The organism is Prosthecobacter sp. (genome assembly GCF_044226605.1).
Classification (GTDB): Bacteria; Verrucomicrobiota; Verrucomicrobiia; order Verrucomicrobiales; family Verrucomicrobiaceae; genus Prosthecobacter.
This window is the reverse complement of sequence record NZ_JBGAGS010000002.1, coordinates 288017-345687: the sequence shown is the minus strand read 5'-3', so window position 1 is coordinate 345687 and position 57671 is coordinate 288017. Positions and strand designations below refer to the sequence as shown.

Here is a 57671-nt window from a genome sequence, read left to right as displayed (position 1 = left end):
TTTGCCGACGATCTCTCCGCCGACGGAACCGATCTTGCTGCCAACCATGCCGCCGACCGCAGCGCCTACCGTGGTGCCCACGGCCGTTCCGGCGGTGCCGCCGATCACATTGCCAACGCCTGGCGCGATCGTTCCGACCACGGTGCCGATGGCTCCTGCGGCTGCTCCGCCGGCTGAACCACCGATGGAGCTGCCGATCACGCCCCCAGCCACACCGCCAATGGCGGATGCGGCACCGCCGGCAAGGTCGGAAGCACTCGGCTGAGATGACTGGCTCATGCGTGAAGTTAGCCGGTCAGAAGCCAGGTGTGCCAAGAATCCGTGATTATTTCTTCGTGTGGAACCGCAGTCTACATCTTCATGCCTTTGCCCATCCCCATGCCCAATCCCATGCCGCCACCAATTTTGTAGCCTTCTTCCTCGAGGGACATGCGCACGGTCTTGATGCCTTGGTCCACGCCTTTGCCCATGCTGCCGCCGATCTGGCCACCAACCTGGGAACCGATCTGATTTCCCACCTGGCCGCCGACCTGCCCGCCGATCTGCTGGCCAATGCTGGCGCCCACGGCATTTCCCACCACCGGCACGACGCTGCCTACCGCACCGCCAATGGCTCCGCCGGCGGCACGGCCCACAGCCTGCCCGCCCGCCTGCCCCACGGCACCGCCGATGCCGGAACCGATGCCTTCTCCAAGTCCTTCGGCCATGCCGGGCTCCTCCCCTTCCCCGCCAATGCCGCCACCAAGGCCGCCCATGACGCTGGCCACGCCGCCTCCGCCTCCACCACCAGCGAGGCTCGTGACGCTGCTGAGCATGCCGCCTGCACCACCGCCGCCGCCGAGTCCACCGGCAAGACTGGCGATGCCGCCGCCTGCACCGCCACCACCGCCGAGGCCGCCCGCGAGACTGGTGACACTGCCAAGCATATCGCCGCCTCCGCCGCCACCAAGCCCACCCGCAAGGCTGGCGATGCCGCCCCCTGCACCACCACCGCCACCAAGGCCGCCAGCGAGACTGGTGACACTGCCAAGCATATCGCCACCGCCGCCGCCCATGCCGCTGACACTGCTGAGGATATTGCCAGCGCCGCCGGAGTCTCCCCCAGCGCCGCCAATGCCACCTGCGATGCCTTCCATCGCCTGGTCTCCTGCACCGCCCACGGCGCCGCCTATCTGGCCGCCAATTTGTGAGCCCACTTGATTGCCGATCTGTCCGCCCACCTGACCACCGACCTGCTGGCCAACCGCTGAACCCACGGCATTGCCAACGACGGGGATAACCGAACCCACGGCACCACCGACAGCACCGCCAACGGCCTTGCCACCAGCGGAACCAACGGCTCGTCCAGCGGTACCGCCCACAGCGGAGCCGACGCCCTGACCGAGGGACTCGCCCATTCCTGGTTCTTCTTGTTCTTCAGGCATAATTTTCGAAGTGGTGTGTTGTTAAGGAGCGATGTCGACGGGCTGTTTGCCCACGGTGTAAACGCGCGAGACGAGGACGGATCCCAGGGAGTGGCCGGGAGGCAGATTCACGAGCACGTAGTAATGCGTCCAGCGCATGCCGGCATCCCGCTTGCCCACGCCTTCAGCCCAGGTGCGCACTTCTTTGCCAGTCATCTCGCGCGGGAGCATCTTGATGTAGATGTTGGACTGGACCCAGCCGTGCTTGTCGTGGTCCACCCAGAAATGGATGTTGCTGCCCACGGGCAGGACGTCGTCGTCATTGAGATAGCCGGGCGCTGGCGTGGAGCAGCCAGCCAGAACCATGGCGCAAAGAAGGATAAGGAGATGCTTCATGACTTGCGTTTGGATTTCATCATTTGTTCTCCGCGCAGACGCCAGGGCTCGCCCCAGCGATTGTAGGCATAGAGCACCAGGATGGCCAGAAAGCCGAGGACGGCGGCCGCGGAACGCCCGGTGTAAAGGGCGCCGAACATGAAGAGCACGGCGAAAAGATAGCGCCGCACCTCGCTGCGATGGAGGCGGTAGTATTCAAGGATGGATGACCAGGTGACCATGCTGGGCGACGAGGGTGCCATTGGTTTGCTGCCCGCTCAGCAGCGCATTGCGCAGGGCTTCGCGACAAAAGGTTTCCACGGTGCTGCGCATGCGGCGCACGCCGAGCCGCGGCTCGACGCCATTGGCCACCATGATCTCGAGGACGCCTTTGCCGGCGGTCAGATTGTAGCCCTTGGATTTGAGGAGCTTCAGCTCCTTGTTGAGCATGATGGTGGCAATGCGTTTCTGGGAATCGTAGCCGAGCTTCTGGAACACGCAGCGCACATTGAAGCGGGCGAGCACTTCAGGCCGAAGCTCCGCCGCTGCGAGGTCTTCAATGAAGCGCTCCACGGTGGCCATGGGGCTGTTCTTCAGCTCCATCAGCGCATCGGCGCCGATGTTGGAAGTGGCGACGATGTAGAAGTTGCAGAGATTGAGCGTCTCTCCATTAGCCACGGTGATGCGGCCTGCATCCAGCACCTGGAGGAAGATGTCGAGCACACGCGGGTGGGCTTTTTCGATTTCGTCGAAGAGAATGAAGCCGCGGCCTTCCGCGCGATCATAAAAGCGGCCGATGTTGCCGCGGCTGTTTTCATTCTGGCCGAGCAGGAGCTGCAATGACTCCTGATTCTGATACTCGGACATGTCGAGGCGTACGCAGTGTTTCTGCACATCGCCAAAGATGTGCTCGCAGAGCAGGAGGGTGGTTTCGGTTTTGCCGACACCGGTGGGACCGAGGAAGAGGAAGGTGCCTTTGGGACGGCCAGGATCGCTCAGGCCCAGCTCACCATTCTGCACGATGGGCACGACCTTGGGAATGACGTGCCCCTGCCCGATGATGCGCTCTTCGAGGAAACTGGAAAGTGCCTGGATGTGGGCAAGATCGACGGAAGGAGACATGAGGTGCTATTTCTTCTTCTGGAAGAGGCCCTGGCTGGAACTGCCGATGCGCAGGCGCTCGGCTTCCTTGAGCTCTTCGATGCTGGTTTCGGCCTTCTCCAACTCGGCTTTGAGCCGGTTGCGATCCTGCAAGAGCAAATTGAGCTCCGTCTTGATGTCTTCGGCGTCCTTGGTCGCCTTTTCAAAGTCGCTCTTTTTCTGCATGAGCTGAGTGCGGAGCTGCTCCAGGTCTGCCATGGATTTTCGCAGGCTGACAGCCTTGGCCGCCAGCGCCTCGCGCTCCTGTTTGATGATGGTGTCATCTGGCACATCTTTGCGGGCGGGGTCGATGACGCCGAGGACGACACCACGGGAATCCATGGGGGTGGCGGGAAGCCGGGTGTCCCAGCGCCCCCCCTGCTCCAGGCGGTAAACGGTGTGTGCCTCATGCATTTCCCGGCGGTCTTTGCTGGGGAGGCGGCCGAGGTGATAGGCATGGATCTGCTCGTCGAGCCGGACCCGGGAGGCATCGTACCGATCGAGTGAACGCCCCTTGGGCCAGCCGGCGAGGACATTTTTGGAATAAGTCGGAAGGTATGCGAGCTCCTGTTCCTGCGTGGGAAACGCCAGGGGATCACCGGGCAGCGCGACACTCTTCGATTTGCACGATGAGAGAAGGGCGCAAAAGATCAAAGTGGCGAAGTTCAGGCCGAATGCGAGAATCTTGCGGTTCATGGATTGCTGCTGCTGGGAGTAGGAGTTGAGGAATCATCTGCGGCCACCGGAGCCGGGGGAGTGACAAGGGCGCGCACCTGCTGAATCTGGTCGGAAGTCTCCTGCTGCTTGCGGGACTTCTCCGCTTCAGCGGCGGCAGTGGCGCTCTGCTGGGAGGCGCTGGCATTCTCCGCCTGCGCACGGGCGTAGGTTTCTTCGGCAAGCTGCCAGCTGGAGAGCGGCTGGCTCCTCTGCCGCAGACCGGCAATACTGGCCATCTCCGGCTCAAACACATCGGTGGTGTAGATGTAAAACTGTGTGCCGGCACCCACACGGACGAAGTCAAGGTCTTGGGAAAGCTGCTTGGTCAGCAAGCCGGAGTAGGCGGATGCGGCCTGCGCACCGCCTCCCAAGGCAGCATTGCGGGTGTTGTTCTGCGGCACGAGGCCGTAGATGCTTTGAAACTGCTGCCGGTTGTTGTTCATGATGCCCTGCAGGGCTTCCGCGATTAGGATTTTCACCTGCGCATACTGATCGTTCTGGATGATGTTTCCCCGAACGCCGGCTGAACCGTCGGTGATGGCGTAGGAATCGTCCGCGAGACGCTGATGATCGAGGGCCACGCCGTTGATGGTGTACTCGCGGCCATCATCCCAGATGAAGGTGAAAGCGCCTTTGACTTCAATGCGATCACGGATTCGGCCTTTGCTGGCCTTGGCATGCACCTGGGTGCCGGCAGGGAGGACCAGCTGATGATTCCAATAAACATCTTCAGTCACGAGGCCAAGCACAGGCGTCTGAAGGGAGGACGAGTCCACGGTGATGACGAGCGCGGCCTTGATAAGAATGCCACGAGGCGCAAAGAGCTTGGGAGCGGAAGGAACAAAGGGTTCGGAAACCGTGTTGCTGACATGCACGAGCTTCGGGAAAGGCGGCGGCTTGTCGGTCTTCTTTTTCTGACTTGTGGAACCGCCGGAGATCAGGCTGGGAGGCGGGGGTTTCTTGGCGGGGATCACGAAACGTTCCACCTGCTGGTCGCTGCCCATCATGGCGGTGCGTTTTTCCCCAAGGTTCACCGTCTTTGACTCCGCCACGAGGGATGACTCTGGCGCCGGCTTGATCTCGCCCGTCTTGACGTCCTTGACGGGGGGCGGTGCATTGACGGAGGCGGTCGGCTGCTTGCTGATGTAAAACGCCGCGCCGGCGATGGCGACAACCACGACGAGCAGCATCATCTGCACGCCTGGTTTCTGAAGTTGCTGCATCATGGCGGGTGCGGGGGTGAAGGGTTACTTGCCGTCAATGGTGGCGTCGAGTTCAGCGGCGTCCGCGCTGGAAAGCGGCGGCAGCAGGAGCAGCTTGCGTCCGGCCTCAGGCATTTCGATGCGGAAGTCCTGATTGATGGAAAGTCCTTCACGGCTGCCTCCCGGGCCGCCCTGCAGCACCACATCCATGGCTGTGCGCTGCCCGGGCGCCACGGTGTTGGCGCAGTCCACCAGCTGGGTGTCGTAGCTTCTGTTGCCGACACGCACCTTTACACCGCTGGGTTCAAATTCATAGGGCTTGAGGCTGTTGTTGGTGAGCCAGCAGCGGAACACGGTGAGGTCTTTGGCAGGATTGCGCTGAATCTCGTAGATCGTGGTGATGAGCTCCTTCTGGGTGGAGGTCATCATCAGACCATTGCGCTCCTGCCAGTTATTGAAGAGACCAGGATTCAAAGTTTGAAGCGCCTTGCGGTTGCGCACCTTGCTGAGCATGCCCACCAGCTCCTCGGCATTGTATTCGATCCGGGATTCCACCACCTTGTCCGGTGTGACCTCCACAGCCGCGCTGACCTGCACCGGAGGAGAGACAATGACGGCGAGGTTGGCCTCGTCGGCAGGGACGAAGCGGAGAAGGTAGATGTTGCGCGTGGTCCGCACGGTGGCGTGGCAGGGTTCGCCCGGCTTGACGAGGCGGACGACCAGGGTGTCTCCGATCACGTTTTCATAATGGACGATGCCCACCTTGGAGCCGGTCATCTGATTGACCTGGGCGGGATCTGTGACGAGACCAAAACCGGTGAGGAGGGAGATCTTCTCGGGGAAGGTGATGGTGGTGGCCACATTCGCGTTGATGGCAATGTCATGCACCAGATTCTTCGGATCGAGGCGCACGAGTTCACGGCCTGGCTGCACTTGCGCAGAAAGCGTGAGGGCGGCCGAGAAGACGCAGGCCAGAATCAAGCTGGGAAGGCGTAAGTTCATGATTCGCTGATGGGCACCAGACTCAGTTTGACCAAGGTCTTCACCTGAGAGGGAAAGCCTTTGCGGGTAACCTTGAAGTTTTGATGCCAGATGACGTCCAGAGTGAAGCGGTAGTCCTCCAGTCTTTCCTTGTCGCCGAAAAAGCTGCGGCGGCGCACATTGCCGGTGGTGACGGTTCGCACCTCGGTGTTGGTGGTTTTCACGATCTCGGTCTTTTCGATCTCCGCGCTCTGGTTCGCCTTCTGGCTGCGGAAGTACTTCTCCTCCTTCCGGATCTCCTTCAGAATCTCCTCGTGGCTGGGGGTCTCGTGCTTGTCATTTTCCCAGCACAGCTTTTCCAGACGGTCCTGATAAATGAGGCCGTCGGGATTGCGCTCCAGCATGGTTTCCGCAAGCATGCCGGCGAGGTTGACGTGCATGGGCTTCATCTCGCGGTAAACACTGCCTGGCGGAACATAATAGGCGCCTGCCGTGTCCATGACGACAAACGGCGGACGCTGGCGCAAAGCCTCGGACATGAGCATGACGTACCCCGCGCAGGCCGCGCCCACCACGCAGGCGACGAGGAACCAAAAAACGGCGGTGCGGTCCCTGATGATCAGGGTGTCAATGGCGCCGCGTTTTTTCTCTATCTTGTCAGGCATGGTGTGTGGTGATCTCAATCAGAGCTGGAAAGGGGCCGAATGGAATACTCGATGTTGGTGCAGACAAACGGGAAGCGACGGCTGTCGCGCAGGTTCTGGTTGCGCGCCCAGTTCTGCCGCGCGGTCACGGCAAACGACTGGTTGACGGCCTCGCCGGAAGTCGGATCAAGGCTCACCCGAACGAGCTGCCCCTGCGCAAGCGTCTCGGCCTCGCCCGTAGGAAAGTGCTGGACGCGAATCTGGCCGAGCACGACGACCTGGTGAATGTTGCGAAGGTGGAAATCATACCTCGACTCCTGCACATCCTTTACGGCCTGATCAAAGCCGGCGCCGGCAAACAGCAGTCTGATGCGCCCCCCTGTGGTAGGACCATTGCCACCACGATTGAGCAGTGTTTCCAGCGAGAGCCGGGCGTGATAGTCCACGATTTCATCCAGATCCTCCTGCTGCAGGGAACGGTCCAGATAAACGTAGGATTTTTCGATGGGCACATACAGCATGCTGCCGCGGCTGGTGACCGCCACGTCATAGACATACCAGCCGGTGACACCCAGGCAGGTGCAGGCCACGAGGAACCAGAAAAAGGCCAGCTTTTCCTTCGAGATGAAAATGTCCACAACGCCTCTCATATCATTCCTCTCCGCCTCCTCCTCCACCGCCACCACCAGCCAGGCCGCCTATTTGGTTTCCGACTCCGGTGACAGCACCCGTGGCACCGCTGATGGCCGAGGAGGCCGTGCTGGCGCCGGGGACAGGCATCATGCCCACCACAGAACTGGCCACAGCACCGCCAGCGCTGATGCCGCCCATGGCAGCGCTGACAGCCTGGCCTGCAAAAGCGGTGCCAATCTGTGCGCCGGTGGTGATGGCCGCCTGGATGAGGCCCGGTGCTTTGAACAGCACAAACATGATCCAGATGGCGACTGCAACCACGAGCACGAAAATGGCAATGGCCTCCACCCCGATGCCAAAGCCCGCGAGATTCAGCGTGCCGCATATGAGGGTGATCACATCAATGCCTATCGTCAGCAGGGCGTCGGCAAGCATGAGCCCGATCCCCCAGCCCAAGGGCCAGAAGCAGACGGCGATGAGTCCGGTGAAATAACTGACGGCCGTCTTCTGAGTCTGGTCATAAAGAAACATGCCGAAGAAGATCGGAGAGGCGGCCGCGCCCACATACAGGGCCATGATCTGCACCTGATAGGCGAAAAAGAAGATCACATAACAGATCAGTCCGATCACGATCATGCAAAAGGCGGCGATGATGTTGGCTATGTAATCGATGATCGCGAGAGGATCGACGATGAGCGCGGTGAGGGCGCTGGTATCCGTGTCGATGTCCAGATCGCTGAAGCTGTTCCCAAAGTTCTCAAACAAGCCGATGGGATCCATGTTGAGCGAGGTGAGCATGTCATCGCTCAGCGCCACCCGCACGTCCTCGACGAGCCATTGCGGGAAAAATGGCATGATGACGCAGACGATCCCCATGGTGACGATCTGCCCGAAGGCCCCCTCCAGACTGCCCCCCATGATGCCTTTGTAGGCGATGGTCAGCAGGCCGAGGAAGGCGAGGGTGAAGGTGAACAGCTGCAGGACGTCAAAGATGTCAGAACAGGTGCCCTGCAGGTCGTTGTAGAACGTGTCCATGAGGCCAAACGCGCCGGCAAATCCCTGGTCTGCTAAAATGGGCGTGAAGTTCATGACACTCTATGGTGGGTGGATGCTTGGCGACGATGGGCCGGTCTAAGGCGACTTCTTGCCCCAAGTCAGATTGCTGAAAGGCTTGGTCGTCGATGAGCCGGAACCACTGGAAGAAGATCCCGAACCGGAAGCCGCGGCGGCCTTGGCAGTCGCGGCATTGTGCTTGCGCTCCAGGTCGTGGGCCTCGTTCTTTCCCTTGGACTCGATCTGAGCCTGCAGCTTGAGCTTCTCCATCAGGACATCGTAGTCCAGCTTGCTCTTTGTGTAATCTGCCTGCGCGCTGGTGATCTCGGAATCGATGGCGGTCAGGGCGGTCTGAATTTTCAGCACGCTGGCGAGATCCGTGGCGGCGCTGAGCTGATCAAGAAGCGGGGAGCGCTGCTCTTTCAGCTCGGCGATGCGCTCATCTGCCTCTTTCGACTGCTCCGCCAGCGCATTGAGATCTCCCATCAGCGCGCCCTGGAGCATGTAAAGAGACGGATCACGCTGGCCAGTTTCACCATCCTTGAAGGTGACGGTGGAGCTGATGCCAGGAACAAGACCATAGGCATTGTCCCCGAAGGCTTCGGCGCCGGTGGTGGCGCGGATGCGGTCTTCACGCGCCATACCGTTGGAGGAGGTCTGCACGGATTTGGCAATGTCCTGCTTGATGAGATCCAGCGCCGGGAGGCTGACCTTGGAGGGGTCCCCCATGCGGGTGAGCTGATCATTGAGCGCCTGGGTCTGCTTCTGCGCCTCATCGAGCTGCTGCTGGAGCATGCTCATGATGCTCTGCGTATTGGTGTTCGTCTGCTGGATGAGGGCGTTGTCGATGACTTCCTGAACCGGCGATTGCGCGACGGCGATGTGGCTGAACAAAAACAGCCCGAGAGCGAAGCATGCGGATGTTTTCATGGTGTGCGGTGTGTGGTGATAAATTACTCAACAACTTCGATGACGACCTTCCGCGGCTCCACAAGGACACCGTCGGTGGTGACGTGCTCCGGGACGGGCACTTCGTAATAGCGGCGCTGCACGCCGGCCTCATTGGCCGGGCGCTCGGCATCGCGCTTGAGCCAGTAGAGGTCCTTGATGGCATCGCTGCGGCCTTTGTTGTAACCGTCGAGGTATTTCTGCTGAATTTCCTTGTTGGCCATGGCATCGCTGATGGCACCGGCGGCAAAACCGGCCGCAGCCCCGGTGATGAGGCCGGTGTGCTTGTTGGTGCCGCCGCTGCTGCTGCTGTTGGTGGTGGTGCCCGCGGCAGAGGTGGTTGAGGACGAGTTGCTGCTGCCGTTATTGCTGTTGAGCAGGTGATCGCCGATGATGGAACCGAGAACACCGCCGGAAGCAGCGCCGATGAGCCCCTTGTTCATGGTGCCGTTGCTGCTGGTGCAGGAGGAGAGCACCGATGAGAGGCCCACAAGAAGGATGAGTGTGGTCGTTTTCATTTCTTCGATTTGGCTTGGCTGAGGATCATCTTGTAGGCGTCTCCGCCATAGTTTTTGAGCTCGGCATTCTGACGTTCAAACATTTCGCCCGAGGTGGCGGAGGCCAGGATCATCTCCTTGGAGGCCTGATGGCGGCCAATGGCGATGCGAGGGCGGCCGGTCGCTTCATGGTAGTAAACAAAAGAGCCGTAGGGGTCTGACTTCATCTCCGAAGGATCAGGAAAGCTGGTGACCTGCTTCTTGGTGATTGAAGGGACGCGGAAGCCTTCGCTCATGCTTTCCACATCCCGCTGATCGGGCTGCTTGAGCATGTACATGACGCGGGAATTTCCGACCACGGAGGAACGGACGGGGTGGTCCTTGATGCGCCCGAACTGCTGAATGATGGAGAAGACCCAGCAGGAGTACTTGCGCATACGCTCGTAGTACTCACGCGTGATGCGGTCCCCGTCCGGCATGGCGAGGAAGGCCGAAAGCTCCTCAAGGATGACACGCTTGCGGGTGGAACGCGGGCGGCTCATGATCTCTTTGCGCAGGTCATTGGTGATGAGGAAGGCGGCGACGGTGCGCAGCTCCTTGGCAGACTCGGGAATGTAGGAGAGCTCAAAGTGGACCACCTTGCCACTGAGGCTGACGTTATTGACACCGTCCAGGATGGCGCCGTAGCGGCCCGTGCGGCTCCACGGCTCCAGAAGCATGCGCAGCAGGCCAATATCCGGATGGGCACGGCGCTGGCGGCTTTCGAGATTGAGCAGTTCGACGAACTGGCTGTGCGTGGGCATGTCCTCCGGCTTCATGAGGGTGTAGGCCATGCTCATCATGTCCCACTGGTTGCCGGGGTTGTTGAGGAAGTCTTCCAGCAGGCTGTGGTCTACTTCGGTGCGGTTGAGTTCATTTGCCATCGCATCCCCCTCCATGAGGAAGCCGCGAAAATCCATCCATGCGTCCGCGAGGACGGTTCCCTGGGGCATGCGCTTTTTACGCCATTCGTCGGCGATGGCGACGCGACGTGCAGCCTCGGCGCGGCCTTCGGCATTGCGGCTGGCCCAGGTTTCAAACTGGTCGATGTAAAGGCGCTCGATCTGCTTGGCGAGGAGAGCCTGGCGGATGCGGTCTTTGTCGATGTCCGGCGGCGGTCCGGCCATGAGATGGGCCACTGCGGTGGCACCGCCAAGCTGGTCGGAGCTGAGCGGGAGGCCGCGGGTGTCGAAGTAATTGAAGGTCAGGTTCCCATTGGGCTGCACGATGATGGGCTCGCAGCCATAGAGGCGGGTGAAGAGATTGTAGGAGAGGCCTTCCTCCACAATGGCGGTGAAATCGTAGTAAGGCGCGGTCTGGGTGAGAAGATCGATGGTGAAGACAGACTTCCCGGCACCGGAGGCTCCGAACATGATGCCGTGCTCCGGGCGCATGGCGCCTTCCTTGCCCACAAAGGTGGTGGTGCCCACGAGGGCGCCGCGCGGGCCGTCATAGATGGCCTCTGCATCCTCAAGATCTCCCGTGGGCGTGCTGGAGATGGGCAGCATGTCGGCGAGGTTGACGTCCTCGACGTAGAGCTTGAAGTCGTTGTAATTGGCCCAGCTCCAGCCTGGCATGCAGAGCTGCCAGTAGTTGCGCACGCTGGTGGGCAGCGTGGGCTCGTAGGACTGCGCGCCGCCAAGTTTGAGGATGGAATTACGAATGGCAGAAAGCTTGCTGGAGCAGACATCAGCGTCCTTGTCCCAAACACGCACGATGAGATGCATGCGATACGGCACGACTTCGTTGGTGCTAAGGCGGCGAATACGGGTGCGCAGCTTGAGCAGCGTGGCTTCGAGGGAGGGGGTGATCTTGCCACGCTCCAGGCGCGCGACTTTGCCCTCCGTGGTCACGCGGTCCTTTTCCACATCCCCAGCCTCAATGTTGGTGATGATCTGGTAGTCGAGGATGTCGAGCTGCGTGAGGGTGCGCATCATCCCGATATAGGTAAACTTGGGCATGCTCTTGACCACGCAGATACCCTGGTAAAAACCGTCCATCTTAAAGGTGGAGGAGCCCATGCGCACGGGGGCAGCCTCGCTGTTGAAGCACATTTCGCAGACGGTCTTGCCTGGATCGTAAAGGTCTTCGAGCTTGAGAGATTCGTTCTCGAAGGCGCTGGGATTGAAGTAGCGGTAGAAGGCTTCGAAGTGCTCCATGTCATTCATGGGCATGACACGGCCGCCCAGGCTGCCGAACTGCTGCCGCAGCGCCTCCTCCAGCTCTCCCTGCTCGCGCTTGGCGGCCTGGAGCAGTTCCTCGTAATACTGGCGGCCTCCGCCCATGGCCTTGCCCTGGATCTTGGAGGTGAAATAAAACTGCAGGTGCTCACGGCGCAGCCTGTGTTCGCGAATTTTTTTGTCGTAGCGTTCGTAGCGTTCCTCGCGCTGCCGGGTGGACCAGCGGTCCTGAGGCAATTCCTCTGTCTTTTGACGATATCGTTCCAGCTCTTTGCGGTAGTCACTGTCCACGCTCCAGGAAACCTGCAGTCGCAGTTCCGGGCGGATCATGCGCAGAAGCACCCGCAGATTGTCCTCCAGGGACATCAGCCAGGATGCGTCAGTGTTTTCGGTGTCGGGCATTTCGATATTGTAGCCCCTGCCAATGGCTCCGCCGCGCTGGAGACCACGGTAGATGATGAGATCCTCGTCGAGGTAGGAATTGATGAACTTCGCCATCCGGGAGGATTAAATATGGGGATCTTTGGCTGGATCATCCACCCAGGGCAGGGCGATGGGTTCCACCTTGTTGGGGGAGAAGTAGGGCGCTTTGGCGGCCTTTATAATCAGCCATTCAAAGAGCTCCACATCGTAGGAAGGTGGTTTCCCCTGCTTCAAACCGAAACAGTAGAGGGAGACGAGCACCAGAGGGATGGAGGCAAACAAAAGGGCCAGGGGGATGCTCGAGTCGGGCGAGCTGGCCAGATTGCGAAAAATGAGCATGGCCATGCCAAAAGCGAGCATGAACCAAAGGGCATTGGCACCCTCAAAGCCCGCGATGCCCTGCTGGGAATCGCGACCTTCGTTGGTCTCGTGCAATTTGACGCCTTGCTGCTCCATGATGAGTGGCCGGAACGTAACAACAGAATTCCACCCCTGATGGACCGCGGCGATCCACCAGGGAGAAGAAATTCTGTCGTGACGGGACTAGTTGCCGCTGCCCATGTCGATGGAGTCCACGTCGCTGGAACCGCCGGCGGTGGAGAACATGACCTTGGTGATGATGAAGGCGAGGCCGCCGATGCCGGCGCCCACGAGGCCGTAGAGCACGCGCTCTGTGTTGCCCATCATGAACATGACAGCAGAGAAGAGGAGGCCACCGAAGGCAAGCACCAGGCCAACAAGGTTGAGAATATTGATGATACCGCTGAACTTGCTGGTTAAGTCGCTGGAGGAAGCGGCCAAAGGCATCGTAAAGCGCAGGATGTTGGTGCCAAGGGTGGTGATGGCAAGTGCGTTCATTTGAAGGGGATGATGAGTAGTTTGATGTTTTTGGAGTTAAGCTGGCGGACAGGATCGCCGTCTGCTGTCAGGTAGTAACCAAGTGGCGAAAACCTGTGACAGGATTATTTCCAAAGAACCATCCCCGCGGGCTAGTCGCGGCTGACCAGGGCATTTCGAAGGGCGGTCAGCTCCTCCTGCACGGATTCATCGGTAGGAGAGGCCAGGGTGCCGGCCACGAGCTCACGCATGATTTCCCGAAAGCGCTTTCTCAGTCTTGAGATGGACTGGCGCACGGCATCGTGGGTCATGCCCAGCCGCACTGCCAGCTCAGCATCATTGCCGGACCCCGCAAGCGTGGGATCCAGCCGGGGGCGCAGCAGCTGAAACTGCTCCTTTTTACCCGCATCTTCCTGTTCTCTGGCCAGTTGATCCACCGTTGCCTCAATGATGCGCAGAGCGCACATACGCTGGTAAATGGCCTCTGGCGTGCGGTGATCTGGCGCCTGAATGGCCAGTTCGTCCTCGGCTTGGGAAGCCTCAATGGAGAGGATCTCTTTTCCACCGCCGCGCTTCAATGCCGTAGCTTGACGCTGCCAGTGCTTGATGTGCCTGCCGAAGGCGGTAAGGAGATAGTTACGCATCTTTCCCAGCGAGGCGTCGGCGCTTGTGAATAAAGCTTTTTCTAGCACGAAGCTAAAGAAGCTCTGTGTGAGGTCTTCCGCGTCTGCGGGAGAAAGCCCCTGAAAACGAGCGTACGAATAAATAGGCCCCCAATAAATTTTGCACAGCTCATCCAGCGCGAGCCGGCCAGCGCTAAGATTTCCGCCCTCGCGCAAAGCGAGCACCATGCTCCACCGGGTAACGGGGAATGAACCATGATGAGTGGGAGGATTTTTTGCCATGCGTCGCTGGATCAAAGCACGCTTATACGCAGACCAAAGCAAATTGGATGAAAAAATAGTCACATCATCACGGCAATTGGCATAATCAAAACCGAAACTCTGACCGCTTGTGGATCATGTCGTGGCCACAGCCTCAAAGCCGATAAAAATATCCTAGCACCCCCATAAAGATGAGTTCGACTCCGATCGGGCATGATGCCAGAGACACACCTAACAACGCGCTGAAGTCTCCTGCCATGCTTGGACTGAACCCTATCGGTTTGATGGACGGCGTGCTGGGTGGGCAGGCCACTGACTGGGAACCGCCACTGGCCGAGGACCTCGAGTCGTTCTTTCCAGGCTACACCGGTTTCCGCTTTCTGGATCGCGGAGGAATGGGTGCTGTTTATTCTGCGATGCAAAACTCTCTGGAACGCCGTGTGGCAATCAAGATACTGCCGCCGGATCTCAGCCAGGACGCTGTCTTCGTTGAAGGCTTTCACCGAGAGGCACGCCTGCTCGCGCGGCTGCAGCACCCGCACATCGTGGCAGTGTACGATTTCGGCCGCAATGAGCAGGGCCACCTCTATATTGTGATGGAGTATGTGGAAGGCACGTCGCTGTTTGAAATCATGAAGCAGCAGCCACTGCCGCTGCCGCGTGCGCTGGAGGTGGTGACGCAGGTGTGCGAGGCTTTGCAGTTCGCGCATGACCACGGTGTCATCCACCGCGACATCAAGCCCACGAACATCCTGATCGATTCACGAAACAATGTTCGGGTGGCAGATTTTGGCCTGGCAAAACTGGTGCAGGCAGAGGGTACGACGACCACGCAGAACCGCAGCACGCTGATCATGGGCACGCCCGTGTACGCAGCACCGGAACAGCGCCGCCGGAACGGGGAGCTCGACCACCGTGCGGACATCTTCAGCGTCGGTGTGACACTGTATGAAATGATCACGGGGAGATTTCCAGTGGGCGTGTTTGAGCCGCCGTCCAAGGCCGCGGGCAGCCCTCAGATGCTGGATAAAATCATCACCAAATCGCTGCGTGAAAAGCCGGAGGATCGCTACCAATCGGCGTCCGATCTCAGCCATGCGGTCAAAAAAGCCTCGGACCGCATCACAAAACCGGCGATTCAACGCGCCATCTCGCAGAGGCCGGTGGTTTCGATGATGACTACGGTGATCATCACCGCGGCGCTCATCTATTTGATCGATGAGGTGAACAGGCAGGTCCTGCAAAAAATTCCGGCCGTGAAAAGCCAGCCTTTGCACAGTCTTTCGGTCGTCAAACTAAACGACACCTTCTCCCTGCTAAACACCCGCATGACGTGGCTGCAGGCACAGAAAATGCCCGATGTGGAGCTGGCCAGCGTGCATTCCGCAGCCGAAATGCAGCAGCTGAAAGAGCTCCTCGAGGAGCATGGCATCCGCTCCAGCGTGTGGACGGGAGGGGTTCAGGCAGCGGCCGGGGCCCCCTTTGAATGGAACGACCACACGCCGTGGGATTTTGAATACTGGATGCCCGCCAGTTCCGAGCCGCCAGTCGTCGTGACCGAGGTGCAGCCCAAAAATACAGGAACGATTCGCAACGGCCGTGGCGATACGCCAGACTGGATCGAGGTGCACAACCCGGGCACGCAGCCCGTGGACCTCACGGGGTGGAAACTTATCCATTATCAGGGCCGTGAGTTTTTTGAAGACCGCCTGGGAGCGCAGATGAAGCCAGGATCCCCTGCCCTGATGCTCGCCCCTGGCGAGTACCGCGTCATCTTTTGCAGTGAGATCTCCGAAGAGGAGGCGACCCTGCCGCAAATCCATTTCCGCCTGGAAGCACAAAAGGGGCGCATCGGCTGGGCCGACCCGCGCGGGCGCGTGATTCAGCTGTTCAACAGTACATGGAACGATTTCCCCCCGGACGCATCCATCACGTCAGATCCAGCCGGGAACAACTGGGGCCTGAGCTCCAAGCCCAGCCCCGGGCAGCCCAATCTGCCCACGGTGCGCCCGTTCAAGCTTTCCGTAACGCCCAGACCCGAACGCCAGGCGATCATGGTCCTGCCGCAGTTCGACGGTCGATGGGCTTCCAGTCCTTTGGACCGCATGGCACTGCCCTTGATCCGCGCTAAAAAACGCTGAGTGGCTCCGCCGAGGCTCCTAGTCACCATGGAGTGCACCCGGCAGGGATCGAACCTGCGACCAGCCGATTAGAAATCGGCTGCTCTATCCACTGAGCTACGGGTGCCTTGACCAAACCGGCGCGATCATAAGTCCTTCTTGGTGATGAGCAAGGGCCGCTTCATTCGGGATGAAGTCCGAACATCTGCAGCACCACCCGTAGCATGTCGCCCATTTTGGTGCGGTAGGGCCGCTGCGGATGGAGGATGGACCAGCCGCGCTGGCGGCCGATGGCGGCGAGGCTGCGGGAGGGATGCACAAGCACGCCGTAGCCGGCGTATTCCAGCAGTGGCAGATCGGCCGCGCTGTCGGAGTAGCTCCAGCTGTTGGATCGTTCTTGTTCAGTCATTTCGGTCAGGCCGGGCACGACGGCCTCCATGGCAACGATCTTGGCTTCGTGCTTGTTATTGCCAACGACGAGCCTGGGCATGCCGGGAAAGGTCTGACCGATCTCGAACCGGGTGGCGATGCAATAATCAAAGCCCAAGGCATGAGCGATTTCATGGGCGTAGAAATCGGGGCTCGCAGTGTTGAGCACGAGCACGCGGTGCTGGTGCTTGTGGCGCAGCACTTCGGCCCGGAGGGAGGGGTAGGCCCATTTGGGCACGCAGATCTCGGCAAATTCGTGGGCATACTGCGCGAGGCGCTCGCGCGGCATGCCACGCAGGTAGCTCAAAAAAGCGCGCTTGGCTGTGGCGGTGCTGGCCAGGCGGCAGGCACGGGCGAGGGCCACAGGCACGAACAAGGCGTGAAGCATGACGCGCCAGGGCTCGCGTTTGAGCACGAAATTGCAGAAAAGCGCCTGCGTGTCGAACGGGAGCAGCGTGTGATCGAGATCGAAAAAGGCAAAGGAGCGCGCGGGCATGACGCAGGGAATGAAGGAACGGAGCGTAGCGCTGGGTTTCGATCTGGCAAAACATTCCCAGCCTTGACGGATGCAGCAGCGGGCCGCAGTGTGCGCGCCCTTTCCCCCCAAGAACTCATGGCCCAAGAAACAACCCTCATCCTGCTCAAACCCGATTGCGTCGCCCGCGGCATCAACGGTGAAGTCCTCAAGCGCCTCGAAGACGAAGGCTTCCGCGTCCGTGGCTGCAAGATGATCCAGCTGACCGACGAACTGCTGAAGGAGCACTATGCGCACATCGCCGACAAGCCCTTCTTCCCTGACGTGGCCAGCTTCATGAAGAGCAAGCCGGTGATCGCCGTGGCCATCAGCGGGGAAAACATCATCTCCCACGTGCGTGACCTTCTGGGGCCAACCGATTCCAAAGCAGCGCCGAAAGGCACCATCCGCGGTGATTTTGGCACGGACAAGATGACCAACGTCGTCCACGCGTCCGACTCCCCGGAAGCTGCCGCGGTGGAATTGAAGCGCTTTTTCAAGGACGGCGAGATTTTCAGCTATTGAGGCCCGCCTCTTTGCAGCTACACTGCGCGGCGCAGCATTCCCACGCCGATGTGGTGAAATGGTAAACACAGCAGACTTAAAATCTGCTGGGAGGCAACTCCCTTGCCGGTTCGAGTCCGGCCATCGGCACTCTCATCTTGCGTGAAGCATGCGCCCAAGGTCCTGAAGATGGACATGATGGCGAAATACCAATGCGAACTCTTTTGATTTGCGTGGCGTTACAGAACGCCATCCATGGAGCACAGTGATGTGCGAAGGCCAAGGCTGCAGGGGCGAGATGGCAATCAGGTGAGAGCGATGAGGGTTAACGACGCGCCCGTGTGCCAAGAACGTGCCATACCCGCTCCATGAGCTGAGGCGTGAATTTAAGGCGCGCGGGGATCTTTAGGGAGGCACTAATCAGGGAAACCCTGTTGCATTCTTACTTGTAAATAAAGAATCGCCGGGTTTTTCTTTTTTTCAGACAGCACCCTTCGACCTGCTTGGAAATCAGAACAACCATTCTCACTCACGGACCCCGTCCATGAACACCCCGCCTCTTGAAACCATCCTCATCGTGGACGACCAGGAAGTGAACCTCCGGGCAGTTGGCAACGTGCTTTCCATGATGCGGTACAACATCCTCCTGGCCAGCAATGCGGAACAGGCTTTTGATCACCTCAGCAAGAGCACCCCGGATCTTATTCTTCTGGATGTCATGATGCCCGACGTCGACGGCCTGGCAGTGTGCCGTCAGATCAAAAACAATCCTCACTGGGCGGACATCCCGGTGATCTTTCTCTCGGCGGATGACGACAAAAACATTGTGGTGCAGGCGCTGGAGACGGGTGGCGTGGACTACGTGACCAAGCCTTTCAACCGCGCTGAACTCGTCTCACGCGTGCGCACCCAGCTCGCACTCAAGCAGGCCAGGGACAGGCTGCGTGCCCTGGCGGAAGACAAGGACGAAATCCTGGGCATTCTGGCACATGACCTGAAAAACAGTCTCGCTGGCATGCGCCTAAGCGCCGGGCTGCTGCAAACCAAGAACAGCGAGCTGCCTCCGAGATACGTCCCCTTGGTAAACAACATCGTCCATGCCACTGAGCGCATGCTGGCTTTCATGCAGGAGTTTCTGGCAAACCAGCGCGCCGAGCAGCTCCACCTCAAGCATGTGCCAATGAATTTGTGCGATATTGCCGCGCAGGTGACCTCCAACCAGCAGCCTGCGGCTCAGGCAAAAAAGATCAACCTGACCATTCATCTGCCTAAAACGCCTGTGATGGTGGAGGCGGACCCGGAGGGGGTTTCTCAGGCGCTCGAAAACCTGGTGTCCAATGCCATCAAATTCTCCTCCGAAGGCGGAGAGGTGACCGTCCGGGTGCACCGCCCGATGGCGGGCATGGCGAAGTGCCATGTGAGCGATACAGGCCCCGGCTTTACGGAGGAGGACCGCACCAAGCTGTTCAGGCGCTATGGCCGTCTCAGCGCCCAGCCCACCGGTGATGAGCCTTCCACGGGACTAGGCTTGTCGATCGTGAAACGTCTTGTGGATGTCATGAATGGCAGCATCACCCTGGCTGAGAGCACCGGCAAGGGCGCTGAATTCATCATCGCCCTGCCGGTGGCCATTTCGAAATGATCTGCCGCATCAACTGCGGCGGTTCTTGTCCACCACGGCGATGATGATCAGAACGAAGGAGGCCAGCCGGATCATGTAAACATACGCCGCCCTTTCATCTTCCACGCCCATGACCGCACGGACGATGCGCTCGATCATCATGAACACAAAAGCGCCGGCAAAAAACAGGAACAAGCGGTCACGCGTCCGCCTCCAGAAGCGGAGAAAAAACAAGGTGATCACGAAAAGGCTGACGATGGCCGCGCCGGCGAAGATGGGGTTGATCATGGCTAGTCGGATTCAAAGATGAGGCCGTAGATGAGGACCAGAAGGGCGAGCTGGTTCACCCCGCTGCGCCAGGGAAGCAGATAGACGTCCGGGAGAACCACGAGATCGAGGATGAGCAGGCCGTTGGATACGGCCATGATGGCGAAGCATAGCGCGCTCCAATAAAGGAGACGCTGGCGGCTGCGGCGGTAACCACGCCACAGCAGCAACGCAGCACCGAGGCTGGTGAGCGTGCAAAGCAGATATATGACCGGACCTATCATGGGCTTGGATCGGTGTTTTTGAGTTTGAAGGCGTCTGCAAAACTCTGCGCTGCGCTGTTCTGCGGCCTGTAGATGGCCTCAATGATGCGTACAGGCGAAGTGCTGTAGGCGGCTGCGAGCAGGGCGATCTGTGAGCTCAACTCGGCGTCGCTGCACTTGCGAAAACCACCTGCAGGGGCTGGCGATTTTTCCAGCAAACCATGCCCCACGAGTTCATTGAGCCAGCGCTCCACTGAAGCGGGAGTGCTGAGAATGGCATCATAGACCTGCTTCGTCGTCCAGGTGGTTGCAGGTTCACGATGAACCAGCAGCAAAATCTCCAGCTCTTCAATCGACCGAACATATCGGGAAAGAAAAATCCGAACTGCTGGCTCTAATTCCTGAGGCGACACGATGTCCTACTAGGCCACTTCGCAGGGATGGTCAAAGGGGCACTTCGCCGGGTGGGTCAAACAGACGATAAATCAGGGTTACCCTGATTGAATTAAGGCTGACATCACAATCAGGATAAGGCCTGATAGCCATTGTGTAGCAACAGGCCCTAAACTTCACGCTTTACCGCCATGGCAAAAACGAAAACGATCTCACCTGCCGCTGCAGTCAAGCGTGCGTCTGTCTCTCTTCCCAAACGGACCCCTGAAACTTCCAATGGCACGCACAGCACCGGCGAGGACTGGGAGCTGGAACTGCTGGCGGCCATGCTAGCGTTTCGCAAAGGAGACTTCACCATGCGGCTGCCCGAAGGATGGACGGGCGTGCGCGGAAAAATTGCGGATGCGTTCAATGACGTACTGGGAATGAGCGAACGCCGTGCCCACGAGGCCGCATGGGTGGCACGTGTGGTGGGCAAGGAGGGCAGGCTGCGCCAGCGCATGTCAGTGACGGGCATGATCGGCGGCTGGGCGGATGAGGTGCAGGCTTTGAACACCTTGATGGACGACCTGGTGCGCCCGACCACGGAAGTGACGCGCGCGATTGGTGCCGTGGCCAAGGGAGACCTCGGCCAGTCGATGGCCATCGAAGTGGACGGCCGGCCGCTGGAGGGTGAGTTCTTACACTCCGCCAAACTGGTGAATCGAATGATCGACCAGCTCTCGGTGTTTACTTCCGAAGTGACACGTGTGGCGCGAGAAGTGGGCACGGAAGGCAAGCTCGGTGGTCAGGCCCAGGTGAAGGGTGTGTCCGGCGTGTGGAAAGATCTCACCGAATCGGTGAACCAGATGGCGGGCAACCTGACGGCACAGGTGCGAAACATCGTGGACGTGACCATCGCGGTGGCGGCCGGTGACTTGTCGAAAAAGATCACGGTGGACGTTCGTGGTGAAATTTTGCAGCTCAAGGAAGCCATCAACACGATGGTGGATCAGCTCCGTTCCTTCGCATCAGAAGTGACGCGCGTCGCGCGTGAAGTCGGCACGGAAGGACGACTCGGCGGTCAGGCGGTGGTGCCCGGTGTGGCGGGAACGTGGAAGGATCTTACGGACTCCGTGAACTCCATGGCCTCCAACCTCACGGCGCAGGTGCGTAACATCGCCGCGGTGACCACGGCGGTGGCTCGTGGCGACCTTTCCCGCAAGATCACGGTGGACGTGAAGGGTGAAATTCTCGAACTCAAGGAAACCATCAACACGATGGTGGACCAGCTCAACGCCTTCTCCTCCGAAGTGACGCGCGTGGCGCGCGAAGTGGGCACGGAAGGCAAGCTCGGCGGTCAGGCGGAAGTGTCCGGTGTGGCGGGAACGTGGAAGGATTTGACCGACTCTGTCAACGCCATGGCCTCCAACCTCACCGGCCAGGTGCGAAACATCGCTGACGTGACCACCGCTGTGGCTCGTGGCGACTTGTCACGCAAGATCACGGTGGACGTGAAGGGGGAAATTCTGGAACTGAAAAACACCATCAACACGATGGTGGACCGCTTGAACTCCTTCGCCTCTGAAGTGAGCCGCGTCGCGCGCGAAGTCGGCACCGAAGGCAAGCTCGGCGGTCAGGCGGAAGTGGGTGGCGTCGCAGGCACATGGAAGGATTTGACCGACAACGTCAACTCCATGGCCTCCAACCTCACCGGTCAGGTGCGAAACATCGCCGACGTGGCGACTGCTATCGCGAAAGGCGACCTTTCCCGCAAGATCACGGTGGACGTGAAGGGCGAAATTCTCCAGCTCAAGGAAACCATGAACACCATGGTGGACCAGCTCAATGCCTTCGCTTCCGAAGTGAGCCGCGTGGCACGCGAAGTGGGCACGGAAGGCAAGCTCGGCGGTCAGGCTCAGGTGCAGGGCGTGGCCGGCACGTGGAAGGATCTGACGGACAACGTGAACTTCATGGCGAACAACCTGACGGACCAGGTGCGAAACATCGCCGACGTGGCCACGGCCATCGCATCCGGCGACTTGTCCCGTAAGATCACCGTGGACGTGAAGGGGGAAATCTTGGAGCTGAAGAACACGCTCAACACCATGGTGGACCGCCTCAACGCCTTCGCCTCGGAAGTGAGCCGCGTGGCGCGCGAAGTGGGCACGGAAGGGAAGCTCGGTGGTCAGGCGGAAGTGGGTGGTGTCGCAGGCACGTGGAAGGATTTGACCAACAACGTCAACTCGATGGCCTCCAACCTCACGGGGCAGGTGCGTAACATCGCGGAAGTGGCCACCGCTGTGGCGAACGGTGACCTTTCGAAGAAGATCACGGTGGACGTTAAAGGGGAAATTCTGGAGCTGAAAAACACGCTCAACACCATGGTGGACCAGCTGAATGGATTCGCCTCCGAAGTGAGCCGCGTGGCGCGTGAAGTGGGCACCGAAGGCAAGCTCGGTGGTCAGGCCCAGGTGCGTGGTGTGGCGGGCACGTGGAAGGATTTGACGGACAACGTCAACTCCATGGCCTCCAACCTCACGGGTCAGGTGCGAAACATCGCAGACGTGGCCACGGCCATCGCGAAGGGCGACCTTTCCCGCAAGATTACCGTGGACGTGAAGGGCGAAATTTTGCAGCTCAAGGAGACCATGAACACCATGGTGGACCAGTTGAACGCCTTCGCTTCCGAAGTGAGCCGCGTGGCGCGCGAAGTGGGCACCGAGGGCAAGCTCGGCGGTCAGGCCCAGGTGCCGGACGTGGGCGGCACCTGGAAGGACCTTACGGACAACGTGAACTCCATGGCAAACAGCCTCACGGCGCAGGTGCGAAACATCGCCGAAGTGACGACAGCGGTGGCTCGCGGTGACTTGTCCCGCAAAATCACCGTGGACGTGCAGGGAGAGATTCTGGAGCTGAAGGACACCATCAACACGCTGGTGGACCAGCTCAACGCCTTCGCTTCCGAAGTGAGCCGCGTGGCACGCGAAGTGGGCACCGAAGGCAAGCTCGGCGGTCAGGCCCAGGTGTCCGGTGTGGCCGGCACATGGAAAGACCTTACCGACAACGTCAACTCCATGGCGTCCAACCTCACTTCGCAGGTGCGCAACATCGCTGAAGTGACCATTGCCGTGGCGAACGGCGACTTGTCCAAGCAGATCACGGTGGACGTACGCGGTGAAATTCTCGAGCTGAAGGAAACCATCAACACGATGGTGGAGCAGCTTCGTTCGTTTGCCTCTGAAGTGACGCGCGTCGCGCGCGAAGTGGGCACCGAAGGCAAGCTCGGCGGCCAGGCCCAGGTGCCCGGTGTAGCCGGCACCTGGAAGGGCCTCACGGACAACGTGAACTCCATGGCCTCCAATCTCACCGGTCAGGTTCGTAACATCGCCGACGTGGCCACGGCCATCGCGAAAGGCGACTTGTCACGTAAGATCACCGTGGACGTGAAGGGAGAAATTCTGGAGCTGAAAAACACCGTCAACACGATGGTGGACCAGCTCAACGGCTTCGCCTCGGAAGTGAGCCGTGTGGCACGCGAAGTGGGCACGGAAGGCAAGCTCGGCGGTCAGGCCCAGGTGTCCGGTGTGGCCGGCACGTGGAAGGATTTGACGGACAACGTGAACTCCATGGCCTCGAACCTCACAGGGCAGGTTCGTAACATCGCGGAAGTCACCATCGCCGTGGCGAACGGCGACCTTTCCCGCAAGATCACCGTGGACGTGCGCGGTGAAATTCTTCAGCTCAAGGAAACCATCAACACGATGGTGGAGCAGCTCCGCTCATTCGCTTCTGAAGTGACGCGCGTGGCGCGCGAAGTGGGAACCGAAGGCCGCCTCGGCGTGCAGGCCGTGGTGCCCGGCGTGGCGGGAACGTGGAAGGACCTGACCGACTCCGTGAACGCGATGGGAACGAACCTGACGGACCAGGTGCGCAACATCGCGGAAGTGACGACCGCCGTGGCGCGCGGTGACTTGTCTCGAAAGATTACGGTGGACGTGAAGGGTGAAATTCTGGAGCTGAAAAACACCATCAACACGATGGTGGACCAGCTGAATGCCTTCTCCTCCGAAGTGACGCGCGTGGCGCGCGAAGTGGGCACGGAAGGCAAGCTCGGCGGCCAGGCCCAGGTGCCGGGTGTGGCGGGAACCTGGAAGGACCTGACCGACTCCGTGAACGTGATGGCGGCCAACCTCACCGACCAGGTGCGCGGCATCGTGAAAGTGGTGACGGCCGTGGCCAACGGCAACCTCCGCCAGCGACTGTCCGTGCAGGCGAAAGGCGAAGTGGCTGCGCTCGCGGAAACGATCAACAACATGACTGACACCCTAGCGACCTTTGCCGACCAGGTGACGAACGTCGCACGTGAAGTGGGCGTGGAAGGACGACTGGGCGGCCAGGCCAACGTGCCGGGTGCCGCGGGCACGTGGAAAGACCTTACGGGTAACGTGAATCTCCTCGCAGCGAACTTGACCACTCAGGTGCGCGCCATCGCCGAAGTGGCGACGGCGGTGACCAAAGGCGACCTGACGCGCTCCATCCAGGTGGAAACTCGTGGTGAAGTGGCCGAGCTCAAGGACAACATCAACACGATGATCGACAACCTGCGCGTGACCACGGAGCGCAACAAGGAGCAGGACTGGCTGAAGACGAACCTCGCGAAGTTCACACGAATGCTGCAGGGCCAGCGCGACCTCTACACCGTGGGCCAGATGCTGCTTTCTGAACTGGCACCGCTGGTCGATTCTCAGCAGGGCACGGTTTACCAGCTTACTTCGGGCGATGAAGAGAACCCACGCCTGCAACGCCTCGCCGCATACGCGAATGAAAAAGACCTTCCTGAGCAGATCGATATCGGCGACGGCCTCGTCGGCCAGTGCGCGCGTGAAAAACAACGCGTGCTGCTGACGAACGTGCCGAAGGATTACACGCCTATCCATTCCTCCCTCGGCAGCACACAGCCCGCAAACGTGGTGGTGCTGCCGGTGTTGTATGAAGGCCAGACCAAGGCGGTGATCGAACTAGCGGCGATGCATCCGTTCACCGACGGGCATCTGAACTTCCTCGAGCAGCTCACCCAGTCCATCGGCGTGGTGCTCAACACCATTGAGGCCACCATGCGTACGGAGGGTCTGCTGCAGCAAAGCCAGCAGCTGACCGCGGAACTGCAGTCCGGCCAGAAGGAGCTTCAACAGACGAACGAAGAACTGGAACAGAAGGCGCAGGAGCTCGCAGACCAGAACGCCGAGGTGGAACGCAAGAACAAGGAGATCGAGCAGGCTCGCCGCGCGCTGGAAGAAAAGGCCGCGGAGCTGGCGCTGACTTCGAAGTACAAATCGGAGTTCCTGGCCAACATGTCCCACGAACTGCGCACGCCGCTCAATTCGATTCTTATTCTTGGACAGCAGCTCGGGGAAAACGCCGCGGGAAATCTGAATCCGAAGCAGGTCGAATTCGCCCGCAACATCCACTCCGCCGGTTCCGACCTGCTGAATCTCATCAACGACATTCTCGACCTTTCGAAAATCGAATCCGGCACCGTGTCCGTGGATGCGGAGGAAATCAGCTTCAACTCTCTGCGGGATTCCGTTGAGCGCAGCTTCCGGCACATCGCGGAAAGCAAGAACCTGCCATTCATCCTGGACTTTGATCCCGGCCTGCCGTTTGCGTTCACCAGCGACTCCAAGCGCCTGCAGCAGATCATTAAAAACCTTCTGTCCAATGCCTTCAAGTTCACCGCTTCAGGCCAGGTGAAAATGACGGTCAAGATCGCGTCGGACGGCTGGAGTCCGGATCACCCCAGCCTGAATCGTGGACCCGTTATTGCCCTGGGCATCACGGACACGGGCATCGGCATCGCCCCGGAAAAGCAGCGCCTCATTTTCGAAGCCTTCCAGCAGGCGGATGCAGGCACCTCGCGCAAATACGGCGGCACCGGCCTGGGCCTGGCCATTTCACGTGAACTTGCCTCGCTGCTGGGTGGTGAAATACGCCTGTCCAGCACGCCAAACGAAGGCAGTACCTTCACGCTATACCTGCCGCTCATCTACTTCGGACCGGCCACCGCTGCCCCCGCCCCAGTCAGTCCGCAGCGCACTGCGCGGCCTTCCTCCATTGCACTCCCCGTGGCGGCCACGCGAGATGAGCGCATCGATGACGACCGCACCAGCATGCTGCCGGGTGATCTTGCAGCCTTGATTGTGGAGGACGATCCGCACTATGCGCGGGTGCTGCTGGGCCTGGCACGGGACAAGGGATTCAAGGGCCTGGTGGCCACCCGCGGCCATGAGGCACTGACGCTCGCGCGACAGTATCAGCCCACGGCGATCACGCTTGATATCTTCCTGCCGGACATGCTTGGCTGGACGGTGCTGAACAATCTCAAGCTGGCTCCCGAAACTCGGCACATTCCAGTGCAGATCATCACCCTGGAGGAGGAGCGCAGCCACGGCCTTTCCCGCGGCGCCTTCTCGTATCTGGTGAAACCCGCGACCACCGAGGACCTCGAAAGCGCATTTGACCGCATCAAGACTTTCGTAGCCCCGCGCACGAAGCGCCTGCTGGTGGTGGAAGACGACGACACCGAGCGCATGAGCATTGTGGCGCTGCTGGGTCACGACGACATTGAAATCACCACAGTCGCCAGCGGCGAGGAGGCCTACCAGACCCTGCTGGACCGTCACTTTGACTGCTGCGTGCTTGACTTGAGACTGCCGGACATGACAGGCTTCGACCTGCTGGACCGCATCCATGAGGAACCAACCCTGCGAGATGTGCCCGTAGTCGTCTTCACCGGCAAGGACCTCTCGTCCGAAGAGGAGACGAGGCTGCGGACGATGGCAAAAAGCATCGTGCTGAAGGACGTGCAGTCTCCTGAGCGCCTGCTGGATGAAACGGCCCTCTTTCTGCACCGTGTGATGTCCGACCTGCCGGATGCCAAACAGCAGATGCTGCAGCGCCTGCACAGCACCAATGAAGTGCTGCGTGGCCGCAAGGTGCTGATCGTGGATGATGATGCCCGCAACATTTTCGCCCTGTCCACCGTGCTGGAGAACCAGGAAATGGAGGTCATCAGCGCCACCAACGGCAGGCAGGCGATTGAAATCATCAAATCCAGCGAAGACCTCGCCATGGTGCTGATGGACATCATGATGCCTGAAATGGACGGTTATGAAACCATGCGAGAAATCCGCAAGCAGGCCGAGTTTCGTCATCTGCCCATTCTTGCACTCACAGCAAAGGCGATGAAGGGAGACAGGGAAAAATGCCTGGAAGCCGGAGCGAGCGATTACATCGCCAAACCGGTGAACACCGATCAGCTTCTCTCCTTGCTGCGTGTCTGGCTGCATCGCTGAGCGTCGTCCACATGAGCCTAAAAATCCCCAGTCACACAACGTCAGACCAGCCGCTGCCTGTCGTTTTGGTCGTGGATGATGATTCGAAGAATCTCATCGCGATCGAGAGCGTGCTCGATGGGGCGAGCTACACCCTGATCCAGGCGCAGACAGGGGCCGAGGCCCTGCTCGCCCTGATGAATGGAGACTTCGCAGCGATTGTGCTCGACATCCAGATGCCCGACATGAGCGGCATCGAGCTGGCGCGCATGATCAAGGAACGCAAACGCACCCAGCACATCCCCATCATCTTTCTCACCGCCCATTACCGTGAGGATGAGCACGCGGTGCTGGGCTACGATGTGGGTGCCGTCGACTACCTGACCAAGCCGATCAGTCCTGCCGTGCTGCGTTCCAAGGTAAACGTCTTTGTGGAACTTTTCGCCAAGACACGCGCCCTGGCTGAAATGAACCGCACCGCACAGGCGGCCGAGGAGGCGCTGCGCCTGGCCAATGTGGAGCTGGCCGCGCGCAATGAAGCATTGGTTCGTGAGGCGGAAGAACGCGACCGCCGCATACGCGCTGAATCCGCGCAGGCCGAAGCTGAAGAGGCCAACGCTGCAAAGGACCGCTTTCTCGCGATGCTGTCGCATGAGCTGCGCACCCCGCTCTCGCCCATCGTGCATGCGGTCACCTTGATAGAAGAAATCGACTGCCCGCCCGCCATTCAGGAACACATCGCAACCATCCGCCGAAACGTGCGCCTCGAAGCGAGATTGATCGACGATCTGCTGGATCTCGCGCGCATTCGCAATGGGAAGCTTCGGCTGGAGTTTCAACCGGTGGATGTGCACGAGGTGCTGCGGCACGCCCTGGAAATATGCATGGCGGACCTCAGCGCACGGCGCATTCAGGTCATTGAAAAACTGGAGGCGCCGGACCCCTATGTGCGCGGAGACTTTGCACGGTTGCAGCAGGTGTTTTGGAATCTGCTCACCAACGCGGCCAAATTCAGCCCCGAGGGCGGAACCATTGTGGTGCGCAGCTTTGCCATCACGCCCGGAGACCAGATAGGGGTGGAGATCTCGGACAACGGCGTCGGCATCGTCAGCGAGAAGCTCGACAGAATTTTTGACGCCTTCGAACAGGGAGCCCGGCATTCGCATACGGGCCTGGGCCTTGGACTGGCGATCTGCAAAGCGCTCGTGCAGATGCACAGCGGCGGCATCGTGGCGCACAGCGACGGCCCCGACCGCGGCGCAAAATTCACCATCCAGCTGCCCGGCTCATCGGGCGCCCAGCAAAGCCATGGCACCTACAATCATGATGTGGCTCCATCGGCAGGACTGCGGCTCCTCGTGGTGGAGGATCACCATGACACCCTGGCGACCCTGGAGCGCCTGCTTCTCCGCCGCGGCTATGTGGTGCGCACGGCATCGAGCATCGCTGAATGCATGGAGGTGGCGCGCGAATACGAGTTCGACATCCTGATCTCAGACATCGGACTGCCAGACGGGAGAGGCACTGAATTGCTGGAGAGTCTCGGCAAAAAACTCGGTCGTCTGCCAGCCGCGATCGCCATGAGCGGCTTTGGAATGGATGAAGACATCGAGCGCAGCAGGCTGGTGGGCTTTGCAGAGCATCTGACCAAGCCGATCGAATTTCCCGCCCTCCAACAGGCGATTGCACGAATTACCACTCCTTTATAAGCCGGTTTACCTTGAGAACAAATCCGGCATTCAACCCTGCATGAAACGGAAAAAAGACCCAATAGAAAACACAACGCTGCCCAAAGCCCCCACGGGCATCGAAGGCCTGGATGAAATCACCGGCGGCGGCCTGCCGGCTGGCCGACCAACCTTGATTTGTGGCGGCGCAGGCTGCGGCAAGACGCTGCTGGCCATGGAGTTCCTGGCCCGCGGAGCCATGGCGGGTGAATGCGGAGTGTACATGATGTTTGAAGAAAACGTGGCGGAACTCGTTGCAAACGCGCGTTCGCTCGGGTTTGAGCTCGATCACCTGATGCAACGGAAGAAGATAGTACTCGATCATGTTTACATTGAGCGGACCGAGTTTGAGGAAACGGGCGAATACAATCTAGAGGGCCTGTTCATTCGGCTGGGACATGCGATTGACTCCATCGGCGCAAAGCGGGTCGTACTGGACACCATCGAAGCCTTGTTTTCCGGCCTGCCAAACCATGCGATGTTGCGCGCCGAACTGCGCCGCCTTTTCCGCTGGCTGAAGGATCGCGGCATCACGGCAGTCGTCACTGGCGAGCGTGGTGAGGGCGGGCTTACACGTTACGGTTTGGAGGAGTACGTGGCAGACTGCGTGATTGTGCTGGACCATCGGGTGAATGCGCAGATTTCCACCCGCAGACTGCGGGTGCTCAAATACCGCGGCACCACGCACGGGATGAACGAGTACCCCTTCATCATCACCTCCCACGGGATTTCGGTAATGCCCATCACTTCCCTGCGGCTCGATCACAAGGCTGCATCTCAACGTGTTTCCACCGGCATTTTGAAGCTGGATGAAATGCTGGGGGGCAAGGGAGTCTTCCGCGGCAGCAGCATGCTTGTCTCGGGTTCTCCCGGCACAGGAAAAAGCAGCATCGCCGCAAAGTTTGTCGAGGCCGCCTGCCGCCGCGGAGAGCGGGCTCTCCTTTTTGCTTATGAGGAGTCCGTCGAACAAATCATTCGCAACATGAGATCGATAGGCATCGACTTGGAGCAATGGGTGAAAAAGGGCCTTCTGGACATCCACGCATCCCGTCCCACCCTGCAGGGACTGGAGCAGCACCTGGTGGCGATGCATGACCTCGTGCGTAAGTTCCGGCCGTCGGTGGTCGGCGTGGACCCGATCAGCAACCTCACGTTTGATGATTCCGAGGAGGCGGTGAAGCCCACGCTGATGCGGCTCATTGACTACTTGAAGCAGCTTCAGATCACCGCGATTTTCTGCTGCCTCACTCCGGGTGGCACCACTTCGCAAACACCGGAGGATTCGCAGGTGGGCGTGTCTTCCCTCATGGATGTCTGGCTTATGCTTCGGAACGTCGAGCTCAATGGAGAGCGCAACCGCACGCTCTATATTCTCAAAGCACGCGGCATGCATCATTCCAATCAGGTGCGTGAATTTGTTCTTTCGGATAAAGGCATTGATCTCCTCGATGTGGTCCTCATGGATGACCGTGTGCTCACCGGCAGCGCCCGGGCCACGCAGGAGGCCCAAATGACCACGCATGGTGAACTGCGTGAGCAGAACCGCCAGCGCAAGGCCCGCCAGCTGGCGAGCAAGCGGAAGGCCGTGGAGGCTCAGATCGCCATGCTGCAGGCAGAGCTGGAGTCCCAGGAGGAGGAGATGAACTTTTCCAACCAGGAGGAGATCGTGCATGAGAAAAAAGCGCTGCAGAACGTGCGGTCTTTGGCCGCAATGCGCAGCAGTTCCGCCAACAACAAGCCCACTACAAAGCAATGACACGCAACTCCCAATCCACGAAGCAGCCTCTGGCTGCATTTGAGCTGCGGCTGTATGTGGCGGGCCAGACCAGCAAGTCGCTGACAGCGCTGAGCAATCTCCGGCGCCTCTGCGAAACTCATCTGGCCGGGCAGTACCGCATTGAAGTCATCGATCTTCTCAAGACTCCCCAGCTTGCTGCCGGGGACCAGATTCTGGCCGTGCCTACTCTGGTGCGGCGCCTCCCCGAACCGATCAAAAAAATCATTGGCGACCTCTCCAATGAAGAACGCGTCCTCGTAGGGCTCGACGTCCAGCCTGCGAAAACAGCCAAACCTTCCGAAGGATGAAAAAAAAGCCCTCCACGTCAGACAGCGTCGAGACTTTCTTGAATGACGCCAGCGAAGCTGCTGACACGGAGCGCTATGTCCTTCGGTTATACATCACGGGGCACACGTCCCTTTCGGCCAAGGCCATTGTGCGCATACGAAAGATCTGCGAGGAGCATCTCAAAGGCCGCTACGATCTGGAGGTCGTGGACATTTCGCAGAATCCCGCGCTGGCCGCCGAGGAGCAGATCATTGCCGCCCCCACCCTGATCAAAAAACTGCCGCTGCCGCTGCGTCGCTTCATTGGCGACATGTCCCAAACAGAGCGCATCCTCCTGGGGCTGGACCTTCGTAAAGCAGGAGAAGCACCTCCGAAGTCATGAGCAAGGCCGAAGATCCAGCAGCAGAATTGGACCGGCTGCGGTCGGCCAATGCGGAGCTGAATGCGCGCCTCGAAGAGGCTGAGGAGACACTGCGTGCGATCCATAGTGGAGAAGTGGACGCGCTGGTGGTGCAGGGCCACGGTGGCACCCAGATATTTACGCTGCAGGGGACGGAGACCGAGGCCAACCAGTTCCGTGGAGACATTCTCTCACAGATCAGCGATGCCGTGGTGGCGATGGACCCCGAGCGAAATGTCACCTACCTCAATGCCGCCGCTGAGAAGCAGTATGGAGTCAAGTCATCCGACATTCTGGGCCGCAGCTACCGGGAGATGTGGACGCCGGGATGGAGCAGTCCGGAGGCGGAGCAGGCCGCGCTCCAGGTGCTGCATGACACCGGCAAATGGAGCGGCGAGATCACCCACATCAAACGAGACGGGGTCAAAATCCACGTCGAATCCGTCGTCATCCGCCTGCATGACACGGAAGGCAAGGACATTGGTGTTCTGGCGACCATCCGCGACATCACTGAACGCAAGCGGGCTGAAGAGAGGGTGGCGGAGCAGTCTCGCCTTCTGGATCTGAGCTTCGACGCGATCTTCGTGCGTGATCTGGAGAACCGCATCACCTACTGGAGCCAGGGCGCAGAGGATGCCTATGGCTTCACCCGTGAGGAAGCAGTGGGAAAACTCAAACACGAACTGCTGCGCACGGAGTTTCCCAAACCTCTGGAGCAGATCAAAGAACAGCTCTATCGTTATGGCCGGTGGATCGGTGAACAGAAGCACGTGCGGAAAGATGGTTCTGTCATCATCGACAACACGCGCTGGGTGCTGGAACGAGATGCCCAGGGACGGCCGGTTTCGATTCTTGAGACAAACACCGATGTCACCGAGCGCCGTCGTGCGGAAGTGGCTTTGCAACTGAGTGAGCGGAGATATCGCAGCCTCATCCAGGGACTTCCCGCGGCCGTGTACACCTGTGACAGGGAAGGCTTCATCCAGCTCTACAACGCTGCCGCAGTGGAGCTTTGGGGCCGGGAGCCGGAGATCGGCAAGGATATGTGGTGCGGCGCCCTGCGTCTGTACAGACCTGATGGCTCGCCGCTCGATCTGGCACGCTGTCCGATGGCGCGCACCCTGTACGAAGGTGTCGGCATCAGGGGAGATGAAGTCATTGTTGAACGCCCCGACGGAAGCCGGCGGTACGTACTCCCCTACCCCGACCCGATATTTGATGCCGACGGCGAAGTGACCGGCGCAGTGAACATGCTCCTGGACATCACGGAGCGCAAACACACCGAAACCCTGCTGCGCGAGGCCAAGGACACAGCTGAACTCGCAAATCAAAGCAAGGACCGTTTCCTCGCCGTACTCAGCCATGAGTTGCGCACACCTCTGACTCCTGTGCTGCTGACCGTTGCGTCCCTGGAGCATGATCCCAGCCTGGGGAGCGAGGTGCGTGAAGATCTGACGATGATCAAGCGCAACATCGAGCTGGAGACAAAACTCATTGACGACTTGCTGGATCTAAGCCGCATCACCAGCGGCAAGCTGGACCTCGTGATCGATGCGGTGGACCTCAACGAGGTGGTGCGCCAGGTGTGCACCATCTGTGCGCCGCAGCTGCGCGAGCACGCAGTCTTTTTGGAGGCCGATCTCGAAGAAGGCGTGGGCATGGTTTCGGCAGATTCCGCCCGCCTCCAGCAGGTGCTGTGGAATGTGCTGAAAAACGCCATCAAGTTCACGCCAAAAAGCGGCACCATCCACGTCAGCACCTCGCGCCGCCTGGATGGGTACTGCGAAGTCCGGGTCAAGGATCATGGCATCGGCATTCCCGCGGAAAGCCTTCCCCATGTGTTTAACGCGTTTGAGCAGGGCGGCCCGAACATCACGCGCCAGTTTGGCGGGCTGGGCCTCGGTCTTGCGATCAGCAAAGCCCTCATGGATCTGCATCATGGCGCCATCCGCGCGGAAAGCGCCGGCGCCGGGCAGGGAGCGACGTTCGTCATCGAGCTGCCGTCCAAAACGATGACGACCACGGCCAAAATCCGGCTGATGACTCCGCCGGAAAGCGCGACGCTGCCAGCGCTGCGGCTTCTACTGGTGGAAGATCATGCAGACACTGCGCGCATTCTCAGCCGCCAGCTGGTCAGATCCGGAGTGACCGTCATTCATGCGCCGGACGTGGGCAGCGCCATCCAGCTGGCAACACAGGAGCCGTTCGACGTGCTGGTGAGCGACCTGGGGCTGCCAGATGGCACTGGTTACCAGATCATGCGCCACATCCATGAAAATCATCAAAAGCCGGGAATAGCCATGAGCGGCTATGGCATGGAGGAGGACATGCGGCGCAGCCGTGAGGCGGGCTTTTCCGAGCATTTGGTCAAGCCCATCGACCTGCGGGAACTTATCTCCGCCATTCGCCGTGTGGCGGTGAAACATTAATGGCTGCTTCGGACAATCATGGATCCTGCCTATTCAGTAGCGTCTTCCCTGAACTTCCTCTCCGGAAGCGGAGAGATGGCGCGGCGCATCCGGGAGTTTGACTGGGCGCAGCATCCTTTGGGGCCGCCGCATCTGTGGCCCAACAGCCTGAAAGTCGTCGTGCACCTCATGCTCAGTTCACGCTTTGCCATGTGGATGGGGTGGGGGCCTGAGTTCTACTTTTTTTGCAATGACGCCTATCTGCCCACGCTCGGCATCAAACGTGACACTGTGCTGGGGCAGTCCGCCACAAAAGTCTGGGAGGAGATTTGGGCAGACATCGGTCCGCGGGCCGAATCCGTGGTCCGCACGGGCGAAGCCACCTGGGATGAATCACTGCTGCTGTTTCTCGAGCGCAGCGGTTTTGCCGAAGAGACCTACCATACCTTTTCGTACAGCCCGATCTCGCATGACGACGGCTCCATTGGCGGCATGCTCTGCGTGGTGACCGAAGAAACCGAGCGCGTCATCGGCGAGCGGCGTCTGGCCTTGCTGCGAGATCTCGGCTCTGACCTTTCGACGATCAAATCTGAGGAGGACGTGTGCAGCGCGGTTTCCAGTCGGCTGGAGGAAAGACCGCAGGACATGCCCTTCGCGCTGATCTATTTGCACTCCTCGGATGGGAAGGCCTCCCACCTTGCATCCGCACATGGCGCTGTGGCAGGCAGCCCGCTGGCTCCGGAACTGATCTGCGGAGAAAGCGGAGAAGCCTGGCCATTGGTCGAAGAATTCAGCCAAAGTGCATCCCTTCTCGTGGATGACTTGACCAGCTATGGGAGCAGCCTTCCCTCGAAGCCCTGGGGCCAGCCGCCGCGCAGTGCTCTTCTCGTGCCCCTGGCCCAGCAGGGGCAGTCGCAGCCCGCGGGTTTTCTAGTCGCGGGGCTCAATCCATTCCGTCCCTTGGACGCAGCCTATCGCGGATTCCTCGATCTTTTCGCCGGACAGATTGCCGCGGGCCTCGCCTCGGCGCGGGCCTATGAGGCCGAGCGGAAGCGCGCAGCGGCCCTGGAGGAGATCGACCGCGCCAAGACCGCCTTTTTCAGCAATGTCAGCCACGAGTTTCGCACCCCGCTGACTCTGATGCTGGGACCACTGGCGGAACTGGTTGAAAACGCCAGCACCGGACTTCCACCTGCAGAACACACGCTCGCCTCCGTGGCGCACCGGAATGGAATGCGCCTCCTGAAGATGGTGAATTCGCTCCTCGATTTCTCACGCATGGAGGCCGGGCGGGTGAAGGCGCGTTTTGAGCCTACCGATATCTCCGCCTACACTGCGGAGCTTGCCAGCACCTTCAGATCAGCCATCGAAAAAGCAGGACTCCGATTTGTGGTGGAATGTCCGCCGCTGTCCGAGCCAGCCTATCTGGATCATGAGATGTGGGAAAAGGTGGTGCTGAACCTCCTGTCCAACGCCTTCAAATTCACCTTGGGCGGTGAAATCCGCATCCACGTCAGAGAATTCGAAGACATGTTTGAAATGCGGGTCTGTGACACCGGAGCAGGAATCCCTGACGAAGCCAAACCGCACCTGTTTGAACGCTTCTACCGCGTGCAGGGTGTGGAGTCACGCACACACGAAGGCAGCGGCATCGGGCTGGCGCTGGTGAATGAACTGGTGAAGACTCATGGTGGATCTGTGGCAGTGGAAAGTGAGGCCGGCCGTGGCAGCTGCTTTATTGTCAGGCTGCCACATGGCAGCGCCCACCTGCCGGAAGATCAATGCTCCACCGCTCCAGCAAGGCACGCTGGCACCCACCTGGCCAGGACATTCCTCGCCGAAGCCATGCGCTGGCTGCCCAATGCCGAGGCTTCGGAAAACGCAGCGGCGCAAAAAGATGGCACTCAGGATGAATGTGACGCCCAGCGCCCGCGCATCATCCTTGCGGATGACAATGCAGACATGCGCGAATACATCGCCCGGCTGCTGGCAGAGCGTTACGAGGTCTTCACTGTGGCGGATGGCCAGGCAGCGCTGGACCTTGCCCATGAGATGCGGCCCGATCTGGTGCTGACCGATGTCATGATGCCGCGCCTCGACGGCTTTGGCCTGTTAAGTCAGATGCGGGCGTCTTCTGAACTGCAATCCATCCCGGTCATTGTCCTTTCCGCACGGGCCGGAGAAGAGTCGCGAGTGGCAGGACTTGAGGCCGGTGCGGACGATTACTTGATCAAACCCTTCCATGCCCGCGAGCTTCTCGCAAAGGTCAGCAGCACTCTCAAGCTTGCGCGAATTCGCACGGAGGCGGCCGCACGCGAAGCAGCCCTCCAGGAGGAGCGCACGGAAATTCTCGAAGGCATGAACACTGCTTTCATGGCCCTGGATGCCGACTACCGCATCATTTACCTGAACAACGAAGCTGCCCGCCTTTATGGACTGGCGCCAGACAAGTATCTCGGCCTCAATCATTGGGAGGCCTTTCCCGCCACTCGGGGCACCGTTGTTGAGACCAATTACCGGCGTGCGATGGTGGAGCGGGTGGCGCTGAGGTTTGAAAACTTTTATGAGCCCTGGGGGCAGTGGTTTGAGATCAACGCCTATCCCATCAGCGGTGGCAGACTCGGCATCTTTTTCCGCGATATCACCGACCGCAAGAAGCAAGAAACACTTCTGCGTGAGGCCAAGGAGGCTGCGGAACTCGCGAGCCAGAGCAAGGACCGCTTTCTTGCCGTGCTGAGTCATGAACTCCGCACTCCGCTGACACCCGTGCTGCTGGCGGTGGCGGCGCTCGAGCAAGAACCTGGGCTGCGACCTGAAATCCGGGAGGATTTGGTCATGATCAAACGCAACATTGAACTGGAGACCAAGCTCATTGACGACCTGCTGGACCTGAGCCGGATCACCAGCGGAAAACTGTCGCTGATGGTCAACGCCGTGGATCTCAATGATGTGGTGCGCCAGGCCTGCAGGGTGTGTGCACCGCAGATCCTGGAAAAGGAAATCCGCCTGGAAACCCAGCTCGATGAAAATGTCGGCATGGTTGCGGCGGATTCCGCGCGCCTTCAGCAGGTGTTTTGGAATGTGCTGAAAAACGCCATCAAGTTCACCCCCATGAAAGGCGTCATTCACGTCAGCAGCATGCGCCGCGCTGAGGGCTGCTGTGAAGTGCGGGTCGCGGATCACGGTATTGGCATTCCTGCAGACAGGCTTCCCCATGTATTCAATGCCTTTGAACAGGGCGGTGCCAGCATCACGCGCGAGTTTGGGGGACTAGGTCTCGGCCTCGCAATCAGCAAAGCCCTGGTGGATCTGCACCACGGCACCATTCGCGCCGAGAGTGCCGGCGCCGGTCAGGGCGCAACTTTCATCATCGAGCTGCCGGCCAAAGTTTTGACGACCACGGCCAGAATCCGGCTTTCGACTCCGCGGCAAAAGGCAAAGCTCCCCCCCGTCCGGCTCCTTCTCGTCGAGGACCATGCGGACACAGCGCGGATCCTCAGTCGTCAGCTTTCCCAGGCCGGGGCTTCCGTGGCTTTGGCGACTACCGTGGAGAGCGCCATCAAAGCTTCGGAGAGCGAACACTTCGATATCTTGGTCAGTGATCTGGGGCTGCCTGATGGCACGGGTTATGAGATCATGCGTCATGTCAGCGCCCAAGGTGGCATGCGGGGCATCGCCATGAGCGGTTTTGGAATGGATGAGGACAGACGTCGCAGCCGTGAGGCCGGCTTTGCAGAACATCTGGTAAAACCAATCGACCTGCGGGAGCTCATTGCTGCTATTCAGCGCACCGCGACAGAGTCGGATTGAGGTTTCCGCTCCAGCCATCGTTCTGGAAAAGACGCAACTACACGCATGTGGAGGCGCCCGATAAAGAAAGCGGTGCGTATCAGGCATACCCCGAGGGGGCGAACAGGGCGGGCTCGGGTTGTGCGAGTTCTGGGACGTGGGTATTCGTTTCTCATGAAAACTTTTACCGCCTCCACTTCGTCAACGTTTCAGGGCAGCAGCGACTTTGATGCCCAGCAGCCGCCGGATGAGGATCTCATGGCAGCCATTCAGCAGCGGGATGCTTCCGCCTTGGAAACCCTCATGCAACGTTACCGGAGGTTGTTGAAGAGCGCCATCATGCGCACCGTCAATGACGACAGCGCCGCCGAGGATGTCCTCCAGGAATGCTTCTTCGAGCTCTGGAGGCAGGCAGATCACTACTCGCCAGCCAAAGGTCGGCCCCTGGCTTGGATCATGACCCTCGGCAAGCGACGTGCCATTGACCATCTGCGCCGTTCCATGGCCTATTGCCGCGCCAAAGACCGCATGGAGGACGCCATTCACCATTCCGCCTCTTTCACCCAGGATTCCGCCGCCGACTGCGAGCAGGCAGACATGGGCCGGGTGCTGGGCGAACACCTCACACTTCTGCCGGAAGCACAGCAGCAGGTCATCGTCCTCGCCTTCCTTCAAGGAATGAGTCAGAGGGAGGTCGCAGAGGCCACCCACACACCGCTCGGCACTGTTAAAACCCGCATGGAACTTGGCCTGAAGAAACTCCGCCAGGTGTTTCGCACTCGCAGCGCCATTCATACGCTGCAGGCTGCATAAGCTGCAGCCTCACGCAGCTCGTGGCAGACGCACACCGAACAGTGTCATGTTTTTCCCAAGTTGTGCAAACTCCCACTGGCCGCCCGCATTGCGTGGCGCTTCCCCTGCTGCGGCCTGTTCTTCATCTTCGGCGCAAAAACAAGCTGCGGCGATTTGAGGCAGGTTAAGCTTCAGCCATTTGCTGATCCTCTTTTCGGCCTGCAGAATTTCATCGCAGATCCGTACGATCTCCAACAAGCCGAAATGCTGCGCCCCCTCCCCGAGACGTGCATGACAGGCGATCTCGAAATGCTCGGTGGCAAACACGGTGAGAACATCTTTGATGCGCTCGTCACGAACAAAAGCCGCCCCCATGCCTTTCATGAGTTCTATCCCTCGGACCCACTCGGATCTGGGCGAAGCGGTGTCCGAATCCAGCCTCCTAAGGCAGGCAGCGAGCTCCACTGCATGCCGCCGGGTGGAGGCGCAGTGCTGGGAGGCCTGCTGTTGAAGATCCACGTGCGTGTGCGGATGCACCATCAGCTTTTGCAGTGCGATCTCCATGGCCTTTTCCATGGCGTAAGCGTCGCGCAGGCCTTCAATGATTTCGGTTTTGCTATTCATGTGGTTGTTGGGTGGGCGTCTGCCGGCCAGAATGACGTGCAGACGCCTAAGCTGCACCTACAAACGCATTTCAGCGAGCAGCAGCACTTCAGGATGCGCTATGATCGTTTCTTCAGGCAAAACCTGACTTTAGATGTCATGCCTCCGCCCTGGACAACTCAGACGACATCTGTGAAAAGACGTTCCAATCTGTCCAGCGAGCTGTTCCAGTCCTTCATGTGGCTGTCACGCGTTTTTTCATCAGGCAGCTTGTCGTGCGTCAGCCTTATCTCAGTCGCACGGCCGTCATCTTTCTCTGAAAATTCGATGGTGACCAGACTCCAGGCTTCCTTCCAGCCCGGCGCGTCCACCCATTGCCATGTGTGTACAATTTTTATGGGTGGCTGCACGCTGTGGTATTTGCCACGGACGAGGTTCTTCGTCCCATCGGCTGCTTTGAATACCCAGCGGAAAGTACCGCCGCGCCACGCGTCGAGATTCAGTTCTTCGGTCTCGCATCCCTGATCCCCCCACCATTGCAGCGCAACACTGGCATCCGTCCAGGCTGCATATACTCCCTCGCGTGGCGCCCTTATCATGCGCACGATCTGAAGTGCATTGGGATCGGTGAAGAGAGTCATGCAAAACTGTTTCGCGGCTGCACCATCAAATGGACGGGTCCCACGGCGGCGGAGTCAACCTTCCTGTGTGGCGATCCATTCGGTGGCAAAATCCATCAACTCCTCCGCGTCCTTAAAACCAAGTTTTTCCTTGATATGGGTGCGATGGGTTTCAATGGTCTTGACGCTGATGTGCAGAGCCTCGCTGATCTCACGCGTGGATTTATGCCGGCCGAAGAGCTGCAGCACTTCGAGCTGACGATCCGAGAGCTTTTCCACTGGCGAACCAAATTCCCCGGTGCTTCCGGCAATTGATTTGAAAATCAGCTTCTCGCTGAACTGAGGGCTGACATAGATGCCCCCGCTGCACACCTTGCGCAGCGCATCCAGGATGTGCTCCATCGTCTGCTGCTTCATCAAGTAGCCCTTTGCCCCCGCCCGCAGGGCGCGCAGCGCATAGAGCGATTCATCATGCATCGATATCATGAGAATGATCAGGTTCGGCTGCTCGGCCAGCATGTATTTGATGAGTTCGATTCCGTTGGTGCCGGGCAGGGACACATCCATCAGGACCACGTCGGGGCCATGCTGCCGCATCGCCTCCAAGGCTAGCTGGGCGTTGCTGGCTTCGGCACAAATGGAGATCTCGGAGACCTGGCCGAGATACTGACAGATGCCGTGCCGAAATACCGGATGGTCATCCACGACAAGCAGACGCTTGCCAGCTTCAACGGCTGCCGGGGCGTTCAGGACGGCGGAGGCTTGCATGTTCATAGGGAGTTCCAGCGATGCGCCTCCATCCAGAAGGACAGTAGCCGCTGGGTGCAGTTCATGGTGCAGGGTTTGGTGCGTGTAATTCGCACTTCGCGCTGCATCTGGATGTCTCCTTTTCTGTCCTTCGCCTCTTCTCCTCCGAGACCATCGCATAAAATGCAGAAAATGAGGCATCCGCCATTCCGCTGGGTTGCGATTCATGGAGAACTGTCGGCCCAAATGAAAGCGAAACCAAGACACACAACCATGTCCCTGGGCAAGCTGATCATGAAAGTTTATGACCGTTTTGGTGCCCGGCATGCCGAGGCTTTGATCTGGTTTGCCCTCCATGGACACCCGATTTTTGCCTCTAGCCCCCTCGCCCATAGCACCCGATTCGCAGGACCACCACGAAACCCACACAAGTCATGAGCTACCATGCCATCATTCACGAATTCAGCACCGGCCGCTTCCTGCTTCAATGCGATGTCGAAGCGCATGATCTGCATGAAGCCGAAAATGCCGCCATTTCCAAGGCTGCGCTGACGACGAAGGCACATCCAAGCGACATGGATGTAAGACACCTGCACGAACGCGCCGAACGTGCCTTTTCGTGGGCCGCTGACAGCCAGCCATACCATCTTTCGTCCAGCACAAGCCTGCGCCACTGTGCGGGCTAAAGATTATCTTCGATGATGTACAACACGAGGCGGGCGAATTGTCCCGTTGAAAACCTTCGAGCCCTCGGCTTGATGTCGTCTCGTCACATTTCGTTGAAGCCACATTGCCTGTCATAGTGTAAAGTTCCGCATGGATGAAACCGTCATTCCCTGGTCACGCGTAGCCGCATTTGTGCGGCAGCACACCCATGATGTCCGCAATGGATTGAACAGCCTGGATTTGGAGGCCTCTTTCCTGCAGGAGCTGGTGACCGATGACGAGGCTGGCACGAGTGCCGCACGGGTCCGCAAGCAGGTCCGTGGTCTTGCCCAGAGTCTGCGTGCACTTTCGATGATGGTGCAGGAGCCCTCACCTCTCATCGCTAAAACTCCCGCAAAGGCTCTGCTGAGAATCTGGCGCGAGAAGCATGCCTCCATGACCGCCGCGCCCGAGGTGAGTTGGGATGATCAACTCGGTGAAGAAGACGTGGATGTCGATGTGGAATTCATGGCCTCCGTTTTTAACGAATTGCTCGTCAATGCGAAGGCTTTTTCCCGCGGCGCCGCATTGAAAATCAAAGCGTATAGGGAAGACAGCCGGGTGGTTTTTGAACTGAGCGAACCCAAAAACGACCCCGTGGATACCAGCACGTGGGCGCAGCCTTTTTCGGCTCTCTGCCATGATCACTACGGCCTTGGCCTTTGGTCAGCAAAGCGGATGATCAATGCCTGCAACGCCTCGCTCACTCAGCAGTACCTGCCTGCAGAATCTTGCTTGCTCACGAAAATCACCATTCCCACGGTGTGAACAAGACTTTCGCATGTGACCGCACATGCATCCGGAATGAAACCTGCATCTCAACATATCGAAGGCACGGTGGAATCTCCTTATCTTGGCATCAGGGGATTTCCTGATGTGGTAATAACATGCGAGTAACTACTTCTCCCGCCAGGAAGGCGCGTTATACCGCATAGACTTTGTCTGATCCCTGCAACCGGCGGTAGCCTGATGTGCCGTGCCAGATTTGAGGCCGCGTGGATGTTCTGACTTGACCCGCGGATAAGCACTGCGTCTCGCCTCAGTCCGGACCGGCGGTGGAAGGAGAAACCCTGCTGTTTCATTTTTCTAAAGAAAGGCTTCTGGTGTAAGGGACCGATTGTGTAGCATCCCCACCTGCCGTAATAGTCCGCCGAAGACATGCCGCCGCCTGTGGTCTGCCACCTGGTCTACCATCCCCCATGAACCATCGATCGCTGCTTCAATACGTCATCTTCGTCACAAGCGTTCTCCTTCTCGCCGCCGGGTTTTCTCTTTCACTCGGCACCAAGGCTGGAGACTTTTTCATGCCGCATTCGCATTGCTACTTGTTCAACAAAGATTTGATGTGGCTTCACGGCGGATCGGACATGCTCATCGGCCTGGCCTATGTGGCCATTTCAGCCACCTTGGTATGGCTAGTATACCGCGCCCGCCACAACCTGCCCTTCCACTGGATGATGCTGGCGTTCGCGACATTCATTGTGGCCTGCGGCGCGACACATTTCATGGAGGTATGGACACTCAATGCAGCCAATCCGCGCTACTGGCTCTCGGGCTGGGTGAAACTCATCACCGCTGTCGCCTCCGTAACAACGGCCCTGGTGCTTCCTCCGCTGGTCCCTCGGATTCTTTCGCTGATGGAGGCCGCGCGCCAGTCGGCGGAGAACCGCGGGAAACTTGAGCATGCCTACAAGGAGCTCAACGAGCTTTACTCCAAGGTGAAGCAGATGGATCAGATCAAGACGAACTTTTTTGCAAACGTGAGCCACGAACTGCGCACTCCGCTCGCGCTCATTTTTTCCCCGGTGGACCGGCTTCTGCAGCTCAAACCAGACCCGTCAACCCGGCGCGAGCTGGCGGTGATCCGGAGGAATGCGCTGCTGCTATACAAACACGTTAATGACCTGCTGGATGTCTCAAAGCTGGAGGCGGGCAAGCTGGAGTTGCACTATTCGCGCCTTGACCTGTCCGCCATGGCACGGGCCATGGCCAGCATCTTCGAGTCTGTGGTCAGTGAACGCGGAATCCGTGTGGAACTGCAAACACCGGCTGAAACCCAGGCGGAGGTAGACGCAGACAAGGTTCAGCGGGTGTTCATGAACCTGCTGTCGAATGCCTTCAAGTATTCGCCGAATGACAGCATCGTCCGTCTCGCATTGACGGAGGATGGCGACCACTTCACGCTGACGGTGGAAGATGCCGGCCCGGGAATCCCGCCAGAACTGCGGGATGGGATCTTTGAGCGTTTCCAGCAGGGAGACAGAGACACTCAGAGACGCTACGGCGGCACGGGTCTCGGGTTGTCCATCACCAAGGAATTTGTGGAAATGCACGGCGGCTCGATCACGGTGGGCCAGAGCGCAGCAGGCGGCGCGCAGTTTCGAGTGCGCCTCCCCCGGAAAGCTCCGGGCGGGGTGGAAGTTGAGACTTCCCTATGGATGGGCACGGACGAAGTCCTGAGACGTCTTGCGAATTCGCCCTCGCACGAAGAAGAGGCCGCAGGCCCCACACCTGAACCCACGGACATGGATCTTCCGGATGTGCTTGTAGTGGAGGACAACCAGGACATGCGGGAATTCATCTGCCGCATGCTCCAGCCGGACGCAAGGACGCGAACTGCCGAGGATGGCGTGGCCGCTCTGGCTGCTGTAAAAGAAAAAGTCCCTGACTTGATCATCACGGACATGATGATGCCTAGGATGACGGGAGAGGAACTGGTGACCGCGCTCCGGCAGGACGAACATCTCGCGGACGTGCCAGTGATCCTTCTCACGGCCAAGGCAGATGAGGAAATGAAGATGAACCTGCTGATCGAGGGCGTGCAGGATTACGTGATGAAACCCTTTTTGACCGACGAACTGCGCAGTCGGGTGCGGAATCAGCTGCAGACCAAGCTCACTCGTGACGCCTTGCGCAGCGCTCTGGACTCACGCTCGCTCGACATGGCGGTGATGGTCCGTGAACTCGCCGCTGCGAAGTCGGCCGCAGAGACCGCCAATGCAGCCAAGGACAATTTCCTTGCTGTGCTCAGCCACGAATTGCGCACCCCTCTGACACCAGCGCTGGCAGCGGTGTCCTCTCTTATTTCCACACCTGCAGAAAATGAAGAAGATCTTCGCCGGTCGTTGGAATTGGTCTGCCGCAACATCGAGCTGGAAGCACGCCTGGTGGATGATCTGCTGGACGTCACGCGCATCACCCGCGGCAAGCTCCGCATCAATTCCAGCCCGGTGGATATTCACACGGTGCTGCGAGATGCACTAGCCATTACCCAGGCAGATCTGCGTAAAAAAGACCTTTCCGTGACACTGGAGCTTGCCGAAGGCCGGCCCTTGGTGCGTGGCGACGCGGCTCGCCTTTCACAGGTGTTCTGCAACTTGCTGGCGAATGCTGCGAAGTTCACGCCGGAAGGCGGACAGGTCACCATCCGCAGCGTAGAAACAGACGGGATGGTGCGTGTCGATGTCACGGACAATGGCATCGGCATTGCCGCGGAAATACTGCCTCAAATCTTTGACCCTTTCCGGCAAGGCCACGCGGGCACGACGCGCCGTTTTGGTGGTCTGGGCCTGGGACTAAGCGTGGCAAAGGGACTCGTAGAAGCCCACGGCGGCAAGATCAGCGTTCGCAGCGGAGGGCACGATCAAGGGGCCACATTCATCGTCGAACTTCCAGTCCTCCCAGACGGCACCGTCCTTGCCGAAACGAGGCCTGTTGCCAGCGAAGCAACGCAGACCCGCCCGCTTCGTGTACTGCTTGTTGAAGATCATGAAGACACACGCGAGGTGCTCCGCCGGCTGATGACGCGCTGGGGCCACCACGTCACTACGGCCAGCACCGTGACACAGGCACGCCAGATTCTGGCGAATGAATCCTTCGACCTGCTGTTGAGCGACCTCGGTCTGCCGGATGGAACCGGCCTGGACGTAATCGGGAATTTGCGTCAGTTCTCAAACATTCCGGCCATCGCCATGAGCGGCTACGGCATGGAGGCCGACATCGCGCGTGCACGCGCTGCAGGATTCAACGAACATGTGGTCAAGCCCGTCACGGCGGAGACTTTGCTCGACCTGCTGGCCCGCCATTCAGCACCCGCATAGTACACCATAACGGCGATCCTCGTGAGTTTCGAGCGCCTCCGTCTGCCAGCGGCGCATAGTGGTTTGCCTGATGGTGAAAGCAGGCAGCCACCCGATTGTAGCGCCCTCAATCTGGGTCATCTTCGTTCCCTTGAACTACCATGAGAACGCACACCATCAACAGGCATGCGGATGTCCGGCTGGCCCCCGGAAGGAAAGATGCCGCCGGGCTGGAACGCGTCGTTGGGTGCCTAACAGGCTGGTTCTGCAACGAGGCCGGCACGGAAATCCGCCCTTTGTCCGCTGCTTGAAAATGCCTGGCACATTTCCTGCCAGAAATAAATGCGCGACCGCTGTGGCACATAAAACATGAAAGCTCATTCGGAAGCCAAGGCCGCATCCAGCACGCCTCGCCCCTCTGCAGGAAGGGCGAAACAGGCTGTATTCGCCAGAAACGCCTCCGCCAAAAAACAGCCGTCGAATCAGGATGGCACCACTGTCTTGAATCCATCAAATGGAAGAGGAAGCAAGAAAGGAGCCCGTTCAGAATCGGCGCTCCAGAGCACAGCCTCCAGGAACCTTGACTCGAATGTCCAGCCAAACCAGTTTCTGTTTGACCATTCTCCTGTCGGCTATGCAATCCTCGATCCAAAAGGTCGCATTGAGCAGATCAATGCCGCAGCCGCGCTTCTTCTAGGGCGCGATGTTCAGGACCTGAGGCACATCGGTTTCGCCAGCATGCTCAACCGCAGAAAAGACCGTGAGCTTCTTCAAGAGCACCTCCAGCGATGCGGAACTGCTCATCTCGCGGAGGAAAAGATCACGACGGAACTGCAGCTGCACACGGCAGGCGGTCAGGTCAAGCTGGTGCAACTGGCCACCAGTCCGGCCATGGTCATGGAAGGAAACTGCCACCTGATTGTCATCACGGACGTCACTTCTCGTCTGGAAGCAGAGGAGGCATTGCGCGGCAGTGAAGGACGAATGGCGTCGATTCTGGATGCACTCACGGAAGCGGTTATCTCCGTGGATGAAAACCAGCGCATCGTTTTGTTTAATGCGGCTGCAGTCCGCATGTTCCGGCTTTCGGCGGCGGAAGTACGCGGCCAGGCTCTGAACCGGCTGTTTCATCCTGGCCAGGACTGCAGCCCCCGGGCGCTGGCCGCAGCAGGTGCTGCCGGCGAGATCCGCGGAATGAGGGCGGATGGCAGCGAATTTCCCATCGAAGCCTCCATCTCTCCTCCCATCGCCGGCAGTGCACCGCTTCTCACTCTGATCCTGCGGGACATCTCCGAACTTAGAAACACCAACCGAGTGCTTCACCGCGAGTATAAAGAGCGCCAACGCCTTGAGCACGAGATCACCGAAATCAGCGAACGCGAGCGCCGAAGCCTCGGACAGGCCCTGCACGACGGCGTTTGCCAGCACCTTTCCGGCGTCGGCATGATGGCCGCCACACTGAGTGATGTTTGCGGCCAGAAGTCCGATGACGAAACGGCGGACAAGCTCCGAGAAATTGCCAGCCTCATTCGCAGCGCCACCAACGATGCGCGGGACGTGGCTCGCGGCCTCAATCCTGTGGATGTGGACGCGAACGGCCTCGTCACTGCTCTTCGTGATCTAGCCGCCCGGTACAACGTGCCAGGGCAGACCCGGTATGTGCTGCATTGCCATGAACCTGTTCCGGTTCAGGACAATGGAATTGCCGTTCATCTCTACCGCATCGTTCAGGAAGCCGTCGTCAATGCCTCCCGCCATGCGCGTGCCCGCAATATCAGCATTCACCTTGGCATCCGGCAGAAAGACATCATGCTCTCCATCACCGATGACGGCATCGGCCTGCCCGCAGACATTGATCAAAACACGGGCCTGGGTTTGAAGCTCATGCGCTATCGGGCCAGCTCGATTGGCGCCACCCTAACCCTGGAAGCCCGTTCAGCAGGAGGCACAGTCGTGCGCTGTCGCCTGCCATCTTCAGATTGATTTCGTGTGTCCCTTCTCCTTCGTCCATCGCAATTACACCTCTGATTCCCATGGCAAAAACAGCCGTCAAATCTCCTCCTCAAACACCCCCGGCCAACCCGAATCCTGTTGCTGCGCCGGCCAAACGGCGGGTTCTGATTGTGGATGACCATCCGATCTTTCGCAATGGCATCAGCCAGCTCATCAATCATGAGGCTGACCTCCATGTATGCGGAGAGATCTGCTCTGCCGCTCATGCGCTCACCGCAGTGGATGAGTTGAAGCCAGACATCGTCGTGCTGGACATTTCCATCCAGGGAACCAATGGGATCGAGCTGATGAAGTCCATCCGCGCATTGCATCCCGTGCTGCCTGCCCTCATGGTATCCATGCACGAGGAGAGCATTTATGCGGAGCGCGCTTTACGCGCCGGTGCAAGGGGTTACGTGATGAAGGCGGCACCCTCGGAAAAAGTCATCGAAGCCATCCGCCGTGTGCTCAGTGGCAGCCTTTATCTGAGCGACGCCATCGGCGGCCGCCTTCTGGACACTTTCCTCAACGGCCGGGGCAGCAACGTCGGCAGTTCTCCCGTTGAACAGCTCAGTGATCGCGAGCTCGAAGTTTTCCGCGCCGTAGGTGAAGGCCGTGGCACACGCGAGATCGCTCGTTCCCTCTTTCTAAGTGTCAAGACCGTTGAGACCCATCGAGCCCACATCAAGGACAAGCTCCAGCTCAAAACGGCCCCCGAGCTCGTGCGAGCAGCCGTTGAGTGGGTGAATCGCGAAGCCAATCTTTAGTCGCATGATGCGCTCGCATCAGTTGGACCTTGATGGCGTGGTGGCATGAAAACGGCCCGGCAGAACACACTCTGCACGGCAAAAAGAAGCAATAACGTGTCGGGCAAACAAGGTGAGAGAAAGACTGCCGTCTTCTCCCTCACCCAAATAAATCGTCCGCCACGTTTGTTCCCATTTTTGGTAGGCACCCGCCCGACCAGGGCAGTTGATTGAATGAAGCGATTTCCAGCGGACCACCCATCCACTTTCTCCGTCATCACGATGTCTTCAGTGTGGCGCGAAAAGCAGCTCGACCAGCGATGGACTGAGCAACCGAAGCGCTATCAGTCCTGACTGACGTAGCTTGTCAGTCAGGACTCACCTTTTCTCCCGCCGCGGAGCTGGCGGCGTAAAAAGGTTTTAGTCATTTATCCGGAAGCCTATGCATCCGGGCTTCCTCCGGCAGCCGATCAAAACGAGTCATCTCACTCGAATCTCCCATGCCAAGCCTCATGAAATCGCTCTCTGCCCCAGGCATTCAGTCCTCTCTCAAAGACTGGTTTAATCCCCGCAAATCTCAATCATGTCTTCAAGTGGCCTGGGCAGGAGTGCTTCGTTCCGATAACGATAAACTGGTGCCCGCTCCAGATGATGAACTGCGCTTTCAAGTGGCCAACCGCATGTACCTTTTAGAGGAAGGCAAAAGCCTCGTCTTTGACGAAAGCTGGAATTCTGACGCATTGCAAGACACGAACGGTTATCGGATCATCTTCCATGCCGATGAAAAACCAGCAACCTCCCGGCCTTGGCAGAGGCTCAATCAGCTCTTCGCAAAGCTGTCGCTTTGGTAGGTTCTGGCAGTCGAAGCAGCCCCCCCTGCCATAGGGCTCTCACGCTAAGCAGGGTTCCAAAAGTTCGGTCTTCCCTTCCGGCCTGAATACTTCTTCGGAGATCCGCCCAAAGGCGTCAGCCTTCTTCGCTCAGCTTCTGCCATCCTCAAAAAACCAGTGTCCGCCCTGCTGAATGGTGTTCACCGCCTCGATAAGCTGCTCAAGGGAGGCTTCTTTTGGAATAAACCCCCGGGCTCCGGCGGCGGCGGCTCGCTTCGTATAACTCGGGTCTTCTTGAGCCGAGACCATCAAGATGGGAAGATCAGGCAGACGGCTTAAAACTTCCGCAGTGAAGTCAAAACCGTTGCCATCAGGCAGCCCGACGTCCATCACCAGCACATCAGGGGCGTCCCAGCGTATCTTCTCTGAAGCCTCTGCTATTGAGGAAGCCGTCCACGCCATGATGAGGTCCGGCGCATCCTCAACCAACGTCACAAACACGCCGCGGATGATCGCATGATCATCCACCACGGCAAGCCGCAACCGGGTTGTGGGAGAACTCTGCGTGGTAAGATCTGGCGTGTTCAAGCGTCGTGTTAGCGTTTGAGTGTTGTTTCAGCAGGCGGAGACGGCATCCGCACTCGCGAGTGCCCGCAAAATGTTGCGCCTTCTTCTATCGAAAAGGTGGCGGCAGTGATGTTTCCCATGACAATGGCAGTGGATTTGACCTCACATCTATCCTGCACGGTTATGTTGCCTTCCACACTGCCGCACACGACCACGCTTTGCGTATTCACCGTACCTTTGATCACAGCCTGCTCACCGATGACGAGAGGCCCTGAGGAATGCACATCCCCAACGATGCTGCCATCCATCTGCAGCGCTTTCGAAAAAGTGAGCGAGCCTTGAATCTCGATATTCGAAAAGAGGTGGTTCATCGAAGTGCTTCTGAATCGTCAGTATTGAGCTCGAATGCTGGAAAGGCGTCGGGATGAAAACGTTCAATTCACGCCCTCCGGCCGTATTAAAAAGTCACGGTTTTTCCAAGGCGAATCAACTTCAAACGAAACCCTGCTTTTAATTGCAGCAGGGCCTGGCGCGCGATGAAAAAATGCAACCCGTCCCCGGGTTACACAGGTGGAGAGCGGCGTCCGAGCAGCAAAGACACCAGGAACAGGATGAGGAACAGCGTGAAGAGAATGTGAGCAATCCCCGTCGCTGTTCCGGCCAGACCTCCGAAGCCTAGCACACCCGCGATGAGGGCGATGACGAGAAAAGTGGCAGCCCAGGATAACATGGTGACTCCTTTTGTTTTTCATACCTTCGCACGAGAGAGGCGCGTCGTGCGTATGCTTCCACGATTTAAATTCCATTCGTCATGGCCAATAGCTGCACCGCTTACTGCGGAAGCAGTTCTGGCGCTGGCAGCCGTCCTGGAAGGATGTCCACCCGCGTTCCTGCCCTCGCCCAATGAGCCAGATGAATGATGTCCCGTGAACTCATGCGCACACACCCCCACGATACCGGAGTTTTCAGGCACTTTTCGGCCGTAGTTCCATGGATGTAGATGCAGCGCTGCAGGGCGCGCGCGTTGCCGGGTTCTTTTCCGCGCAGGCGCAAAATCCGCGTTACGATTGCGTCATGGCCGGGGGTGTTTGGTCGCAGCACTTCGCCCGTTGGCACGCGCCCACGCAGCAGCGCCCCTTTGGGCAGCCCTTCTCCGATGATCTCCGCAATCTCCAGTCTGCCGAGCGGCGTCAGTCCTGAGCGCATCTTGTCGCCCATGCCAAACCTTGAGGTGCTCACCGGGTAGCGCTTTTTGGGCACGTTATCTTCAAACGTCAGCATCAGCTGTTCTTCCACACTGATCACGATGCGTTGCTCGGGCGGCGGCTTCGGGCAGGGGCAGCGCCGTGAAAAAGGCGCAAGCCATCTCGGCCACCGGCTTTGCTTCATGGGACAGGGCTGTGCGCATCCCGTCAGCCCGCACGACATCGTGAGCAGCGCAAGCAGTGCGCGTTTGAGCATGCACTTCCGTTGCCGTTTCATACCCACGAATCGCAGGAATCTTGGATGGCGGATGGCTGGAAGCGGTTTCCTCGCTCGGTCCAATGCGTGAAAGAACCGTCGCTGATGATTCTCCGCACTGGCTCGCCCGCCCTCTCACCGCGTGCTGACGGTGCGCGCTTTCGTAGAGGGCCGGATTGCTCTTGATCCAGTGGTTCCGGCGAGCCTGGCGAAGGTGCTTCCGGCCGGAATACCACTGGAGATCCGGGTGGCTCCGTTGGTGATGTGCGCCGCCGTTGTACCGGGATAGGTGCGGATCCCAGATTGCGGTGACACCGCGCCTACCGGGATGTAATAGTGCACAGTTTGGTCCCGCATAGGACCGCTGTTTTCCGAAAACAGGGTGGCGTGCGGGGCATTGAGTGCAGGGCTGGCAGACGTGGATTTGACCGCACCGATGGTGGCGGACCCAGCCTTTGCTTTTGCAGCGAGGACAGTTCGAGCTTTCACGCCAGGCTGGCTCGTGGGTATGACCGCCGGCAGGATCGTTTCCTCATGGTTTTGAGCCATGGCAGGCCAAGCAGATGACAGCATGGCTAACGTCAGTAGAGAGATGCATGCAGAGTTCATAGTACTCCTTTAACGAAAAACCGTGCGTTCAGATTCGAGGCATTGTGCTGTATGAATGAACAAGACGCTGCACGCAGAGCGTGCGTTCAGGGCAGATGGCAGGTGAGATGCCACCGAATAACGATCACACAAGCCTGTCCAGGTTCCTTGTTTACACGGAAACGCCCTGCAACCAGCGGGGCCTGAGAGGAGCAGGCTGCGCGAGCGAGAGTCCAAGCCAGATCACCAGATAGCAGAAGCCAGTCCAAACTCCCAGCCCAACGATGCTCGGCCCCGCAAAAATCTGCGGATCAAAAACATCTCCGGCCTCTTTTCCGTTGGCGATGTCATCCCTCCTCTTCACGTAATCGACATCTTCATCACCAGGTTTGTGGTCGCCCAGACGCCGGGGATCAATGAGCGAATTCTGCCAGGCGGTGTTATACTCATCGATTTCGCGATAAACTCCGCCGGCGCGCTCGCGCTGTTCTGCATCCTTGATTTTTCGTCCAGGCGTCAGATACGGTTTTAGTTGCTGGTTAGTCCAAAAAAACATGGGAACCTCGGTGTCGTCCGTCATGAGGGGCACGCGTTTCCCTGCCAGATTCGAAAGGTCAACGAGCCTCTGTGCGCAGGAACTCGGAACAAAGCAGCTGAAAATGCGGGCGGAATCCGGCATCTCAGGCTGAATCACGACAAAACCGCTGAACAAAATCTGCGGTATAAGCGCAAGAGGCACCCACAATGCAGCCTGCGTAACCGTTCGCGCCAGTGACGAAAGCGCCAGGCCAATCTGCACCCCAACCACCCCCATGAGGGCAAACGCCAGGACAAACAATCCGATTCCGCCCGTGGGCAGCAGATCATGTGCAGGATCTGCATCTGCGCCTCTCGTCAGGAGCACCGGGACTGCCTGCGCCAGAAGCAGCAGAACAATCTGAACTCCGGAGATCAATGACAGAAAGAGCGTCTTGCTCATGATGTAGGGATGCATGCTAAGCCCTGCAATCCGTTCACGGCAGAAGATCGGAAGCTCACGGACGATCGCCTGAGCGGCGTTGCTGCAGCCAAACCACAGCGTGGCAATGAGGCAGGCAAAGAATCGAAATTCCGGATCTTCCCGTCCCACCCAACCCGCGAGCAGGCCGATCAGCAGGGCTTGCAGCAGGATGGACTTCCAGTTTTTGCGGTCTGACACAAGAACATGCCATTGGGTGGAAACAAGCACCTTCAGGCTGCCGAAAAAACCTGGCCGCGCCTGACGGGGAGGGCGCGCGAAAATCCGGCGAGGCGGCGGAACAGCGTCCGCGGAGAAAGGCGCATAGGCGGACTTTCGAAATTTCTGCTGCCACAGCTCCCCGCTTCCCTGCTCATTGACTCTCTTGTAAATGCGTTCCAGACGCACGTTGGGGCCGCTGGTGTCCGTGCTGGTGGCGTCTTCATTGGACGGGAAAAAGTGCGCACGTGCTTGATCCTGAGTACCGAGAAAGATCAGGCGGCCGTCGTGCACAAAGGCGATTCGCTTGAATAGAAACGCCTTGTGCAGGCTGTGCGTCGTGCAAACCACCGTTTGACCCGTCAGGCTGAGATTCTGCAGCGTCGAGACCACGCTTTCCTCATTCTCCGGATCAAGCCCTGAAGTAGGCTCGTCCAAAAACAGGATCGACGGACGGACGAGCAGTTCAGTGGCGATGTTGACACGCTTCCGCTGACCGCCCGAGAGCGAGCGGATGGGCTGGTTCGAATGTTTTTCTAGGCCAAGTTTCTGCAGCGTTGCAGTGACCAGGGCGTCAATCGCCCGTCTGCTGACGGCGAGGCGCAGTCGTGCCGTCAGCGTGAGAGCAGTGATGACGGTCAGCTCGCTGTGGACGATGTCATCCTGAGGGACAAATCCCACGACACTCCCGGCCAGCAGCTTTTCCTCGATCGGATCTCCATCCACCAGCACATGGCCTTTGCTCGGCTTCAGCACGCCGCCCAGTAGATTCATCAGGGTGGACTTCCCCTGCCCCGAACCACCCAAAATGCCGAGGAAGTCGCCCGCATTGACCTCGATGGACACGTTGTTCATGATCGTTTTGACCTTGCCCTCATGACGCACCGCAAGACTCAAATCCCGGCCTTCCACCCGTGCTCCCAGCAGGCAGTCAACACAGCAGATCGAGTTTCCTGTGAATTCAAAATGGTAGCTCCCGATGACAAAGCGGTCTCCCGGAATAAGGCTTTTGTCCTGAAACGCCGCACCATTGAGATAAGTGCCGGTGGCGCTGCGATCGTGGATGACATATCCTCCGTCCGCCGGATGGATCTCCACATGGATCCGAGCGGTGTTGCGGTCATCTTCCGGGTCCAGCTGCCAGAATTCCTGGTCCGGCCGCGCATGCACTGTGGTGCCCCCGGTGTCCGTGCGGCCGATCAAAAGTTTGCGTTGTGTCAGAAGCACCTCGCGGCAGGGCTTTGACCTCAGCACTGGAACGTCAGGCACACGCAGAAATCTGGCCCGGGTGGCGCCTATCAGGATCTCATCCAAATGTTGAAGCAGCACAGTGCCCCCCGTCGTAAGAGCACGTCCATTCACACTGATCGCGGTGCCAAGGGAGGATGCAGAGACCGACCAGGTAAGCCTGTGGGGCAGCCATTCAAAGTCAGCCTGCTCGAATGTCATGCGGCCCTTGCTCAAGGCTGCCTTTTTGAGCTGGCCCCCGTTCGTGAAATAATCGATCAATCCTTGCATGATGGCATAAGGTCCGATGTCGCCCCGCAACCAGCTGCCGGGGCACGCGGACCTAGGAAGGTCTTATGTCAAAATCGCCCCATGTCTCGCAAAAAAGAACTAAGGGAGCGCGAATTGCGGCCTTCAGTGCATGGACTCCGCCTGCAGCAGGCTGTTTAAAAAGGCCGTGCATCCGTTCGCCGCCACTTCACGGGTAACCACTCTGGCCATCATGCGGTTCCCCTCTTCTGTGAGGCCGTTGACTGCAGCATAGGCGCTGCGTGCGGTGGCAGATGGTGGTGGCATGCCACTAAGTATCTGATATGCCAGCCGCGCAAACTGCCAGACAATCTGTGCGTGTTCTTCCGGCTCGGCATAGCTCATGCAAATTTTAGCGGTAAACTGCGGCCACTGTCCCAGCGGCATGGACAGCAGCTTTTTGAGCGCCTTCTCTTCCGGCATCTTCGCAAACTGAATCGTCACATGATGCGGCGCGAGATTAAGCGCCAGAATGCCATTCGCAGCCGCAAGATCACAAGCTTCAGCAATCTGCCGGAGGAGAACCTGCGCCTCCATCAGAGGGATCTTCTGCCTGAAGCGCAGCACCGAAAGCAGGCGTGGCCCGACCACGAACTCCTCCACAAGAACAGTGAGATCCAAAAACCGGATCATCGTCAGCGGCTGAACCAGAAAAGAACCCTTCAATGGCACGGCTTTCTCCAGCAGGTTCCCCATCCTTTTGATGGCAGGCTGGTCATTAGCCACCTCTGGGTGCAGCACGGTGATCTGCACCCTGTCCCCTGTGGAGTTTCTCCGCGCGGCATGCGTGCAGCCGATGTCCGGGTGAATGCCTTCAAACTCCTCAAGAAGCTCGAATTTATCCCGCAGCATCGTTTGGATCCGCTGCAGCACAGGCGCTGTGGCCCGGCGTGTGCCAGCCGAAGCCGCCACCTTTGCCTCCTTCGGCTCCTCCTTCCTCGGAGTCTGCTCCATCGTGTTGAGCGCGTCGTCCTGGGGCTGGTAAACGTGTGTGGAAGTCACATCCACCGGATGATATTCGCCCACCTCACGGATCGTCGGCGAATCCTGCTTCGGTGGGACATTGTTTTCAGCACCGTTGGCCGGAATTCCCGACGGCTGCCGCCTGCGTGTGTGGGAAGGGCCGGTGCGCCGGAGCATGTTCAGGCACTCGTCCATGCCCGCCAGCACCACCTGCATGTTGCGGGCACGGCGCTGCGCATCCGGCTGGAGCATCTGCGTCAGCAGCGCACGGACGGCGGGATGAATCGTTTTCGGCAGCATGTCCGCGTGGCTTTTACCCGAAAGCCTTCGCTGCGTGATCTCCATGGAGTTGTTTTCCAGCGGCAGCCTGCCCAGCAGCAGAAACCACAGCGTCATGCCCAGAGAAAACACATCCGTTCTCTCATCGAGCTCCTCTTCACGCAGCTGTTCTGGACTCGTATACAGCAGCGTGCCGCGGAACTGGCCTTTGCGTGTGAGGCCGGATGTTTGCCCCAGTGCTTTCACCAGACCAAAATCGATCAGCTTGATGTTTGCCGAGGTCGTTCCCGGCACCATCGCCAGCATCAGATTGGACGGTTTCAGGTCCCGATGCAGAAAATTCTCTCCATGCACAAACGACAGCGCCTTGGCCACCTGCCGGCCAAACAGCAGCACCGTTTCCTCCGGCAGCGGTCCGGACTTCATCACCAGTCTCTCCAGATCCCCTCCATCGCAGTATTCCATCGCGCAGAAGAGGGCGTCATCTTCCTCATCGCAGTCCACTAGCTGGGCAATGTGCGGGTGTTTAAGCTTGGCGATCGCCTTGGCCTCATTGAGAAACCTCTGCCTCACTTCCGCATCATAGGCCAGCGCTTCATGGATGACCTTTAGCGCCACGGTGGTGCCCAGCAGGGAGTGGATGGCTTTGTATGTTTTTCCGGCAGACCCGCTGCCCAGCAGCACAGGCCGGCCATCGTCATCAGTCACGATCTTGTACCGTCCAAAGCGGTTGGCAGATCGTGAGCGCCGCGTTTGCGTCGTTTGGGTCAGTTGTGGCGCGATGATCTCCTCCAGATCCATGCGCATCCTGGCCACGCTTTGATAGCGGTCCTCACGGTCCTCCCTCAGCGCCTGAATGATGATGTTGTCGAACTTCGGATCAATCCCGGGAATTTTTCTCGACGGCATTTCAAACATGCCCTGCGGCAGCTTTCCGGTGAGCATTTGGTAGAGCATCACCCCCAGCGCATAGATGTCCGCACGGTGGTCCACCGTGGTGCCCAGCACGAGGGATTCGGGCGCCATGTAGTGCAGCGTTCCCAGCAGCGCATTTCCCTGCGTCTGAAAAACATCACTGCCCTGGGAGATCTTTGCCAGCCCGAAGTCCGCCACCTTTACCCTGCCATCATAGCCCACCATGATGTTGGCCGGCTTGATGTCGCGGTGGATGATCATCTTTCCATGCGCGTAGTCCAGCGCGTCAAAGACCTGGGAGATGATGTTCTTCACATGATCACAGTGCAGCTTCCCCTGCTCCTTGAGCATGCGGTGCACATCCAGCCCCTCCACAAACTCCATCACAAAATACAGCAGCCCGTCCGAGGTTTCGCCAAAGTCATACACCGTGACGATGTTCGGGTGGCTCAGCCGCGCCATGGCCCGTGCTTCGTTCTTAAACCGTTCCGCATAGCTCCGGTCCCTGCCGTCCACCTCCGGCGGCAAAATCTTGATCGCCACCACCCGGTCCAGCGTCTTATGGCGTCCTTTGTAAACCGCCCCCATGCCCCCGCGGCCCAGCAGCATGTCCACCTCATACTGGTGGAGCATACGCGCCAGATCCTGAGGCGCCGGCGGCTGCCAGGCCTTGGACTTCTTGTCCACAATGATCGTGACATCCCCCGCCGCCGCCTGTTGTGCGGCCGGGTTGCGGTTGGTAGGATGGTGATTGCCAGGCGGCATGCAAAAAAACAAAGAAACGAGCCCTGACGCAGAAAGCGTGCAATTCGGAGCAATTCCGCCATACAGCACCAGAAAACCCTGGAGTGCATCCTGAAAATCTTCACCACAAGAAGCACTCACCCCCGTCCCCGCTCGAATCTCCTCACCAGCAGCGCTTCGCCTCTTGACGTGTCCGCTTGTGTCTGACATGCTCAAACACTTGTTTAGGGAGACTGCCAATCCCCGCACCTTCTGCACAGCATAATCATCTCATGGGAAAACCGGCCGCACGTCTCACCGATATGCACACCTGCCCGATGGTGACACCGGGCCTGCCACCCATTCCCCATGTCGGCGGCCCCATCAGCGGCCCCTGCGTGCCCACCGTTCTCATCGGCATGATGCCCGCCGCCACAGTAGGCGACATGTGCGTCTGCGTCGGCCCACCCGACTCCATCGCCATGGGCAGCCCCACCGTCTTCATCGGCAACAAAATGGCCGCCCGCATGGGTGACCCGA

At 59.1% G+C, this 57671-nt stretch carries 47 protein-coding genes, 2 tRNA genes and 1 pseudogene (2 of these 50 running past the window's edge); 19 read left to right on the top strand and 31 right to left on the bottom strand.

Going from position 1 to position 57671, the window contains the following annotated elements:
- The 17 genes from ACILSO_RS03550 to ACILSO_RS03470 all read right to left on the bottom strand — a co-directional run.
- A protein-coding gene (locus tag ACILSO_RS03550) for a hypothetical protein (protein WP_395735987.1) crosses the window boundary here: on the bottom strand, positions 1-279 show its 5' portion. It extends 138 nt beyond the left edge of the window; the window shows 279 of its 417 coding nt (coding positions 1-279); the start codon lies at positions 277-279; the stop codon falls past the left edge of the window.
- Between the two features lie 71 nt (positions 280-350).
- Entirely contained in the window at positions 351-1424 is a 1074-nt protein-coding gene (locus tag ACILSO_RS03545) for a hypothetical protein (protein WP_395735986.1), read from the bottom strand.
- 21 nt (positions 1425-1445) lie between these two features.
- Entirely contained in the window at positions 1446-1799 is a 354-nt protein-coding gene (locus ACILSO_RS03540; protein WP_395735985.1) for a hypothetical protein, read from the bottom strand.
- Positions 1796-2020 carry a hypothetical protein gene (locus ACILSO_RS03535; RefSeq protein ID WP_395735984.1) on the bottom strand — a complete coding sequence of 75 codons (225 nt, stop codon included), beginning with the start codon at positions 2018-2020 and terminating at the stop codon, positions 1796-1798. The genes ACILSO_RS03540 and ACILSO_RS03535 overlap by 4 nt, the downstream gene beginning before the upstream one ends.
- Positions 1995-2900, bottom strand: a complete 906-nt coding sequence (locus ACILSO_RS03530; protein WP_395735983.1) for an AAA family ATPase — start codon at positions 2898-2900, stop codon at positions 1995-1997. The genes ACILSO_RS03535 and ACILSO_RS03530 overlap by 26 nt, the downstream gene beginning before the upstream one ends.
- Before the next feature lie 6 nt (positions 2901-2906).
- Positions 2907-3614: a hypothetical protein gene (locus tag ACILSO_RS03525; protein ID WP_395735982.1), complete on the bottom strand. Its 708-nt coding sequence runs from the start codon at positions 3612-3614 to the stop codon at positions 2907-2909.
- Positions 3611-4861, bottom strand: coding sequence for a TrbI/VirB10 family protein (locus ACILSO_RS03520; protein ID WP_395735981.1), 1251 nt, complete (start codon positions 4859-4861; stop codon positions 3611-3613). Before ACILSO_RS03520 ends, ACILSO_RS03525 begins: the two co-directional genes overlap by 4 nt.
- Before the next feature lie 21 nt (positions 4862-4882).
- Positions 4883-5839: a hypothetical protein gene (locus tag ACILSO_RS03515; protein WP_395735980.1), complete on the bottom strand. Its 957-nt coding sequence runs from the start codon at positions 5837-5839 to the stop codon at positions 4883-4885.
- On the bottom strand, positions 5836-6483 hold the full coding sequence (locus ACILSO_RS03510) for a hypothetical protein (RefSeq protein ID WP_395735979.1): 648 nt from the start codon (positions 6481-6483) through the stop codon (positions 5836-5838). The genes ACILSO_RS03515 and ACILSO_RS03510 overlap by 4 nt, the downstream gene beginning before the upstream one ends.
- A gap of 14 nt (positions 6484-6497) precedes the next feature.
- The gene (locus ACILSO_RS03505; protein WP_395735978.1) at positions 6498-7100 is read right to left on the bottom strand and encodes a hypothetical protein; all 603 of its coding nucleotides are present in this window, start codon (positions 7098-7100) and stop codon (positions 6498-6500) included.
- Positions 7101-7113: 13 nt separating this feature from the next.
- Positions 7114-8184, bottom strand: coding sequence for a hypothetical protein (locus ACILSO_RS03500; protein ID WP_395735977.1), 1071 nt, complete (start codon positions 8182-8184; stop codon positions 7114-7116).
- Between the two features lie 42 nt (positions 8185-8226).
- Positions 8227-9078: a hypothetical protein gene (locus tag ACILSO_RS03495; RefSeq protein ID WP_395735976.1), complete on the bottom strand. Its 852-nt coding sequence runs from the start codon at positions 9076-9078 to the stop codon at positions 8227-8229.
- 23 nt (positions 9079-9101) lie between these two features.
- On the bottom strand, positions 9102-9614 hold the full coding sequence (locus ACILSO_RS03490) for a hypothetical protein (protein WP_395735975.1): 513 nt from the start codon (positions 9612-9614) through the stop codon (positions 9102-9104).
- Positions 9611-12310 carry a hypothetical protein gene (locus tag ACILSO_RS03485; protein WP_395735974.1) on the bottom strand — a complete coding sequence of 900 codons (2700 nt, stop codon included), beginning with the start codon at positions 12308-12310 and terminating at the stop codon, positions 9611-9613. The genes ACILSO_RS03490 and ACILSO_RS03485 overlap by 4 nt, the downstream gene beginning before the upstream one ends.
- A gap of 9 nt (positions 12311-12319) precedes the next feature.
- Positions 12320-12691: a hypothetical protein gene (locus ACILSO_RS03480; RefSeq protein WP_395735973.1), complete on the bottom strand. Its 372-nt coding sequence runs from the start codon at positions 12689-12691 to the stop codon at positions 12320-12322.
- A gap of 87 nt (positions 12692-12778) precedes the next feature.
- Positions 12779-13093 carry a hypothetical protein gene (locus ACILSO_RS03475; RefSeq protein WP_395735972.1) on the bottom strand — a complete coding sequence of 105 codons (315 nt, stop codon included), beginning with the start codon at positions 13091-13093 and terminating at the stop codon, positions 12779-12781.
- A gap of 131 nt (positions 13094-13224) precedes the next feature.
- Positions 13225-13977, bottom strand: a complete 753-nt coding sequence (locus ACILSO_RS03470) for an RNA polymerase sigma factor (RefSeq protein WP_395735971.1) — start codon at positions 13975-13977, stop codon at positions 13225-13227.
- A gap of 170 nt (positions 13978-14147) precedes the next feature.
- Between ACILSO_RS03470 and ACILSO_RS03465 the strand changes: the two genes are divergently transcribed.
- Complete coding sequence (locus ACILSO_RS03465; protein WP_395735970.1) at positions 14148-16097, top strand: protein kinase domain-containing protein; 1950 nt, start codon at positions 14148-14150, stop codon at positions 16095-16097.
- 33 nt (positions 16098-16130) lie between these two features.
- Here the strand turns inward: ACILSO_RS03465 and ACILSO_RS03460 are convergent.
- Together ACILSO_RS03460 and ACILSO_RS03455 are read right to left on the bottom strand one after the other, a co-directional pair.
- Positions 16131-16203: transfer RNA gene (locus ACILSO_RS03460), tRNA-Arg, on the bottom strand.
- Positions 16204-16257: 54 nt separating this feature from the next.
- Complete coding sequence (locus tag ACILSO_RS03455; RefSeq protein ID WP_395735969.1) at positions 16258-17001, bottom strand: HAD family hydrolase; 744 nt, start codon at positions 16999-17001, stop codon at positions 16258-16260.
- 117 nt (positions 17002-17118) lie between these two features.
- On the opposite strand from ACILSO_RS03455, the gene ndk reads away from it, so the two are divergent.
- The 3 genes from ndk (at position 17119) to ACILSO_RS03440 (ending at position 19165) form a co-directional block, all read left to right on the top strand.
- Positions 17119-17544 (top strand): nucleoside-diphosphate kinase, encoded by a 426-nt coding sequence (gene ndk, locus ACILSO_RS03450; RefSeq protein ID WP_395735968.1) that lies wholly within the window; start codon positions 17119-17121, stop codon positions 17542-17544.
- Positions 17545-17588: 44 nt separating this feature from the next.
- Positions 17589-17673 (top strand) — tRNA-Leu (locus ACILSO_RS03445).
- Positions 17674-18067: 394 nt separating this feature from the next.
- Positions 18068-19165: a response regulator gene (locus ACILSO_RS03440; protein WP_395735967.1), complete on the top strand. Its 1098-nt coding sequence runs from the start codon at positions 18068-18070 to the stop codon at positions 19163-19165.
- Between the two features lie 9 nt (positions 19166-19174).
- On the opposite strand, the gene ACILSO_RS03435 is transcribed toward ACILSO_RS03440, so the two are convergent.
- Genes ACILSO_RS03435 through ACILSO_RS03425 form a run of 3 tightly spaced genes read right to left on the bottom strand, consistent with a single transcriptional unit; the run spans position 19175 to position 20009 of the window.
- On the bottom strand, positions 19175-19432 hold the full coding sequence (locus ACILSO_RS03435) for a DUF5985 family protein (RefSeq protein ID WP_395735966.1): 258 nt from the start codon (positions 19430-19432) through the stop codon (positions 19175-19177).
- Positions 19433-19434: 2 nt separating this feature from the next.
- Positions 19435-19695 carry a DUF5985 family protein gene (locus tag ACILSO_RS03430; RefSeq protein WP_395735965.1) on the bottom strand — a complete coding sequence of 87 codons (261 nt, stop codon included), beginning with the start codon at positions 19693-19695 and terminating at the stop codon, positions 19435-19437.
- Positions 19692-20009, bottom strand: a complete 318-nt coding sequence (locus tag ACILSO_RS03425; RefSeq protein ID WP_395735964.1) for a hypothetical protein — start codon at positions 20007-20009, stop codon at positions 19692-19694. Before ACILSO_RS03425 ends, ACILSO_RS03430 begins: the two co-directional genes overlap by 4 nt.
- A 384-nt stretch (positions 20010-20393) precedes the next feature.
- On the opposite strand from ACILSO_RS03425, the gene ACILSO_RS03420 reads away from it, so the two are divergent.
- The 8 genes from ACILSO_RS03420 (at position 20394) to ACILSO_RS03385 (ending at position 38582) form a co-directional block, all read left to right on the top strand.
- A complete protein-coding gene (locus ACILSO_RS03420) occupies positions 20394-27401 on the top strand; it encodes a HAMP domain-containing protein (RefSeq protein ID WP_395736154.1) in 7008 nt (2335 codons plus the stop codon).
- An 11-nt stretch (positions 27402-27412) separates the two neighbouring features.
- A complete protein-coding gene (locus ACILSO_RS03415) occupies positions 27413-29089 on the top strand; it encodes a response regulator (protein WP_395735963.1) in 1677 nt (558 codons plus the stop codon).
- 40 nt (positions 29090-29129) lie between these two features.
- Positions 29130-30863 carry a circadian clock protein KaiC gene (gene kaiC / locus ACILSO_RS03410; RefSeq protein ID WP_395735962.1) on the top strand — a complete coding sequence of 578 codons (1734 nt, stop codon included), beginning with the start codon at positions 29130-29132 and terminating at the stop codon, positions 30861-30863.
- Positions 30860-31192, top strand: a complete 333-nt coding sequence (locus ACILSO_RS03405; RefSeq protein WP_395735961.1) for a circadian clock KaiB family protein — start codon at positions 30860-30862, stop codon at positions 31190-31192. The genes kaiC and ACILSO_RS03405 overlap by 4 nt, the downstream gene beginning before the upstream one ends.
- Positions 31189-31554, top strand: coding sequence for a circadian clock KaiB family protein (locus tag ACILSO_RS03400; protein ID WP_395735960.1), 366 nt, complete (start codon positions 31189-31191; stop codon positions 31552-31554). The genes ACILSO_RS03405 and ACILSO_RS03400 overlap by 4 nt, the downstream gene beginning before the upstream one ends.
- Positions 31551-34001 carry a PAS domain S-box protein gene (locus ACILSO_RS03395; RefSeq protein ID WP_395735959.1) on the top strand — a complete coding sequence of 817 codons (2451 nt, stop codon included), beginning with the start codon at positions 31551-31553 and terminating at the stop codon, positions 33999-34001. The genes ACILSO_RS03400 and ACILSO_RS03395 overlap by 4 nt, the downstream gene beginning before the upstream one ends.
- 18 nt (positions 34002-34019) lie before the next feature.
- A complete protein-coding gene (locus ACILSO_RS03390; protein WP_395735958.1) occupies positions 34020-37790 on the top strand; it encodes an ATP-binding protein in 3771 nt (1256 codons plus the stop codon).
- Between the two features lie 153 nt (positions 37791-37943).
- Positions 37944-38582: an RNA polymerase sigma factor gene (locus ACILSO_RS03385; protein WP_395735957.1), complete on the top strand. Its 639-nt coding sequence runs from the start codon at positions 37944-37946 to the stop codon at positions 38580-38582.
- A gap of 9 nt (positions 38583-38591) precedes the next feature.
- On the opposite strand, the gene ACILSO_RS03380 is transcribed toward ACILSO_RS03385, so the two are convergent.
- The 3 genes from ACILSO_RS03380 to ACILSO_RS03370 form a co-directional block, all read right to left on the bottom strand.
- A complete protein-coding gene (locus tag ACILSO_RS03380; protein WP_395735956.1) occupies positions 38592-39185 on the bottom strand; it encodes a DUF892 family protein in 594 nt (197 codons plus the stop codon).
- 158 nt (positions 39186-39343) lie between these two features.
- Positions 39344-39805, bottom strand: a complete 462-nt coding sequence (locus tag ACILSO_RS03375) for an SRPBCC domain-containing protein (RefSeq protein ID WP_395735955.1) — start codon at positions 39803-39805, stop codon at positions 39344-39346.
- A gap of 54 nt (positions 39806-39859) precedes the next feature.
- Complete coding sequence (locus tag ACILSO_RS03370) at positions 39860-40888, bottom strand: response regulator (protein WP_395735954.1); 1029 nt, start codon at positions 40886-40888, stop codon at positions 39860-39862.
- Between the two features lie 77 nt (positions 40889-40965).
- Here ACILSO_RS03370 and ACILSO_RS03365 point away from each other — a divergent pair, with 77 nt between their 5' ends.
- The 6 genes from ACILSO_RS03365 (at position 40966) to ACILSO_RS03340 (ending at position 48904) form a co-directional block, all read left to right on the top strand.
- Positions 40966-41217 (top strand): hypothetical protein, encoded by a 252-nt coding sequence (locus ACILSO_RS03365; RefSeq protein WP_395735953.1) that lies wholly within the window; start codon positions 40966-40968, stop codon positions 41215-41217.
- 415 nt (positions 41218-41632) lie between these two features.
- Positions 41633-42004: a hypothetical protein gene (locus ACILSO_RS03360; protein WP_395735952.1), complete on the top strand. Its 372-nt coding sequence runs from the start codon at positions 41633-41635 to the stop codon at positions 42002-42004.
- 431 nt (positions 42005-42435) lie between these two features.
- Positions 42436-45336, top strand: coding sequence for an ATP-binding protein (locus ACILSO_RS03355; protein ID WP_395735951.1), 2901 nt, complete (start codon positions 42436-42438; stop codon positions 45334-45336).
- A 348-nt stretch (positions 45337-45684) separates the two neighbouring features.
- Complete coding sequence (locus ACILSO_RS03350; RefSeq protein WP_395735950.1) at positions 45685-47298, top strand: PAS domain S-box protein; 1614 nt, start codon at positions 45685-45687, stop codon at positions 47296-47298.
- A 50-nt stretch (positions 47299-47348) separates the two neighbouring features.
- The gene (locus ACILSO_RS03345; protein WP_395735949.1) at positions 47349-48074 is read left to right on the top strand and encodes a response regulator; all 726 of its coding nucleotides are present in this window, start codon (positions 47349-47351) and stop codon (positions 48072-48074) included.
- Positions 48075-48565: 491 nt separating this feature from the next.
- Entirely contained in the window at positions 48566-48904 is a 339-nt protein-coding gene (locus ACILSO_RS03340; RefSeq protein WP_395735948.1) for a hypothetical protein, read from the top strand.
- Positions 48905-49033: 129 nt separating this feature from the next.
- Here the strand turns inward: ACILSO_RS03340 and ACILSO_RS03335 are convergent, their stop codons facing one another.
- The 6 genes from ACILSO_RS03335 to ACILSO_RS03310 all read right to left on the bottom strand — a co-directional run bounded on the left by ACILSO_RS03335 (position 49034) and on the right by ACILSO_RS03310 (position 57173).
- Positions 49034-49471: a response regulator transcription factor gene (locus ACILSO_RS03335; RefSeq protein ID WP_395735947.1), complete on the bottom strand. Its 438-nt coding sequence runs from the start codon at positions 49469-49471 to the stop codon at positions 49034-49036.
- Between the two features lie 8 nt (positions 49472-49479).
- Positions 49480-49821 carry a polymer-forming cytoskeletal protein gene (locus ACILSO_RS03330; RefSeq protein WP_395735946.1) on the bottom strand — a complete coding sequence of 114 codons (342 nt, stop codon included), beginning with the start codon at positions 49819-49821 and terminating at the stop codon, positions 49480-49482.
- A gap of 191 nt (positions 49822-50012) precedes the next feature.
- Positions 50013-50180, bottom strand: a complete 168-nt coding sequence (locus tag ACILSO_RS03325) for a DUF1328 domain-containing protein (RefSeq protein ID WP_395735945.1) — start codon at positions 50178-50180, stop codon at positions 50013-50015.
- 101 nt (positions 50181-50281) lie between these two features.
- Positions 50282-50839 carry a L,D-transpeptidase gene (locus ACILSO_RS03320; protein ID WP_395735944.1) on the bottom strand — a complete coding sequence of 186 codons (558 nt, stop codon included), beginning with the start codon at positions 50837-50839 and terminating at the stop codon, positions 50282-50284.
- Between the two features lie 832 nt (positions 50840-51671).
- The gene (locus ACILSO_RS03315) at positions 51672-54233 is read right to left on the bottom strand and encodes an ATP-binding cassette domain-containing protein (protein ID WP_395735943.1); all 2562 of its coding nucleotides are present in this window, start codon (positions 54231-54233) and stop codon (positions 51672-51674) included.
- 123 nt (positions 54234-54356) lie between these two features.
- Positions 54357-57173 carry a protein kinase domain-containing protein gene (locus ACILSO_RS03310; RefSeq protein WP_395735942.1) on the bottom strand — a complete coding sequence of 939 codons (2817 nt, stop codon included), beginning with the start codon at positions 57171-57173 and terminating at the stop codon, positions 54357-54359.
- A 251-nt stretch (positions 57174-57424) separates the two neighbouring features.
- On the opposite strand from ACILSO_RS03310, the pseudogene ACILSO_RS03305 reads away from it, so the two are divergent.
- Positions 57425-57671 (top strand): annotated as a pseudogene (locus ACILSO_RS03305) (PAAR domain-containing protein) (its annotated part continues 50 nt past the right edge of the window); the annotation flags it as partial.

Bases quoted from the DNA above. Each gene is read 5' to 3' on its own strand.
- ACILSO_RS03340 (WP_395735948.1), top strand. From the start codon at position 48,566: ATGAAATCGCTCTCTGCCCCAGGCATTCAGTCCTCTCTCAAAGACTGG.
- ACILSO_RS03380 (WP_395735956.1), bottom strand. From the start codon at position 39,185: ATGAATAGCAAAACCGAAATCATTGAAGGCCTGCGCGACGCTTACGCC.
- ACILSO_RS03530 (WP_395735983.1), bottom strand. From the start codon at position 2,900: ATGTCTCCTTCCGTCGATCTTGCCCACATCCAGGCACTTTCCAGTTTC.
- ACILSO_RS03535 (WP_395735984.1), bottom strand. From the start codon at position 2,020: ATGGTCACCTGGTCATCCATCCTTGAATACTACCGCCTCCATCGCAGC.
- ACILSO_RS03325 (WP_395735945.1), bottom strand. From the start codon at position 50,180: ATGTTATCCTGGGCTGCCACTTTTCTCGTCATCGCCCTCATCGCGGGT.
- ACILSO_RS03320 (WP_395735944.1), bottom strand. From the start codon at position 50,839: ATGAAGCAAAGCCGGTGGCCGAGATGGCTTGCGCCTTTTTCACGGCGC.
- ACILSO_RS03545 (WP_395735986.1), bottom strand. From the start codon at position 1,424: ATGCCTGAAGAACAAGAAGAACCAGGAATGGGCGAGTCCCTCGGTCAG.
- ACILSO_RS03315 (WP_395735943.1), bottom strand. From the start codon at position 54,233: ATGCAAGGATTGATCGATTATTTCACGAACGGGGGCCAGCTCAAAAAG.
- ACILSO_RS03455 (WP_395735969.1), bottom strand. From the start codon at position 17,001: ATGCCCGCGCGCTCCTTTGCCTTTTTCGATCTCGATCACACGCTGCTC.
- ACILSO_RS03370 (WP_395735954.1), bottom strand. From the start codon at position 40,888: ATGGAGGGCAAACCAGATCAAAGCCTCGGCATGCCGGGCACCAAAACG.
- ACILSO_RS03330 (WP_395735946.1), bottom strand. From the start codon at position 49,821: ATGAACCACCTCTTTTCGAATATCGAGATTCAAGGCTCGCTCACTTTT.
- ACILSO_RS03480 (WP_395735973.1), bottom strand. From the start codon at position 12,691: ATGGAGCAGCAAGGCGTCAAATTGCACGAGACCAACGAAGGTCGCGAT.
- ACILSO_RS03415 (WP_395735963.1), top strand. From the start codon at position 27,413: ATGAGCCTAAAAATCCCCAGTCACACAACGTCAGACCAGCCGCTGCCT.
- ACILSO_RS03490 (WP_395735975.1), bottom strand. From the start codon at position 9,614: ATGAAAACGACCACACTCATCCTTCTTGTGGGCCTCTCATCGGTGCTC.
- ACILSO_RS03390 (WP_395735958.1), top strand. From the start codon at position 34,020: ATGGATCCTGCCTATTCAGTAGCGTCTTCCCTGAACTTCCTCTCCGGA.
- ndk (WP_395735968.1), top strand. From the start codon at position 17,119: ATGGCCCAAGAAACAACCCTCATCCTGCTCAAACCCGATTGCGTCGCC.
- ACILSO_RS03385 (WP_395735957.1), top strand. From the start codon at position 37,944: ATGAAAACTTTTACCGCCTCCACTTCGTCAACGTTTCAGGGCAGCAGC.
- ACILSO_RS03470 (WP_395735971.1), bottom strand. From the start codon at position 13,977: ATGGCAAAAAATCCTCCCACTCATCATGGTTCATTCCCCGTTACCCGG.
- ACILSO_RS03465 (WP_395735970.1), top strand. From the start codon at position 14,148: ATGAGTTCGACTCCGATCGGGCATGATGCCAGAGACACACCTAACAAC.
- ACILSO_RS03365 (WP_395735953.1), top strand. From the start codon at position 40,966: ATGAGCTACCATGCCATCATTCACGAATTCAGCACCGGCCGCTTCCTG.
- ACILSO_RS03420 (WP_395736154.1), top strand. From the start codon at position 20,394: ATGCTAGCGTTTCGCAAAGGAGACTTCACCATGCGGCTGCCCGAAGGA.
- ACILSO_RS03355 (WP_395735951.1), top strand. From the start codon at position 42,436: ATGAACCATCGATCGCTGCTTCAATACGTCATCTTCGTCACAAGCGTT.
- ACILSO_RS03375 (WP_395735955.1), bottom strand. From the start codon at position 39,805: ATGACTCTCTTCACCGATCCCAATGCACTTCAGATCGTGCGCATGATA.
- ACILSO_RS03515 (WP_395735980.1), bottom strand. From the start codon at position 5,839: ATGAACTTACGCCTTCCCAGCTTGATTCTGGCCTGCGTCTTCTCGGCC.
- ACILSO_RS03510 (WP_395735979.1), bottom strand. From the start codon at position 6,483: ATGCCTGACAAGATAGAGAAAAAACGCGGCGCCATTGACACCCTGATC.
- ACILSO_RS03440 (WP_395735967.1), top strand. From the start codon at position 18,068: ATGAACACCCCGCCTCTTGAAACCATCCTCATCGTGGACGACCAGGAA.
- ACILSO_RS03495 (WP_395735976.1), bottom strand. From the start codon at position 9,078: ATGAAAACATCCGCATGCTTCGCTCTCGGGCTGTTTTTGTTCAGCCAC.
- ACILSO_RS03520 (WP_395735981.1), bottom strand. From the start codon at position 4,861: ATGATGCAGCAACTTCAGAAACCAGGCGTGCAGATGATGCTGCTCGTC.
- kaiC (WP_395735962.1), top strand. From the start codon at position 29,130: ATGAAACGGAAAAAAGACCCAATAGAAAACACAACGCTGCCCAAAGCC.
- ACILSO_RS03435 (WP_395735966.1), bottom strand. From the start codon at position 19,432: ATGATCAACCCCATCTTCGCCGGCGCGGCCATCGTCAGCCTTTTCGTG.
- ACILSO_RS03500 (WP_395735977.1), bottom strand. From the start codon at position 8,184: ATGAACTTCACGCCCATTTTAGCAGACCAGGGATTTGCCGGCGCGTTT.
- ACILSO_RS03405 (WP_395735961.1), top strand. From the start codon at position 30,860: ATGACACGCAACTCCCAATCCACGAAGCAGCCTCTGGCTGCATTTGAG.
- ACILSO_RS03430 (WP_395735965.1), bottom strand. From the start codon at position 19,695: ATGATAGGTCCGGTCATATATCTGCTTTGCACGCTCACCAGCCTCGGT.
- ACILSO_RS03475 (WP_395735972.1), bottom strand. From the start codon at position 13,093: ATGAACGCACTTGCCATCACCACCCTTGGCACCAACATCCTGCGCTTT.
- ACILSO_RS03350 (WP_395735950.1), top strand. From the start codon at position 45,685: ATGAAAGCTCATTCGGAAGCCAAGGCCGCATCCAGCACGCCTCGCCCC.
- ACILSO_RS03400 (WP_395735960.1), top strand. From the start codon at position 31,189: ATGAAAAAAAAGCCCTCCACGTCAGACAGCGTCGAGACTTTCTTGAAT.
- ACILSO_RS03525 (WP_395735982.1), bottom strand. From the start codon at position 3,614: ATGAACCGCAAGATTCTCGCATTCGGCCTGAACTTCGCCACTTTGATC.
- ACILSO_RS03395 (WP_395735959.1), top strand. From the start codon at position 31,551: ATGAGCAAGGCCGAAGATCCAGCAGCAGAATTGGACCGGCTGCGGTCG.
- ACILSO_RS03360 (WP_395735952.1), top strand. From the start codon at position 41,633: ATGACCGCCGCGCCCGAGGTGAGTTGGGATGATCAACTCGGTGAAGAA.
- ACILSO_RS03540 (WP_395735985.1), bottom strand. From the start codon at position 1,799: ATGAAGCATCTCCTTATCCTTCTTTGCGCCATGGTTCTGGCTGGCTGC.
- ACILSO_RS03310 (WP_395735942.1), bottom strand. From the start codon at position 57,173: ATGCCGCCTGGCAATCACCATCCTACCAACCGCAACCCGGCCGCACAA.
- ACILSO_RS03485 (WP_395735974.1), bottom strand. From the start codon at position 12,310: ATGGCGAAGTTCATCAATTCCTACCTCGACGAGGATCTCATCATCTAC.
- ACILSO_RS03345 (WP_395735949.1), top strand. From the start codon at position 47,349: ATGGCAAAAACAGCCGTCAAATCTCCTCCTCAAACACCCCCGGCCAAC.